The organism is Salinicola rhizosphaerae, from assembly GCF_014652715.1.
GTDB classification, from domain to species: Bacteria; Pseudomonadota; Gammaproteobacteria; order Pseudomonadales; family Halomonadaceae; genus Salinicola; species Salinicola rhizosphaerae.
On record NZ_BMZI01000009.1, the window covers coordinates 57672 to 108045 of the forward strand.

The 50374-nt window shown below is 62.2% G+C and carries 53 protein-coding genes and 4 tRNA genes (1 of these 57 running past the window's edge); 3 read left to right on the forward strand and 54 right to left on the reverse strand.

The window, feature by feature from the left end; all coding sequences use genetic code 11:
- Positions 1-865 carry the 3' portion of a beta-ketoacyl-ACP synthase I gene (fabB, locus tag IE125_RS18230; RefSeq protein ID WP_189446122.1) on the forward strand. The gene continues 353 nt to the left of window position 1, outside the view, so 865 of the gene's 1218 nt are visible here — the last part of the coding sequence; its start codon lies off the left edge, out of view; the stop codon is at positions 863-865.
- 101 nt (positions 866-966) lie between these two features.
- Here fabB and IE125_RS18235 read toward each other — a convergent pair whose 3' ends face one another.
- Both IE125_RS18235 and IE125_RS18240 read right to left on the reverse strand, forming a co-directional pair.
- Positions 967-1725 carry a lysophospholipid acyltransferase family protein gene (locus IE125_RS18235; RefSeq protein ID WP_189446123.1) on the reverse strand — a complete coding sequence of 253 codons (759 nt, stop codon included), beginning with the start codon at positions 1723-1725 and terminating at the stop codon, positions 967-969.
- Complete coding sequence (locus tag IE125_RS18240) at positions 1722-2648, reverse strand: sugar nucleotide-binding protein (RefSeq protein ID WP_189446169.1); 927 nt, start codon at positions 2646-2648, stop codon at positions 1722-1724. Before IE125_RS18240 ends, IE125_RS18235 begins: the two co-directional genes overlap by 4 nt.
- A gap of 162 nt (positions 2649-2810) precedes the next feature.
- Here IE125_RS18240 and IE125_RS18245 point away from each other — a divergent pair, with 162 nt between their 5' ends.
- Positions 2811-3692 carry an SMP-30/gluconolactonase/LRE family protein gene (locus IE125_RS18245; protein ID WP_189446124.1) on the forward strand — a complete coding sequence of 294 codons (882 nt, stop codon included), beginning with the start codon at positions 2811-2813 and terminating at the stop codon, positions 3690-3692.
- Here the strand turns inward: IE125_RS18245 and IE125_RS18250 are convergent.
- The 7 genes from IE125_RS18250 to IE125_RS18280 form a co-directional block, all read right to left on the reverse strand.
- Positions 3689-5767: an OPT family oligopeptide transporter gene (locus tag IE125_RS18250; RefSeq protein ID WP_189446125.1), complete on the reverse strand. Its 2079-nt coding sequence runs from the start codon at positions 5765-5767 to the stop codon at positions 3689-3691. The two genes, IE125_RS18245 and IE125_RS18250, sit on opposite strands and share 4 nt — an antisense overlap.
- A gap of 159 nt (positions 5768-5926) precedes the next feature.
- On the reverse strand, positions 5927-6409 hold the full coding sequence (pgaD, locus tag IE125_RS18255; protein ID WP_189446126.1) for a poly-beta-1,6-N-acetyl-D-glucosamine biosynthesis protein PgaD: 483 nt from the start codon (positions 6407-6409) through the stop codon (positions 5927-5929).
- Positions 6410-6441: 32 nt separating this feature from the next.
- On the reverse strand, positions 6442-7728 hold the full coding sequence (gene pgaC / locus IE125_RS18260; protein WP_189446127.1) for a poly-beta-1,6-N-acetyl-D-glucosamine synthase: 1287 nt from the start codon (positions 7726-7728) through the stop codon (positions 6442-6444).
- A complete protein-coding gene (gene pgaB / locus IE125_RS18265; protein WP_229809202.1) occupies positions 7725-9941 on the reverse strand; it encodes a poly-beta-1,6-N-acetyl-D-glucosamine N-deacetylase PgaB in 2217 nt (738 codons plus the stop codon). Before pgaB ends, pgaC begins: the two co-directional genes overlap by 4 nt.
- Complete coding sequence (gene pgaA / locus IE125_RS18270; protein ID WP_189446128.1) at positions 9941-12160, reverse strand: poly-beta-1,6 N-acetyl-D-glucosamine export porin PgaA; 2220 nt, start codon at positions 12158-12160, stop codon at positions 9941-9943. The genes pgaB and pgaA overlap by 1 nt, the downstream gene beginning before the upstream one ends.
- Before the next feature lie 504 nt (positions 12161-12664).
- Positions 12665-13240 (reverse strand): single-stranded DNA-binding protein, encoded by a 576-nt coding sequence (locus IE125_RS18275; protein ID WP_189446129.1) that lies wholly within the window; start codon positions 13238-13240, stop codon positions 12665-12667.
- Positions 13241-13273: 33 nt separating this feature from the next.
- Positions 13274-14653 carry an MFS transporter gene (locus IE125_RS18280; protein WP_189446130.1) on the reverse strand — a complete coding sequence of 460 codons (1380 nt, stop codon included), beginning with the start codon at positions 14651-14653 and terminating at the stop codon, positions 13274-13276.
- 203 nt (positions 14654-14856) lie between these two features.
- Here IE125_RS18280 and uvrA point away from each other — a divergent pair, with 203 nt between their 5' ends.
- Positions 14857-17715 (forward strand): excinuclease ABC subunit UvrA, encoded by a 2859-nt coding sequence (gene uvrA, locus IE125_RS18285; protein ID WP_189446131.1) that lies wholly within the window; start codon positions 14857-14859, stop codon positions 17713-17715.
- A 160-nt stretch (positions 17716-17875) separates the two neighbouring features.
- On the opposite strand, the gene rplQ is transcribed toward uvrA, so the two are convergent.
- The 45 genes from rplQ to IE125_RS18510 all read right to left on the reverse strand — a co-directional run bounded on the left by rplQ (position 17876) and on the right by IE125_RS18510 (position 50121).
- Complete coding sequence (gene rplQ, locus IE125_RS18290; RefSeq protein WP_189446132.1) at positions 17876-18262, reverse strand: 50S ribosomal protein L17; 387 nt, start codon at positions 18260-18262, stop codon at positions 17876-17878.
- Between the two features lie 91 nt (positions 18263-18353).
- The gene (locus IE125_RS18295; RefSeq protein WP_189446133.1) at positions 18354-19352 is read right to left on the reverse strand and encodes a DNA-directed RNA polymerase subunit alpha; all 999 of its coding nucleotides are present in this window, start codon (positions 19350-19352) and stop codon (positions 18354-18356) included.
- 80 nt (positions 19353-19432) lie between these two features.
- Positions 19433-20053 carry a 30S ribosomal protein S4 gene (gene rpsD, locus IE125_RS18300; RefSeq protein ID WP_189446134.1) on the reverse strand — a complete coding sequence of 207 codons (621 nt, stop codon included), beginning with the start codon at positions 20051-20053 and terminating at the stop codon, positions 19433-19435.
- 12 nt (positions 20054-20065) lie between these two features.
- Positions 20066-20452, reverse strand: a complete 387-nt coding sequence (gene rpsK / locus IE125_RS18305; RefSeq protein ID WP_009723883.1) for a 30S ribosomal protein S11 — start codon at positions 20450-20452, stop codon at positions 20066-20068.
- 39 nt (positions 20453-20491) lie between these two features.
- Positions 20492-20848, reverse strand: coding sequence for a 30S ribosomal protein S13 (gene rpsM / locus IE125_RS18310; protein ID WP_189446135.1), 357 nt, complete (start codon positions 20846-20848; stop codon positions 20492-20494).
- A 132-nt stretch (positions 20849-20980) separates the two neighbouring features.
- Positions 20981-21094, reverse strand: coding sequence for a 50S ribosomal protein L36 (gene rpmJ, locus IE125_RS18315; protein WP_031384759.1), 114 nt, complete (start codon positions 21092-21094; stop codon positions 20981-20983).
- 29 nt (positions 21095-21123) lie between these two features.
- The gene (secY, locus tag IE125_RS18320) at positions 21124-22458 is read right to left on the reverse strand and encodes a preprotein translocase subunit SecY (RefSeq protein WP_189446136.1); all 1335 of its coding nucleotides are present in this window, start codon (positions 22456-22458) and stop codon (positions 21124-21126) included.
- Positions 22459-22893, reverse strand: a complete 435-nt coding sequence (gene rplO / locus IE125_RS18325; protein WP_189446137.1) for a 50S ribosomal protein L15 — start codon at positions 22891-22893, stop codon at positions 22459-22461. It abuts the gene before it with no gap.
- Positions 22894-22896: 3 nt separating this feature from the next.
- The gene (gene rpmD / locus IE125_RS18330; protein ID WP_189446138.1) at positions 22897-23079 is read right to left on the reverse strand and encodes a 50S ribosomal protein L30; all 183 of its coding nucleotides are present in this window, start codon (positions 23077-23079) and stop codon (positions 22897-22899) included.
- A gap of 6 nt (positions 23080-23085) precedes the next feature.
- On the reverse strand, positions 23086-23586 hold the full coding sequence (rpsE, locus tag IE125_RS18335) for a 30S ribosomal protein S5 (RefSeq protein ID WP_189446139.1): 501 nt from the start codon (positions 23584-23586) through the stop codon (positions 23086-23088).
- Between the two features lie 11 nt (positions 23587-23597).
- Entirely contained in the window at positions 23598-23948 is a 351-nt protein-coding gene (gene rplR, locus IE125_RS18340; RefSeq protein ID WP_189446140.1) for a 50S ribosomal protein L18, read from the reverse strand.
- A gap of 9 nt (positions 23949-23957) precedes the next feature.
- Positions 23958-24488, reverse strand: coding sequence for a 50S ribosomal protein L6 (rplF, locus tag IE125_RS18345; protein WP_189446141.1), 531 nt, complete (start codon positions 24486-24488; stop codon positions 23958-23960).
- Positions 24489-24497: 9 nt separating this feature from the next.
- Positions 24498-24890 (reverse strand): 30S ribosomal protein S8, encoded by a 393-nt coding sequence (gene rpsH, locus IE125_RS18350; RefSeq protein WP_189446142.1) that lies wholly within the window; start codon positions 24888-24890, stop codon positions 24498-24500.
- 31 nt (positions 24891-24921) lie between these two features.
- Positions 24922-25227, reverse strand: coding sequence for a 30S ribosomal protein S14 (rpsN, locus tag IE125_RS18355; RefSeq protein ID WP_189446143.1), 306 nt, complete (start codon positions 25225-25227; stop codon positions 24922-24924).
- 10 nt (positions 25228-25237) lie between these two features.
- The gene (gene rplE, locus IE125_RS18360) at positions 25238-25777 is read right to left on the reverse strand and encodes a 50S ribosomal protein L5 (protein WP_189446144.1); all 540 of its coding nucleotides are present in this window, start codon (positions 25775-25777) and stop codon (positions 25238-25240) included.
- Between the two features lie 18 nt (positions 25778-25795).
- Positions 25796-26113, reverse strand: coding sequence for a 50S ribosomal protein L24 (gene rplX / locus IE125_RS18365; RefSeq protein ID WP_189446145.1), 318 nt, complete (start codon positions 26111-26113; stop codon positions 25796-25798).
- Positions 26114-26127: 14 nt separating this feature from the next.
- Entirely contained in the window at positions 26128-26499 is a 372-nt protein-coding gene (rplN, locus tag IE125_RS18370; protein WP_089688530.1) for a 50S ribosomal protein L14, read from the reverse strand.
- A gap of 50 nt (positions 26500-26549) precedes the next feature.
- Positions 26550-26810 carry a 30S ribosomal protein S17 gene (gene rpsQ, locus IE125_RS18375; RefSeq protein WP_189446146.1) on the reverse strand — a complete coding sequence of 87 codons (261 nt, stop codon included), beginning with the start codon at positions 26808-26810 and terminating at the stop codon, positions 26550-26552.
- A complete protein-coding gene (gene rpmC / locus IE125_RS18380) occupies positions 26810-27004 on the reverse strand; it encodes a 50S ribosomal protein L29 (RefSeq protein ID WP_071230713.1) in 195 nt (64 codons plus the stop codon). Before rpmC ends, rpsQ begins: the two co-directional genes overlap by 1 nt.
- On the reverse strand, positions 27004-27417 hold the full coding sequence (rplP, locus tag IE125_RS18385) for a 50S ribosomal protein L16 (protein WP_189446147.1): 414 nt from the start codon (positions 27415-27417) through the stop codon (positions 27004-27006). The genes rpmC and rplP overlap by 1 nt, the downstream gene beginning before the upstream one ends.
- 14 nt (positions 27418-27431) lie before the next feature.
- The gene (gene rpsC / locus IE125_RS18390) at positions 27432-28133 is read right to left on the reverse strand and encodes a 30S ribosomal protein S3 (RefSeq protein WP_189446148.1); all 702 of its coding nucleotides are present in this window, start codon (positions 28131-28133) and stop codon (positions 27432-27434) included.
- Positions 28134-28144: 11 nt separating this feature from the next.
- Positions 28145-28477 (reverse strand): 50S ribosomal protein L22, encoded by a 333-nt coding sequence (gene rplV, locus IE125_RS18395; RefSeq protein WP_035470378.1) that lies wholly within the window; start codon positions 28475-28477, stop codon positions 28145-28147.
- A 17-nt stretch (positions 28478-28494) separates the two neighbouring features.
- On the reverse strand, positions 28495-28770 hold the full coding sequence (rpsS, locus tag IE125_RS18400) for a 30S ribosomal protein S19 (RefSeq protein WP_035470375.1): 276 nt from the start codon (positions 28768-28770) through the stop codon (positions 28495-28497).
- A gap of 22 nt (positions 28771-28792) precedes the next feature.
- Complete coding sequence (gene rplB, locus IE125_RS18405; protein ID WP_189446149.1) at positions 28793-29620, reverse strand: 50S ribosomal protein L2; 828 nt, start codon at positions 29618-29620, stop codon at positions 28793-28795.
- Positions 29621-29636: 16 nt separating this feature from the next.
- A complete protein-coding gene (rplW, locus tag IE125_RS18410) occupies positions 29637-29933 on the reverse strand; it encodes a 50S ribosomal protein L23 (RefSeq protein WP_189446150.1) in 297 nt (98 codons plus the stop codon).
- Positions 29930-30535, reverse strand: a complete 606-nt coding sequence (gene rplD, locus IE125_RS18415; protein WP_189446151.1) for a 50S ribosomal protein L4 — start codon at positions 30533-30535, stop codon at positions 29930-29932. Before rplD ends, rplW begins: the two co-directional genes overlap by 4 nt.
- Before the next feature lie 14 nt (positions 30536-30549).
- Positions 30550-31188: a 50S ribosomal protein L3 gene (rplC, locus tag IE125_RS18420; RefSeq protein WP_189446152.1), complete on the reverse strand. Its 639-nt coding sequence runs from the start codon at positions 31186-31188 to the stop codon at positions 30550-30552.
- A 138-nt stretch (positions 31189-31326) separates the two neighbouring features.
- Positions 31327-31638 carry a 30S ribosomal protein S10 gene (gene rpsJ, locus IE125_RS18425; RefSeq protein WP_035470365.1) on the reverse strand — a complete coding sequence of 104 codons (312 nt, stop codon included), beginning with the start codon at positions 31636-31638 and terminating at the stop codon, positions 31327-31329.
- 183 nt (positions 31639-31821) lie between these two features.
- Positions 31822-33015, reverse strand: coding sequence for an elongation factor Tu (gene tuf, locus IE125_RS18430; RefSeq protein WP_189446153.1), 1194 nt, complete (start codon positions 33013-33015; stop codon positions 31822-31824).
- Between the two features lie 29 nt (positions 33016-33044).
- Positions 33045-35168 (reverse strand): elongation factor G, encoded by a 2124-nt coding sequence (gene fusA, locus IE125_RS18435; protein ID WP_189446154.1) that lies wholly within the window; start codon positions 35166-35168, stop codon positions 33045-33047.
- Between the two features lie 18 nt (positions 35169-35186).
- On the reverse strand, positions 35187-35657 hold the full coding sequence (gene rpsG / locus IE125_RS18440) for a 30S ribosomal protein S7 (RefSeq protein ID WP_189446155.1): 471 nt from the start codon (positions 35655-35657) through the stop codon (positions 35187-35189).
- Positions 35658-35776: 119 nt separating this feature from the next.
- Positions 35777-36151: a 30S ribosomal protein S12 gene (gene rpsL, locus IE125_RS18445; protein WP_189446156.1), complete on the reverse strand. Its 375-nt coding sequence runs from the start codon at positions 36149-36151 to the stop codon at positions 35777-35779.
- A 146-nt stretch (positions 36152-36297) separates the two neighbouring features.
- Positions 36298-40521 (reverse strand): DNA-directed RNA polymerase subunit beta', encoded by a 4224-nt coding sequence (gene rpoC / locus IE125_RS18450; RefSeq protein WP_189446157.1) that lies wholly within the window; start codon positions 40519-40521, stop codon positions 36298-36300.
- Between the two features lie 90 nt (positions 40522-40611).
- The gene (gene rpoB, locus IE125_RS18455; RefSeq protein WP_189446158.1) at positions 40612-44688 is read right to left on the reverse strand and encodes a DNA-directed RNA polymerase subunit beta; all 4077 of its coding nucleotides are present in this window, start codon (positions 44686-44688) and stop codon (positions 40612-40614) included.
- A 264-nt stretch (positions 44689-44952) separates the two neighbouring features.
- Positions 44953-45327 (reverse strand): 50S ribosomal protein L7/L12, encoded by a 375-nt coding sequence (gene rplL, locus IE125_RS18460; RefSeq protein WP_189446159.1) that lies wholly within the window; start codon positions 45325-45327, stop codon positions 44953-44955.
- Between the two features lie 93 nt (positions 45328-45420).
- Positions 45421-45927, reverse strand: coding sequence for a 50S ribosomal protein L10 (rplJ, locus tag IE125_RS18465; RefSeq protein WP_189446160.1), 507 nt, complete (start codon positions 45925-45927; stop codon positions 45421-45423).
- A gap of 260 nt (positions 45928-46187) precedes the next feature.
- The gene (gene rplA, locus IE125_RS18470) at positions 46188-46880 is read right to left on the reverse strand and encodes a 50S ribosomal protein L1 (RefSeq protein WP_189446161.1); all 693 of its coding nucleotides are present in this window, start codon (positions 46878-46880) and stop codon (positions 46188-46190) included.
- A 2-nt stretch (positions 46881-46882) separates the two neighbouring features.
- Positions 46883-47314, reverse strand: a complete 432-nt coding sequence (gene rplK / locus IE125_RS18475) for a 50S ribosomal protein L11 (RefSeq protein WP_189446162.1) — start codon at positions 47312-47314, stop codon at positions 46883-46885.
- 131 nt (positions 47315-47445) lie between these two features.
- Positions 47446-47979, reverse strand: coding sequence for a transcription termination/antitermination protein NusG (nusG, locus tag IE125_RS18480; protein WP_189446163.1), 534 nt, complete (start codon positions 47977-47979; stop codon positions 47446-47448).
- A gap of 8 nt (positions 47980-47987) precedes the next feature.
- Entirely contained in the window at positions 47988-48356 is a 369-nt protein-coding gene (secE, locus tag IE125_RS18485) for a preprotein translocase subunit SecE (protein WP_189446164.1), read from the reverse strand.
- Between the two features lie 71 nt (positions 48357-48427).
- A tRNA-Trp gene (locus IE125_RS18490) sits at positions 48428-48503 on the reverse strand.
- Positions 48504-48649: 146 nt separating this feature from the next.
- Positions 48650-48724 (reverse strand) — tRNA-Thr (locus IE125_RS18495).
- Between the two features lie 18 nt (positions 48725-48742).
- Positions 48743-48816: transfer RNA gene (locus IE125_RS18500), tRNA-Gly, on the reverse strand.
- Between the two features lie 57 nt (positions 48817-48873).
- A tRNA-Tyr gene (locus IE125_RS18505) sits at positions 48874-48957 on the reverse strand.
- 183 nt (positions 48958-49140) lie between these two features.
- Positions 49141-50121 carry a biotin--[acetyl-CoA-carboxylase] ligase gene (locus IE125_RS18510; RefSeq protein WP_189446165.1) on the reverse strand — a complete coding sequence of 327 codons (981 nt, stop codon included), beginning with the start codon at positions 50119-50121 and terminating at the stop codon, positions 49141-49143.
- Between the last annotated feature and the right edge of the window lie 253 nt (positions 50122-50374).

A 50374-nucleotide genomic window follows, 5' to 3' on the forward strand; every position in this document is an offset into this window, starting at 1 on the left:
CATGCGCGAGAAGGGCCTACGCCGCGTCGGTCCCTATCGCGTCACCCGTACCATGGGCAGCACCGTCTCGGCCTGTCTGGCCACGCCTTTCAAGATCAAGGGCGTCAACTACTCCATCTCCTCGGCCTGCGCGACCTCGGCTCACTGCATCGGCTCCGCCGTCGAGCAGATCCAGCTGGGCAAGCAGGATATGGTCTTCGCCGGTGGCGGCGAGGAGGAGCACTGGACGCTGTCTTGCCTGTTCGATGCCATGGGCGCGCTGACCACGCGGTATAACGAGACGCCGGACAAGGCTTCCCGTCCGTACGATGTCGACCGCGACGGTTTCATCATCGCCGGCGGCGGCGGCATGCTGGTGATCGAGGAGCTCGAGCACGCCAAGGCTCGTGGCGCCAAGATCTATGCCGAGATTACCGGTTACGGCGCCACTTCCGACGGCTATGACATGGTCGCCCCTTCCGGCGAAGGTGCGGCACGCTGCATGCGCCAGGCCCTGTCTGGGCTCGAGGGCAAGGTCGACTACGTCAACACCCACGGCACCTCGACGCCGGTCGGCGACGTTGCCGAGCTCAAGGCGATTCGCCAGGTCTTCGGCGATCACACGCCGGCGATGAGCTCGACCAAATCGCTGACGGGGCACTCGCTCGGCGCCACGGGCGTGCAGGAGGCGATCTACTCGCTGCTGATGATGCAGAATCGCTTCGTCTGCGCCTCGGCCAACATCGACAATCTCGATGAACAGGCCAGCGGTTTCGATATCGTTCGCGAGCGTCGCGACGATGTCGACATCAAGCGCGTGCTCTCCAACAGCTTCGGTTTCGGCGGCACCAATGCCTGCCTGGTGCTGGATCGCTACGACGATTGAGTCAGGCCAGCGTTCAGCGTTGACGACACCGACGCTGACAACGAAGAAGGCGCCCCGCGGGGCGCCTTCTTCGTATCTGCAGTGCGTACGTCCGGCAGGTGTCAGGACGGGAGCTCCGCCGGTGCCTCGCGCGTCGGCAGCGGCGGACGCGGTACGCTGGAGATCTCATCGAGCGCCTGCTCGATCCACGCCTCGACGTCGGCCAGCACGTCCTCCGGCCTGCGCCCGTCGGTGGCGATCGGGTCGCCGACCTTCACACGAATCTCACCCGGCTGCTTGACCCAGTGGCGCCCCCAGTGTTCACCGGCATTGTGCGCCACCGGCAGCACCGGCACGCCGGCTCGGCAGGCGATCACCGCACCACTCTTGTTGAAGCGCCGCCGCTGCCCCGGCGCTACCCGCGTACCTTCCGGGAAGATGAGCACGGAGAGGCCCTCGTCCAGGCGCTGCTTGCCGTGCGACAGCACCTGACGCATGGCGGTCGCAGGCTTGGCGCGATCCAGCGGAATCGGCTTCAGCAGCCGCACGCCCCAGCCGAACAGCGGAATCTCGAGCAGCTCCTTCTTGAGCACGGTACAGATCGGCGTCTTGAGCAGCTGCAGGTAGACCGTCTCCCACTCGCTCTGATGGTTGGCCAGCACGACACAGGGCCCGGGCGGCACGCGCTCGCGGCCCTCGATGCGATAGCGTATGCCGCAGGTCAACGAGAGCCACTTCATGATGAAACGGTTGTGGCAATTGAAGAGTCGAAAGCGCTGGCGCAGCGGCAGCGCCAGTCCGACCGGCAACATCAACAGGCCCGACACGAGGATGGCCAGAAAATAACCTGCGTAGAAGATCATGCTGCGAAAGGCTTTCATGTATCGGCCGCTTCCTCGTTGCTGCCTGGATTGTCATCGTCGCCGGCGTCGGGCGAGTCGTCAGTGCCACCGGTGTCATAGCGCTCGCACCAGGCATCCAGCATCAGGCCCAGTTCGAGCCGCCAGGACTTCTGGTGAATGCCGAACACGTCGAGTATGCGACGGCAATCGAGCACCCGACGCAAGGGCACGTCATGATGCTGGTTGAGCGCCTGCAGCGCGCCGAGCGCCACCTGCTGGCCGACACCCTCGAGATGGGTCGCGAGCTGCGTCCGGACGACCGACACGAAGGTATAGGCACTGACCGGCTCGGTGCCCGAGAGATGATAGGTGCCCCAGACGCCCGCACCGCTGTCGAGCTGCATCAGCATGCCGATCAGGCCACGCGCCACCGCCTTGACGGAAGTCGGGCAGAGCACCAGGTCCTGCGGCGCACGCAGCGTCTCGCCGCGCATGAGCGAATCGATCAGGTCGGCGAGCCAGGCATCCTCGCCCTCGAGACCGAACAGCGGTCCCAGGCGCAGCACGATGTGCTGTGGATGGCGGCGCAGCTGCTCGCCCACGCCGACCAGTCGGCGCATGGTTTCGTCACGCGGGCGCGGCATCACGCGCTCGTCGATGGCGCCCTCGGCGCCCTCTTCGAACAGCGTATCGGAGACGCACCAGACGAGCGGAATGCCCAGCGCACGGCTCGCCTCGAGCAGTGCCTCGACGTGATCGGCGTGGGCGTAGACCGCTGCCGGCTCGCAGCGCGCCGGATCCGACAGCGGCGGCACCAGAATCGCATCCGGCGCCACGACAGCGATCGCCGCCGCGTCGAGCGTCGACGCCGCCGGAAGGAACTCGATGTCGCCCCGCGTCGCCGTGGCGTCCAGCAGCGCCAGACTCAGACAATGCGCCGGCTGCGACAAAAGACATTTCACCACCGCACCTCGCTCCCCTTCATCACTGAATCGTTCGTCTCTACCACTTTTGGCCTAGGGCGCATCGTGACGCCCCTGCGGCACAATGCACTCACACTGCGGCGAGCGTCAGGAGATGGCCATCCGGCCAACGTCAGCTCGAGCTTGTCAGGGAGAGAGTGCATGCCAGGAAACGTCACCGTCGTCTGGGAGGTTCGCGCCGAGCTTGGCGAGGGGCCGCTGTGGTCGGATGCCCACCGCGCGCTGCTGTTCGTCGACATCCACGCCGCCCGACTGCATGCGTTCTTCCCCGATGACGGCTCGCGGCGCAGCTGGGATCTGGACGAGTCCTGCTGCTGGCTGCTGCCGACCACAACGGGCAACTTCGTTGCCGGATTGCGCTCGGGGATCGCGGAACTCCAGCTCGGCGAGCACGGCCCGCGTGTCGGCAAGCGTCTCACGCCGATCGACTGGCTGCCGGAGGGTGACCGACTCAATGACGCCAAGACCGATCCCGCAGGGCGGGTCTGGTTCGGCTCGATGGACGACCGCGAGATCCACGCCAGAGGCTATCTCTACCGCCTCGACAGCCGCGGCGTCACCGAGATGGACCGCAACTACCATGTCACCAACGGGCCGGCCATATCGCCGGACGGGTCGACACTCTACCACAACGACAGCGCTCGCCAGACCGTCTTCGCCTTCGATCTCGATAGCGACGGAAAGCTGCACGGTCGGCGCACGCACATTCAGCTCGAGCCAGGATCAGGCCATCCGGATGGCATGACCTGCGATCGCGAAGGCGGTCTCTGGATCGCGCTCTGGGACGGCGCTCGTGTTGCACGCTATCACCCTGACGGCACGCTCGACCGGGAAGTCGCGCTACCGGTCTCCCGTCCCACCTCCTGCGCATTTGGCGGCGACGACTGGCAGCGCCTGTTCGTCACCAGCGCGGCCGTGGGCTGCGCGGACGAGCCGCTCGCCGGGGCGCTGTTCGAGATCGCGGTGGACATCGGCGGCAACCCGGTCGTGCCGGCGGCCCTGCCCAGTTCTCACGCGCTCTAGGCCGTGCGCATGACGCGGCGATAAAAGCCTATGCAGACCGCCACGAAGAGCACCAGGCCGAGCCACTGAGCGATACCGGCAAAGCCGTCTCCGACCAGCGCCAGCGGCGCCGGGGAGCCGCTGAGACCGATGATTCCCGCCAGCACGACGCCGATCAGACTCTCGCCGACGATCAGCCCGGAGGCCAGCAGCACGCCGCAGCGACGCGGTCGTTCGGACGCCGATTCGACAGCCTCGCCTCGCGCCCTTGCACGCGCCGCCAGACGCCGATCGATCAACCAGCCGAGCACGGCGCCGATCACCAGCGGCATGTTGATGCTCGGCGGCAGATAGATGCCGATGCCGACGGCGAGCACCGGTAGACGGGCCTCGCCGCCGCGCCGGCGAAGCCACTCGTCAACGCCGATCAGCGCCGCCCCGATGGCCAGTCCGATGCCGATCATCACCCACTCGAGGTCGTGGGAGAACACCCCCTGCACGATCGCGGTCATCAGCGAAGCCTGCGGCGCGCCGAGCGCCTGGCTCGGGTCCATGCCCGCTCGCGGCATCGCGCCGGCAAAACCGTAGGCGTGATACAAAAGCGACAGCACCGGCGGAATGACCAGGGCCCCGACCAGACAGCCGATGATCAGTGCGACCTGCTGACGCCAGGGAGTCGCACCGACCAGATAGCCGGTTTTCAGATCCTGCAGGTTGTCGTTGGAGATCGCCGCCACCGCCAGAATCACCGACGTGATGAACAGCGCCAGTGCCGTCGGCAACATTCTCGCCACCTCGGGATCGAGCAAGTCGAAGGCATCGCTGACCGCGGTAAAACCGAGCAGCAGCAGCGACACCAGAATCACGCCGACAATGCCGATACCGGAAATCGGGCTGCTCGACGAGCCGACGAGGCCCGCCATGTAGCCGCAGGCGGCCGCGATCAGGAAACCGAAGACCGCGGCGAAGATCACGCTACCCAGCGTCAGGGTCCAGAAGGCGCCGCCCGCGAGCTGCGGCGCAGCCCCGTGCAGGAAGATCGCGAAAACGACCGTCAGCAGCACCAGTAGTACGCCCGTCAGCGCCAGGATGACGCCGGCCGGCAGATCCCTCTCGGTTCGCTTCTGATCACGGAAGGCGCCCTGGCCGCCGCGCATGGCGCCGAGCGACGTGCGAATACCGACCAGCATCGGCTTGAACAGCGTCGCCAGCGTCCACACCGCGGCGATACCGATCGTGCCCGCGCCGATGAAACGGACCTTGTCCGACCACAGCGCCATGCCCGCCTGTGCCAGCGACTGCCCGGCTTGTGGTGGTGTGATGCTGGTTAGCCAAGGGACCGCGATGCCCCAGGCAATCAGCGTTCCGATCAGTATCGCCATCCCGCCGACGATACCGACCAGATAGCCTGCGCCAACCAGCGCCAGCGAGAATCCGGTCGACAGCTGGAAAGCGGCACGCCCCGCCGAGAACCAGATGCTGACGCTGTCCGCCAGCACGCGAAAGCCGCCGCTGGCGAGCGAGAACAGCGCGGCAACCCCCGCGCCCAGTGCAATGTCTCTTGCCCCGGGCTCACGTCCCGGATGCGGTGATGCCGCTGACGCCTCGGGCGCGCTCGCCTGATCGCTCGCCGCCGGCGAGGACTGGCTCCCCAGGTCGAGAATCTCCGCCGCGGCAATGCCCTCGGGATAGGGGAGATCGCTTTCGACCACCATCACCTTGCGCAGCGGGATGGTATAGAGCACGCCCAGAATGCCGCCAATGGCGCAGATCGCGGTGGTCTGCCAGAACGGAAAGCCCTGCCAGTAGCCGATCATCAAGAGGCCGGGCAGCACGAAGATGATCGCCGACAGCGTGCCCGCCGCCGATGCCTGCGTCTGCACCATGTTGTTCTCGAGCTTGTTGGCACCGTGCACCTTGCGCAGTACCGCCATCGAGATGACCGCAGCGGGAATGGCCGAAGCGAAGGTCAGCCCAACCTTGAGGCCGAGATAGACGTTGGAGGCGGTGAACAGCAGCGTGATCAGCGCCCCGAGCGCGACACCGCGCAGCGTCAGTTCCGGCAGCTGCGTTTCGTCGGGAATGGCTCGTGACATGGAAGGAACTCTGCGGATGAACGGGCGATCGTCGGCGCGGATACCATGAACCCGCGCAGAAGATCGTTAGAGGGCTATCGGAGGCGCAATTCTAGAGACTCGTGCCAGCGCCGTCGAGGCATCGCCGCATCCACCGTAAGCGCTCACTCGCGCCGTCCCTCAGGTACCAGGCACCCCCTTCGGCGTTACGGCAACGATATTGCCGTGATCGTCATGCTCGAAGGTCACCACGCGCGACTGCTGCAGGCGCGCGACCTCGTCCGCGTTCATGCCGTAGGTGATGGCCAGACGCTCGGCGGTCATCTGCGCTGCCGGGCGGCGACGGTCGGCATGACGAAAGCGGCGGTAATTGTAGAAAGCCCAGATCAGCAGCGCCGCGCCGGCCGCGGCAATGGTGATCACGTAGATCGTCAACGAAGCCCAGGTGTGGGACTGACTGTCGATCACGTAGTCGCGAAAGCGCACGACGCCGAAGTGCCACCCGAACAAGGTCACCAGCGGCAGAAACAGATAGAGCCAGATCAGCCAGCCGATTCCCGCCAACAGGGCGAACAGGCTGCGCTGGCGGCGCGACTGCAGATCGGGACGATGAATGATCCGGGGCAATCTGGCCGCACCGCGCTGGTGATGAGGATCGCGCATGGTCGACGCTCCTTTCCTGTCTGCATATCGCGTCATTGCTGGATACCGCGGTCGGGACTGGCCCAGCGCGCGCGTTCGCGACGCGAGGCAAGCAGTGTCTTCGGTACTGCCACCACCGCCGTCAGCGTCGATAGCGCCCAGTAGAGCAGCGGATACCAGATGACCCAGAAGTAGTGGCGCAGGAATCCCGCACGCTCGTAGCGCTGGTCGATGCTCAGGCTGACCAGGAACTGGATCAGACAGGTCATACCGAGCAGCAGTCCGTTCCACTGCGGCAACAGCGTGGCGACCTGCCAGCGCGGCGGCAGCGGCATGAAGAACCCGAGACAGAACAGCACCGCGATGGTGAGCATGACGTAGGCCCAGATCAGGCTGGTGAAGTACTCGATGGCCACGCCCCAGAAACGCCGCTGCCGCCAGGAAAGCAGACGCTTGCCGTAACGTAGCATCACCTCGACCCCGCCCTGCGCCCAACGCAGGCGCTGGTTCCAGAGCCCCTTCAAGGTCTCCGGCATATAGATGTAGCAGAGCGCTTCCGGCTCGAAACGAATATCCCAGTGATGCATCTGCAGCCGCCAGGAGACATCGATATCCTCCGTCACCATGTCGGCACGCCAGTAGCCGATGCTATCCAGCGCCGCGCGATTGAACCCGGTGATCACGCCGGAAACGGTGAAGATTCGCCCGTAGGTGCGCTGTGCGCGCTTGATCAGGCCGATGATCGATGAGAACTCGCCCACCTGGATCTTGCCGAGGAGCGTCGAGCGGTTGAGGATGCGCGGGTTGCCGGTCACCGCGCCGACCCTTGGCCCGCCGGTGAGATGCTGCATCATCCAGTAGACGGCATAGGGATGGAGCAGCGCATCACCATCGATCGTCACCAGATAGTCCGAGGGCGCGGCCAGCGCTCCTGCCCGCAGCGCGATCGCCTTGCCCTGGTTGGCGCTGAAATGGATCACCCGCAGCCGCTCGTATCTCTCGGCAAGACGGTCGAGAATCGCGCCGGTGTCGTCGCTGCTGCCGTCGTTGACCGCAATCACGTCGAAGCTCGGGTAGCGCGTCGCCAGCGCGTAGCGGATCGTCTGCTCGACCTGATCCGCCTCGTCGAAGCACGGCACGATGATGCTGACATGGGGCGCATCCGGCGGCAGCGTCTCGAGTCGCGGCGTCATGTCCTTGCCGCGCTCGCGGCGCAGGTAGAACCAGAGCCCGCCGATGATCCACATCCACGCCATGAAGATCGGATAATAGAAGGCGAAACCGAACATGGTGTCGCGCCAGTCGATCGCGGTGACGGCATCGTTGAGCCACTCGATCATTGTTGCTCCTCCGACGGCGGGGTAGATGATGACGCGGGGTTCGACGAAGATTGCGACGAGCTCTCCCAGAGCGATACGGCAGCGCCGGAGCGCAGGTAGGGAAATTCGTTGAGACTGATCCCTTCGAAGGTCGGCTGGAAGGCCGGTTTCTCGGCAATGAAATCATCCGGGTAGTAGGCGAGATTGAGCGCGCCACGGCGCACCAGCTGCTGCATCCAGCCCTTGAATCGCTCGGGGTCGATCCAGCGCTCGCGCTGCCAGTCATAAGGCTGTAACTCGAACACCGTCTTGCGCAGGCCATCGGGTGTCTTCATCACTCGATCGACGAGCCTGTCGAGCCAGGCCTCGGCGACGCCAGGCTCGCGCGACATCCCGGCGTCATCCAGATACGGCATCGCCATCAGCGCCACCTCGTCGTAATGGGCGAGAAACGGTCCGAGCGCCTGCGAGAAGCGCGACTCCGCGCTCGGGTCCAGCACCACGCGGGCGTAGAGATTACGGGCGACGCGGAAGCGATTGCTGCGATTGACGTAGCGCTCGGCGCTGGCGACGGCACCCTCGCCGAAATCGATCAGCGCACGCGTCTTCTCGCGCGGGGTCAACGCGCAGTCGGTGATTGGGCGATCGCTATTGGGCCAGCGTGCGGCGGGCGAGCACGCCTGGCGATCTTCATCCGCGGCCAGATAGGCATCGTCGTGAATCAGCACGCCCTTGACCGAAGGGGTATTGCGCGCCAGATCGGCGTAGATGCCGTTGACGATCGACTGCGACGCCGGCCGGAACGGACTCAACCGCCGGTAATCCCGCTCGGCGATACTGCCTTTCTCACTGCCATCGTTGCGGCGCACGGCGAGCTGTCGTTGACGCTTGCGATCCGGCAGATCGAAAGCCAGCAGCGGTAGCCAGGCATAGACATCGACGCCGGCTCGCGTGCTCAGCTGCCAGGCGACGCGGTTGAAGAGATCGGCCCGCATCGGCAGATAGTCGTTGGGAAAGTAGAGCTGCGACGCCGTGCCGTCGCCGTCGGGATCGGCGAACGCCTGCAGGTAGACGGTACGCACGCCGAGCGCCTTGATGCGGTCGAGCAGCGCCCCCAGGTTGGCGTTCACCTGGGCAGGATCGGCATCGTAGAGGTAGTCCAGATCCACCTGTACCGCACGCTGGATGCGACGTGGCGGATCGATGGTCTGCGCGATCTGCGATTCGAGGGCGACCGGGTCGGGATCGTCCATGGTCAGGAAGCGGCCGAAGTCCGGTCCCTCGTCCGGCGCCGAAATGCGCTGATCGTTGAGGCTGAAAGTGAAGTCATAGCCCGCGCGACGGGCGATCGCTTCGGTTTCGGCGTTGGTCGCGCCGTAGGGCCAGACCAGCGCGCGCGGCCGCTTGCCGGTCCTGGCCTCGAGAATGTCGGCGCTCTGCACCAGATCGTCATGGATGCGCCGCCGGTACTCGGCGTCGCTCTCGTAGGTGCCGCTGGTCGGATCGAAGCGCCGTGCCAGCACTGCCGGTTCGACGTTGCCCTGCGGATTGGCCAGCGTGCCGTGGTGGAGATCCTCGGTATGCGAGGCAACCTCGACCAGGTTCGAGGCCTGCATCTCGCGGATCTGCGCCCAGGTGACGAAGCCCGACCGGCCGCGCTCGCGCCCGTTGTACTCCACTTCACCGTCGCGGGTGCCGTGGATGACCGAGTCATCGTCGATCTGCGCGTTCACTGACGCGCTGCCGAGCGTGTCGACCGCACCGCCCTGCTCGACGGTCTGCAGCCAGCCGGTCTGGACGGCGAACAGCGCCGGATAGTCGAACGCCTTGAGCAGCGGATAGACGCGCGAATAGAAGCTCTCGAGCCCGTCATCGAAGCTCAGCAGCACGGCATTGGCCGGTAGCGCCCGCTGGCCGCTGCGAGCAGCCTGGATATCGTCGAGCGAGACCGGGTGCCAGTCGTGGGACGCCATCCAGTCGAACCACGCCGCCAGCCGTGACGTGCTGATCGCATAAGGGTCGCGAGCCACGCCGGGAGGGATCGAGTCGCGCACGTCATGGAAGCCGAGCGTGACGAAATGACCGGCCGGGATCTGCAGCGTCGCACTTTCGTCGCTGTGCGCCGTGTCGCCGGATGCCGGCGGCTCGGCCAGACAGGCCGAGGCCAGCACCAGACTGAAAAGCCCCATGCCGAGAGCCAGGACGCGACGAACGTCAGACATCATCGATCGCATTACAACACTCCCTCGAAACCGAGCTGGCCGAACCAGCGCTTCTCGCGTTCGCCTTCATAGTCGTGACTACCCCAGCCGACGCCGTAATTGAGCGACCAGGTGCGGGTCAGCTGCCAGGTGTGGCCGTAGGTGGCATCGAGCCCCGTCGCGCTGCCATAGCCCTGCTCCCACTCGTCGGCGGCCCCGAGCGAGAAATTCTGGGTCAGGGCGTGGTTGTAGCGGCGCCAGGTGAGCCAGTCGTGCTCGAGCGCGACACCCGCGGAACGCAGATTCTCGGGGTTGTAGTACGCCGTTTCGGGCTGGCTATTGTGCTCGGCGGAGAGCGAGCCGATCAGGCGCGTCTGATGATGGGCACTGGCCTGCACCCGCTGGGTCAGATCGGCACTGAGGTCGCTGCGCAGGTTGCCGTCGCTGATGTCCAGCGCGCCGAGCGTCAGCGTCGCTTGGCGAGACTCGTTCTGGCGCCAGGTCAGCTGCGCCTGATAGAGCTGCCCGTCCAGGTCTTGGCCCTCGGCGCGCAGCGGCGTCTCCGGTGACTCGGTCTGGGTACGCAGCTGATACTGCCAGCGGTCGTTCAACCACTGCGACCAGCCGAGCTCCAGCCCCACGTCATCCTGCAGTCGATCTCCGCTGACCGCGGCCCACCAGTGCATGCGTCGCCACTGACGCTCGATACCGAAACCCTGCCGGTTCTCGCGCTCTGCGCCTTCGTCGTACGCGCTCCACTGCGTGAGCTGCTCGGCGAAGACCCGGTAGCTGCCGGCAAACCACGGCGAGTTGAGACGCAGCCGGTACTGATAGTCACGACTACCGTTGACCGCGTCGCCGCCGCGGGAACGGCCGAAGGTGCCCTGGCCTTCCAGGGAGAAGTGATCCCGGTCCTGCCACTCGAGGTGATTGCGGCGCACCGCGCTGTCGTTCGGGAACTGGGCCGCCAGCGGCTCGATCATCGCCTGCCACAGCGGAAAATCCTCCCGGTCCTGAGCGTTCTCGGCCATGTTGAGCCGCGCCGACCGATCGCGTGGGGCGTAGGCGGCCGCGAGCTCGGTGGTCAACTGCGCCCGGTCATACCAGCCACGCGCCCGCTGTGCCGTGGCCAGCGCATTGATCGCATCGGTGTTGCGTGGCGCATGCGTCTGCATCCGTTCGGCGCGAGCGAGCGCTTCCGACTCGTGGTTGCGATAGGTCGCGTCGAGAATCTGCAGCCGATCGACCTCGCTGCGCTCCCAGTTGGGCACCGGTGGCGTCTTGGGGTTGGCGCGTGAACGCCAGGCCGGCGTCGACGAGTCGATATCCGCCAGCAGCTTTGCCGCGCGGTCGTACTGCTCGCTCTCGATCAGCGCATAGTAGTAACCGGTTCGGATCTCCAGCGACGGGGTCGTCTGCGCCTCGATCACCTGCCGATAGAGCGTCGCCGCTTGTTCCGGATGGCGCCTGGCCAGGTAGGCATCGGCGACCGCGGCTTGTGCGTAGGCGGGCACCTCGACGCCATCACCCATCAACGATTCATAATCAGCGATCGCCTGTGCGTGCAGATCGAGCCGGTCGAGCACGACCAGCCGGTCGAAACGCGTGCGCCGCGCCGCGTCGCTGTCAGGGGCAAAACCGGCGAGATTGGCATTGAGCTCGGCGAGCGTAGCCTGCAGCGCGCGCTGACGAACCGCGTAGCGCTGGCGGCGCTCCTGGCGGGCCTGCTCCTGAACGCCGTGGCGAATGGCAGCCGTCGTGACATCGGCGTCGAAGCGCGCCTGGGTGGCGGCAGGCCAGTCGGGCTGGAATCGCTCTCGCAGCCGGTTGGCGCGCGCGTAGGCCCCCAGATTCGACAGACTCGAGATCTGCGTCCGCCGCGCCTGGGCGTTGTCCGGCGCGTAATCGAGCACCCGCTCGGCCAGCTGCAGCGCCAGGATCGGGTGGCCCTGCTGACGCTGGCGCTCGGCGATGCCGGCCAGATCATCGGCGTTGGGTCGTCCGTCGCTGCCGGGGCGGATATCGCTGCCGTAGGCCGAAGCCGGCGCGTCGACCGGCGGCAGGCGCCCGTCGGGAAACCGCTCGGCCGCCTGTGCGACAGAGGCACCGGCAAGCAGCGTGACGATCAACCCCCGCCTCAGCGAGCGCGCAATGGGAAACGAGGAGTGCGGGCATGGCCGTTCGGCGTCTGGTCGACGATAGCTATCGTCGGAGACAGCGAAGTCACCCACGCCAATGCGGCGAATACGCATGCGGAAAGTGGCTACCGTAAAGTCCGTTGAATGATGTGCGGTTGCGCACACGCCCAGTCCGTTGGGCGATAGCAAAGCGAAGCCAACTTAGTGTAATCGGAGGTATCTTACAAATAAGCAAACAACGATATATTTGCGGTTTTTACATAGTTACCCAAATCACAATCAATTAATACTTTGATACCTTTCAGCGAGTTAACAGAGAGTGATCGCCTCGAGGCGGCGATATCCGCGCGTCGCAAAATTACATTTCGAAAAAGTGTAACGATAGGGCGAGCATCAGCGGCCACCAACTCGGTGACCCGGGCGGGATTTGCGCGACGTCCGTCGCCAGGGCCAGCGACCACATTCGCCTATCTCTTACAGACATCTGCGCTGGCGCTGACAATTGTGACCGCATCATTCTCGGACGCCGCCGTCGGAAATCACAGCAAACGCCGCCGTTCAGAAAGCAAAAAGCCCTGAAAATTCAGGGCTTTTGGCGAACGTCGACCGACGGCTTCCTCAGAACGGAATCTCGTCGTCGAAGTCGTCGAAGCTGCCGGGATTCGGCGCGCCATAGTTCGGGTTCTGCTGGTTGGGCTGCGGTGCAGGCTGCCCCTGCTGCGGATTCTGGGGCGGGCGCTGCGGCGGCTGCTGGCTGCCGTAGGCAGGCTGCTGACCATAACCGCCCTGCTGCGGCGCGCCGCCGCCATACTGGTTCTGCGGCTGCTGACCGTAGTCCGCGCCACCGCCCTGACCGCTGCGCGAATCGAGCATCTGCATGTCATTGCCGACGATTTCGGTCGAATAGCGATCCTGACCATCCTGCCCCTGCCACTTGCGCGTCTGCAGGCGGCCTTCGATATAGATCCGCGATCCCTTCTTGACGTATTGCTGAGCGATCTCCGCCAGCTTGTTGAACAGCACCACGCTGTGCCACTCGGTGCGCTCCTGGCGCTGACCGCTTTGTCGGTCGGTCCAGGTGTCGGTGGTGGCGATGCGCAGGTTGCACACCGGATTACCCGACGGCAGGAAGCGAACTTCCGGATCCTGTCCCAAATTGCCGATCAGGATGACTTTGTTTACCCCTCGGGCCATCGTTATCTCCTCGCATTCCTGCGTTGCGACGCCTCAGGCGTCGGTTCGTTGCCATTGATTGCCTGCAATACTGGCCAGCGCCTCGGCATCCAGACGCTGACGATCGACCTTGAGATAAGCGACCTGCTCCTCCGGCACGACCATGACATCCTCGACCCCGGTGACCGAGGCAAAACGCTCGAACAGTGTATCGAGCATATCCATGGATTGCTCGTCCAGCGCCACGATCTCGCTGGAGAGATGCCGCGGCGCAGGCATTTTCCACACGACCGCGAGCCAGATCGCGCCAATGATGGCGGCGCCCAGAAACACGCTCTGGATGCCGAAATCCTGCGATAGCGCTCCGCCCAGCGTCCCGCCGAGAAACGCGCCCAGGAACTGGCTGGTGGAGTAGATCCCCATGGCCGTGCCCTTGGCGCCCGCCGGCGCCAGCTTGCTGATCATCGAGGGCAGCGTCGCCTCGAGCAGGTTGAAGACGACGAAGAAGCCCCACAGCAGCAGCAACAGCGTGGTCGTATGCGGCGTCAGCTCGCTGAATCCCAGCAGAATCAGCGTCATCGCCGCCACGGCGCCGACGAAGACCGGCTTCATCTTGCGGTACTTCTCGGCCACGATCACCAGCGGCACCATGGCGATGAAGGCCAGCGCCATCACCGGCAGATAGACCCAGCCCTGGTGCGCCGGCGCGAAGCCCAGGGCCTCGAGCCGGAACGGCAGCGCCACGAAGCATGCCGTCAGAATGAGATGCAGCGCAAAGATCGAGAAATCCAGCCGCAGCAGGTCTCTGCTGCCCAGTGTCGCCTTCAGCTGGCGCCGGTCGATGCCCACGTCCTGGTGCATGCGCTTCGGCGCTCGCGGCACCAGCTTCCACAGGATCAGCAGTCCGCAGGCGGAGAGCGCTGCGGTGAACCAGAAGATCCCGGCGAGCCCGGCGATATCCGCGACCAGGGGGCCGACGACCATGGCGATGGCAAAGGCGACACCGATCGAGAGGCCGATGGTCGCCATGGCGGCGGTACGAATCTCCTCACGGGTCTGGTCGGCCAGCAGCGCCATGATGGCGCCGGCGACCGCTCCGCTTCCCTGCAGGCAGCGCCCGATGATGATGCCGGTGATCGAGGTCGCGCTGGCAGCCACGAGACTGCCGATGATGAAGAGTACCAGGCCACCGCCGATCACGACCTTGCGGCCGATGCGATCGGACAGCAGGCCAAAGGGAATCTGCAGAATGGCCTGGGTCAGCCCGTAGCCGCCCAGCGCCAGGCCGACGAGAAAGGGCGTCGCGCCATCGAGATGATCGGCGTAGAGCGCTAGCACCGGCAGGACCATGAAAAGCCCCAGCATGCGAGAAGCATAGAGACTGGCCAGTCCGACGATGGCGCGCCGTTCGGTAACAAGAAAACGAGAGCTCATGATGACATCACGGTGTTGCGGTACGAGTCAGGCCGTACCGGATGGGATGAACTCGGCCGCGGCGAGGTGCCGGTCCGAGGATGATTCGAGATGAAGAGCCCATTTTACCGCTCGCCCATGGCGAGGAAAAGCGAAGGCCTTTGCCGCTCGCTTGACCGGCAACCTATACTGGTCGTTTTCCCGCGTCGCTTCACGAGGTAGTCATGGACAGCATTCTGGTCAGGGGCGCACGCACCCACAACCTGAAGAATATCGATGTCGAACTGCCACGTGACAAATTGATCGTGGTCACCGGACTGTCGGGATCGGGCAAGTCATCGCTCGCCTTCGACACCCTCTATGCCGAGGGGCAGCGCCGCTACGTGGAGTCGCTCTCCACCTACGCGCGTCAATTCCTGTCGATGATGGAAAAACCCGACGTCGACCATATCGAGGGACTGTCGCCGGCCATCTCGATCGAGCAGAAGTCGACCTCGCACAACCCGCGTTCGACCGTCGGCACCATCACGGAAATCTACGACTATCTGCGCCTGCTCTTCGCCCGGGCCGGCACGCCCCGCTGTCCCGATCACGACGAAGAGCTGGAGGCGCAGACCGTCTCGCAGATGGTCGATCAGGTACTCGCACTGCCCGAAGGTAGCCGTCTGATGCTGCTGGCCCCCGTCATCAAGGGGCGCAAAGGCGAACACCTGCAGCTGCTCAGCGAGCTTCGCGCCCAGGGCTTCGTGCGTGCGGTGATCGACGGAGAGACCGTCGAGCTCGACGACGTGCCGACGCTCGACAAGAAGCGCAAGCACGATATCAGCGTGGTCGTCGACCGCATCAAGGTGCGTCCCGACCTGCAGCAGCGACTGGCGGAGTCGTTCGAGACCGCACTGAACCTGGCCGACGGCACCGCCATCATTCACTTCATGGACGGCGAGCAGGCCGATCTGGCGTTTTCGTCACGCTTCGCCTGCCCTATCTGCGGCTACTCGCTCCCCGAACTCGAACCGCGACTGTTCTCGTTCAACAACCCGGCCGGCGCCTGCCCGACCTGCGACGGGCTCGGTGTACGCCAGTATTTCGATCCGGACAAGCTGATCAGTCATCCGGAGCTGTCGCTGGCCGAGGGCGCGATCAAGGGCTGGGATCGACGCAGCATCTACTATTTTGGTCAGCTGCAGGCCGTGGCCGAGCACTATCGCTTCACGCTCGACACGCCATGGAACGAGCTCGCGCGTCACGAACGCGATATCGTGCTGCACGGTAGCGGCAAGGACGACATCGCGTTCAGCTACGTCAACGACCGCGGGCGCAAGGTGACCCGGGAACACCCGTTCGAAGGTGTCCTGCCCAATCTCGAGCGGCGCTACAAGGAGACCGAGTCGTCGATGGTCCGCGACGACCTGGCCAAGTATCTGGCCGTGCAGCCCTGCCCGAGTTGCGACGGCACGCGCCTCAGACGCGAGGCGCGACACGTGTTCGTCGATGGCCGCAATCTGCCGGAGATCACCCGCATGCCGGTCGGCGAAGCCTGGGATTACTTCGGGCAGCTGACGCTGCCGGGGCGCAAGGGCGAGATTGCGGTCAAGATCGTGCACGAGATTCACGCCCGCCTCGAATTTCTGGTCAACGTCGGCCTGGACTACCTGACGCTGGAGCGCAGTGCCGACACGCTCTCCGGTGGCGAGGCGCAGCGCATTCGACTCGCCAGCCAGATCGGCGCCGGTCTGGTCGGCGTCATGTATATCCTCGACGAACCTTCGATCGGACTGCACCAGCGCGACAATGACCGGCTACTGCGGACCTTGACCCGGCTTCGCGATCTAGGCAACACGGTCATCGTGGTCGAGCATGACGAAGACGCGATCCGCGCTGCCGATTACGTCCTCGACATCGGCCCGGGTGCGGGGGTTCACGGCGGCTCCATCGTCGCCCAGGGCACCCCCAAGCAGATCGAGACGGCAACGCACTCGCTGACCGGCCAGTATCTCTCCGGCAAGCGACGAATCGAAGTGCCGCCCTACCGCCTGCCGGTCAATCCGGACAAGCAGCTGAAGCTGACCGGCGCCAGTGGCAACAACTTGCAGAACGTTGACCTGACACTGCCGTTGGGACTGTTCGTCTGCGTCACCGGCGTCTCCGGGTCGGGCAAGTCGACGCTGATCAACTCGACGCTGATGCCGATCGCCGCTCGCGAACTCAACCGGGCGACGACGCTGTCACCGGCGCCCTATCGCAGCATCGAAGGCCTGGACCAGCTCGACAAGATCATCGACATCGATCAGAGCCCGATCGGACGCACGCCGCGCTCCAACCCGGCGACCTACACCGGCATCTTCACACCGATCCGAGAACTCTTTTCCGGGACCCAGGAGGCTCGCGCGCGCGGCTACAAGCCAGGGCGTTTCAGCTTCAACGTCAAGGGCGGTCGTTGCGAAGCCTGCCAGGGTGAAGGGATGATCAAGGTGGAAATGCACTTCCTGCCGGATATCTACGTCCCCTGCGACGTCTGCCAGGGCAAGCGCTACAACCGCGAGACGCTGGAGATTCAGTACAAGGGCAAGAGCATCCACGAAGTCCTTGAGATGACCATCGAGGACGCGCTCGAATTCTTCAGCCCGGTGCCGGCGATCGCGCGTCGACTGCAGACGCTGATGGATGTGGGCCTGTCCTACGTGCGCCTGGGGCAGAGCGCAACGACCCTCTCGGGTGGCGAGGCCCAGCGCGTCAAGCTCGCCCGCGAACTGGCCAAGCGCGACACCGGTCAGACGCTTTACATTCTGGACGAGCCGACGACGGGGCTGCACTTCGAGGACATTCGCCAGCTGCTCGGCGTGCTGCATCGTCTACGCGATCACGGCAACACCGTCGTCGTCATCGAGCACAATCTAGACGTGATCAAGACCGCCGACTGGCTGATCGATCTCGGCCCCGAGGGTGGCTCAGGCGGTGGCCAGATCATTGCCGAGGGGACACCGGAGCAGGTGGCTGGCATGGATGTGTCCCATACCGGGCGCTTTCTCGCCCCGCTGCTGCCGCAGACCGAGCAGAGGCGGATCAAGGCCAAGCGCGCCTGAGCCCACATCCCCCGCAACGCCAAGGCACGCGGGGGTTCGCTACACTTGACCGAATTTTGTGCTCCGGCGCCTTTCACCCACAGAAATCCGGCCAACCAAAAGAAAACCGGCTATCCGATCGCTCGGATAGCCGGCTTTTTCGCCAGAAGCGACCTGCGACTTACTCGTCGCCGGCGGCTTCCTGAACGGCAGGACGGTCGACCAGCTCGACGTAGGCCATCGGCGCATTGTCACCGGTGCGGAAACCGCACTTCAGCACGCGGACGTAGCCGCCCGGGCGGTTGACATAACGCGGGCCAAGCTCGTTGAAGAGCTTGCCAACGGCTTCCTTGGAGCGCGTGCGGCTGAACGCCAGACGACGATTCGCCACGCTATCCTGCTTGGCCAGGGTGATCAGCGGCTCGATATGACGACGCAGTTCCTTGGCCTTGGGCAGGGTGGTCTTGATCACTTCATGCTCGACCAGCGACGTGCACATGTTCTTGAACATGGCGTGCCGGTGCGAGCTGGTCCGATTCAGATGACGGCCACTCTTACGATGACGCATGATTGCTATTCCTTACCAAACTGGTGATTCGAGTCGGCACACGGACTCGAGACGCCTTGTCTCGAGTCCAGATCGACCCGGGGCTTTAGCCTCAGGCAGAAGCCTTGTCGTCTTTCAAGCTAGCCGGCGGCCAGTTTTCCAGCCGCATGCCGAGCGAAAGACCGCGCGAAGCCAATACGTCCTTGATCTCGTTCAAGGACTTCTTGCCAAGGTTCGGCGTCTTGAGCAGCTCGACTTCGGTGCGCTGAATCAAATCGCCAATATAGTAAATATTCTCGGCTTTCAAGCAGTTGGCGCTACGAACCGTGAGCTCGAGATCATCCACGGGACGCAGAAGAATCGGATCGATCTGATCTTCTTCCTCTTCAGTTTCCTGCTCGCGATCGGCTTCGAGATCGACGAAGGCAGCCAGCTGCTCCTGCAGGATGGTCGCACTGCGGCGAATCGCTTCTTCCGGATCGAGGGTGCCGTCGGTTTCGAGATCGATGACCAGCTTATCGAGATCGGTACGCTGTTCGACACGCGCCGCTTCCACCGCGTAGGAAACGCGACGAACGGGGCTGAACGTGGCATCCAGCTGCAGCCGACCGATAGCACGAGATTCGTCCTCGTCGGAAAGCCGCGCATCGGCGGGCTCGTAACCGCGACCGCGAACGACCTTGAGCTGCATTTTCAGCTCGGTGCCGCCGTTGAGGTGCGCGATCACATGATCCGGATTGACGATCTCGACGTCGTGATCGACGGCGATGTCGCCAGCGGTCATGACACCGGGGCCCTGCTTGTTCAGGGTCAGGACGGCTTCGTCGCGGCCGTGCATCTTGATGGCCACGTCCTTGAGATTCAGAAGAATCTCGATGACGTCTTCCTGAACACCTTCGATGGCGCTGTATTCGTGCAGCACACCGTCGATTTCGGCTTCGACGACGGCACAACCCGGCATCGAAGAGAGCAGGATGCGACGCAGCGCATTCCCCAGGGTATGGCCGAAACCACGCTCGAAGGGCTCCAGCACGATCTTGGCGTGATGTGCGTTGACTTCTTCGACCTTGATGTCGCGGGGACGAAGAAACTCTGTCACTGAACGCTGCATATGAACACCTTCTCAGGCTGCCAAACGAATATGGGTACTCCCGCGTCGGACCGGGCCGCCTGGGCGGCCCGATCTCACACTTACTTGGAGTACAGCTCGACGATCAGGTTTTCGTTGATGTCGGCAGACAGGTCTCCACGTTCCGGGACAGCCTTGAAAGTGCCTTCCATCTTCTTCGAATCGACGTCGATCCACGTCACGTCGCCGCGGTTGGCAGCGATGGACAGTGCCTGCTGGATACGGGCCTGGTTCTTGGCCTTCTCACGCACGGACACGACGTCACCGGGACGCACCTGATAGGACGCCACGTTGACGGTACGGCCATTGACCGAGATCGCCTTGTGGCTGACCAGCTGACGTGATTCGCTGCGCGTGGAGCCGAAGCCCATGCGATAAACCACGTTGTCCAGCCGGGATTCCAGCAACTGCAGAAGGACTTCACCGGTGGCGCCTTTGAGACGCGCGGCTTCCTTGTAGTAGTTGCGGAACTGGTTTTCGAGCACGCCGTAGATGCGACGTACTTTCTGCTTCTCGCGAAGCTGCAAGCCGTAGTCGGAAAGACGCTGACGGCGCTGGCCGTGCACACCCGGGATCTGCTCGGATTTGCACTTCTTCTCGAAGGGAGTCACGCCACTCTTCAGAAAGAGATCGGTGCCTTCACGACGAGACAGTTTACACTTGGGACCAAGATAACGAGCCATGAGTCTGTCTCCTTAAACGCGGCGTTTCTTCGGCGGACGGCATCCGTTGTGCGGAATCGGCGTCGCGTCAGTGATGCTCTGTACACGGAAGCCGGCGGCATTCAATGCACGCACGGCAGACTCACGGCCCGGGCCGGGGCCCTTGACCAGCACGTCGACGTTTTTCACACCATACTCGGCTGCAGCAGTCGCTGCACGTTCACTCGCTACTTGAGCTGCGAACGGGGTGCTCTTGCGAGAACCACGAAAACCCGAACCACCGGCAGTCGCCCAAGAAAGCGCGTTGCCCTGGCGGTCTGTGATCGTCACGATCGTATTGTTAAAAGAGGCGTGGATATGCGCGACCGCATCCACGACCTGCTTTTTAACCTTTTTACGGTTACTGCGCGGGTTAGCCATGTTGATGTAATCCTGATCTTAAACGCCGGAACGTTAAAATTACTTACGAATCGGTTTACGCGGTCCCTTGCGGGTACGCGCGTTGGTCTTGGTACGCTGACCACGCAGCGGAAGACCACGACGATGGCGCAGACCACGATAGCAACCCAGGTCCATGAGACGCTTGATATTCAGCGTCGTTTCACGGCGAAGGTCGCCCTCTACGGTGAACTTGCCCACTTCGGTACGCAGCACGTCCAGCTGTTCGCCGGACAGGTCCTGGACCTTGGTGGTTGGTTCGATGCCAGCAGCGACGCAGATTTCCTGCGCGCGTGTGTGGCCAATCCCGAAGATGTAGGTCAGCGAGATCGCCGCATGCTTGTTGTCCGGGATATTGACGCCTGCAATACGGGCCATCAGCTTACTCCGAAGGTTGAGCGGCTTGCTCGTTAGTCGTCCACAAAGGGCGCAATAGCATACCCCTTTGTCTCTTGCGAGACAAGGGGCATGCCAAGGCCCGCTTTTTCGTTCAGCGTCGAGGCGAGCGAATCAACCCTGACGCTGCTTGTGGCGGGGTTCCGTGCAGATGACACGGACCGCGCCGTTGCGCCGAATGATCTTGCAGTTACGGCACATTTTCTTTACAGAAGCTCGAACTTTCATCGTTCTCTCCAAATGCTCTCTAGCGGCGCTCAGCGCATCAGGCCGCCGCTACCGTAGCCTTTCAGGTTCGACTTCTTCATCACCGACTCGTACTGGTGAGACATGAGATGGGATTGAACCTGGGCCATGAAGTCCATGATTACCACGACCACGATCAGCAGCGAGGTACCGCCGAAATAGAACGGTACTTGCCAGGCGACCACCAGGAACTGCGGCATCAGCGACACCAGCGTGATGTACAGGGCGCCGAACAGCGTCAGCCGCGTCATTACCTTGTCGACGTAGCGTGCTGTCTGCTCTCCCGGGCGGATCCCCGGCAGGAAAGCGCCTGACTTCTTCAGGTTGTCGGCCACATCCTTGGGATTGAAGACCAACGCCGTGTAGAAGAAACAGAAGAACAGCACAGCCGCAGCGAACAGAATGATGTAGAGCGGTGCGCCGGGAGCCAGCTGCTGAGAGGCGATCTGCAGCCACTCGAAACCGTCACCCTGGCCAACCCACTGACCGATGGAGCCCGGGAAAAGCAGAATGCTCGACGCGAAGATCGGCGGAATGACACCCGCCATGTTGACCTTCAGCGGCAGATAGCTGCTTTGCCCCGCATACATCTTGTTGCCTACCTGACGCCGCGGGTAGTTCACCGTGATACGGCGCTGACCGCGCTCGATGAACACCACGAACGCGATGGTCGCGATCCCCAGCAGCGAGAGCGCCAACAGCGGCAGCACGTTCCAGGCGCCATCGTTGCGCGCCAGTTCGAACGACTGACCGATGGCACTCGGCAGCCCGGCCACGATCCCGGAGAAGATGATCAGCGAAATGCCGTTGCCGATACCTTTTTCGGTGATCTGTTCACCCAGCCACATCAGGAACACGGCGCCGGCCACGAAGGTGACGACGGCGGTGAAATAGAAACTGATGTCACCGGAATAGGCCACGCCCTGACTGACCAGACCAACTGACATGCCGCTCGCCTGAATCAATGCCAGCAACACCGTACCGTAGCGGGTGTACTGGTTGATCTTGCGGCGCCCGGCTTCGCCTTCCTTCTTCAGCGCTTCGAGCTGAGGCGATACCGCGGTCAGAAGCTGCATGATGATCGACGCGGAGATATACGGCATGATCCCCAGCGCGAAGATACTCATGCGCTGCAGCGCACCCCCCGAGAACATGTTGAACATGCCCAGGATGGTGCCCTGGTTCTCCCGAAACAGGGCAGCCAGCTGGTCAGGATCGATGCCGGGTACGGGAATGTGGGCACCGATGCGGTACACCACGATCGCGATGAAGACGAAACGCAGGCGTGCCCACAGCTCGCTGAGGCCGCTACCCATGTTCGCCGGCATGTTTCCTGACTTAGCCATTTAGTCCTCTACCTTGCCGCCGGCTGCTTCGATCGCAGCACGCGCACCTTTGGTGACCTTGAGGCCACGCACGGTAACTGCCTTGTCGAGCTCGCCGGAAAGAATGACCTTGGCGTACTCGGTGGCATCCTTGAGCACGTTGGCCTTTTTCAGGCTGCCGAGATCGGCGATGTCACCTTCGACCTTGGCCAGTTCCGCCAGGCGAACCTCTTCGGACACCATCGCCTTACGCGAGGTGAAACCGAATTTCGGCAAGCGACGCTGCAGCGGCATCTGACCGCCTTCGAAGCCCGGCTTGACCGAGCCGCCGGAGCGGGACTTGAGACCCTTGTGGCCACGACCACCGGTCTTGCCCAGACCGGAGCCGATGCCGCGCCCGACGCGCTTCTCAGCGTGCTTGGAGCCCGGTGCCGGGCTTAAGCTGTTGAGTTTCATGGATTACTCTCCCTCGACTCGAACAAGGTAACGTACCTTGTTGATCATGCCGCGAACGGCGGGGGTGTCTTCCAGCTCGACCGAGTGCCCAATGCGACGCAGGCCAAGACCTGTCATCGTCGCCTTGTGCTTCTGCAGGACACCGATGGTGCTGCGGGTCTGGGTGATTTTGATCGTCTCTGCCATGGTCACTTACCCCGCGAGCTCTTCGACAGACAGGCCACGCTTGGCGGCGATGTCTTCCGGAGACTGCATGGAGGCGAGACCTTTGATGGTCGCGCGCACCACGTTCACCGGGTTGGTGGAGCCGTAGCACTTCGCCAGGACGTCATGGACGCCGGCCAGCTCGAGCACGGAACGCATGGCACCACCGGCAATGATGCCGGTACCCGAGGAAGCCGGCTGCATGAAGACCTTGGACGCGCCGTGACGGGCGCGAACCGGGTACTGCAGCGTGCTGCCGCTCAGGCTGACTTTGACCATGTTACGGCGAGCCTGGTCCATCGCTTTCTGAATCGCGACCGGCACTTCGCGTGCCTTGCCGCGACCGAAACCGACCCGGCCGTTGCCATCGCCAACGACGGTCAGCGCGGTGAAACCGAAGATACGGCCACCCTTGACCACCTTGGCGACGCGGTTGACCTGCACCAGCTTCTCTTGCAGATCTCCGCCCTTCTGTTCGTTATTCGCCATCGTAAAACCCTTTAGAATTGCAGACCGCCTTCACGCGCGGCATCCGCCAACGCCTTGACGCGACCGTGGTATTTGAAACCAGCGCGGTCGAAGGCTACCTGAGAGATGCCGGCATCCTTGGCGCGCTCGGCAATCAGAGCGCCCACTTTGGCAGCCGCATCGGCGTTACCGGTCGCACCCTCGCGCAGGCTCTTGTCGAGCGTGGACGCGCTGGCCAGCACTTTGCCACCGTCCGGCGAGATAATCTGCGCGTAGATGTGACGCGGTGTGCGGTTGACGCACAGACGGTTCACACCCAGATCGCGGATCTTGGCGCGCGCGCGGCGGGCACGACGGAGACGAGATTCTTTCTTCGCGTTCATAACCCTGCCTTACTTCTTCTTGGCTTCTTTACGGCGGACGTGTTCGTCGCTGTACCGCACACCCTTGCCCTTGTAGGGCTCCGGCGGACGGAAGGCGCGAATTTCCGCAGCCACCTGGCCGAGCTTCTGCTTGTCCGCGCTTTTCAGCACGATCGTGGTGTTCTTCGGCGTTTCGGCCGTGACACCTTCGGGCAGCGTATAGTCGATCGGGTGGGAGAAACCGAGTGTCAGATTCAGCGTCTTGCCACTTGCCTGGGCACGATAGCCGACGCCATTGATTTCCAGCGACCGAGTGAACCCCTCGGATGCGCCGGTGACCATGTTCTGAACCAGGGCACGAGTGGTGCCGACCATGGCCCAGCTCTTGGCCTGCTCGCTCGGAGCAAAAGTCAGCTGACCATCTTCCTGAGCGATCTTCACGTCGGGATGTACGGTCAGTTGAAGCGTGCCCTGGCCGCCCTTGACGGACAGCTGGTCGCCGTCGAACTTGACTTCGACGCCGTTGGGCAATTTAACCGGATACTTGGCTACGCGAGACATTTCTCACTCCTAGAATACGGTGCAGATGACTTCACCACCGACACCCGCCTGGCGTGCCGCGCGATCGGTCATGACGCCACGAGAGGTCGTCACGATCGCCACACCCAGACCGTCCGCGACCTTGGGCAGTTCGCTCTTGCCCTTGTAGATCCGCAGCGACGGCTTGGAAGCACGCTGGAGGTGTTCGATGACCGGCTTGCCCTCGAAGTACTTGAGGGTCACGGTCAACTCGGGCTTGACGCCTTCGGTGACCGACAAGTCGGTGATATAGCCTTCCTGCTTGAGTACGCGGGCCACGTCTACCTTGAGCTTGGAGGACGGCATGGTGACCGTCTCCTTGGTGGCCATCTGCGCATTGCGGATACGGGTAAACATATCCGCCAGAGTATCTTGCATGCTCATTACATTGCGCTCCTGAATTCCTCGACGTGGCTTACCAGCTGGACTTCTTCAGCCCAGGGACATCGCCACGCATCGCAGCTTCGCGCAGCTTGTTACGAGCCAGTCCGAACTTGTTGTAGTAACCGTGCGGACGGCCGGTAACGCGGCAGCGATTGCGCTGACGAACCTGGCTGGAGTCACGCGGCAGCGACTGCAGCTTCAGTTGTGCGTCGAAGCGCTCTTCGTCAGAAGCGTTGACGTCATAGATGACGCTCTTGAGCGCGGCACGCTTGGCGGCGTATTTATCGACCAGCTTCGCGCGCTTGAGCTCACGCTCAATCATGCTTTTCTTTGCCATGAATCCACCCTTATTGCTTGAACGGGAAGTTCAGCGCGCGTAGCAGCGCACGACCTTCTTCGTCGGTGTTGGCGCTGGTCGTGATGGTGACATCCAGACCACGAATCCGGTCGATCTTATCATATTCGATCTCCGGGAAGATGATCTGCTCACGGACGCCCATGGAGTAGTTGCCGCGGCCATCGAACGACTTCGGATTCAGACCACGGAAGTCACGTACGCGAGGAATCGCGATGTTGACCAGGCGGTCGAGAAAATCCCACATGCGTTCGCGGCGCAGCGTCACCTTGACGCCGATCGGCCAGCCTTCGCGGACTTTGAAGCCTGCGATGGACTTGCGCGCCTTGGTAACCACCGGCTTCTGACCGGAGAGCTTCTCCAGGTCGCCGACGGCGTTTTCGATCAGCTTTTTGTCGCTGGTCGCTTCGCCGATGCCCATGTTCAGGGTCACCTTGGTGATCCGGGGCACCTGCATCACGTTGGCGTAGCTGAACTGCTCTTGCAGCTTAGCCATCACCTCGCTTTGATAACGTTCTTTCAAGTTCGCCATTTTGCTACCCGACTCGCGTTAGGCGTCGATCTGCTTCTGCGTCGACTTGTAGATACGTACCTTGGTACCGTCTTCCTGCACCTGGAAGCCGACGCGATCGGCCTTGCCGGTCTCCGCGTTGAAGATGGCTACGTTGGACGCATGGATCGGAGCCTCACGCTCGACGATACCCCCCGGGTTGCCAACCATAGGATTGGGCTTGGTGTGGCGCTTGATCATGTTGACGCCCGACACGACGTAACGGTCGTTGTCGAGGACGCGCTTGATCGTGCCACGCTTGCCCTTGTCCTTGCCGGCGATGACGATGACTTCGTCGTCACGTTTGATCTTGTGCATATCCGCCTCGCTCCTTACAGCACTTCGGGCGCCAAGGAAATGATCTTCATGAACTTCTCGGTACGAAGTTCACGAGTAACCGGCCCGAAGATACGGGTACCGATCGGCTGTTCGTTGGTGTTGTTCAACAGAACCGCCGCATTTCCATCGAAGCGAATCAGCGAACCGTCGTTGCGACGGACACCGCTGCGCGTACGCACGACAACGGCCTTGAGGACCTGGCCTTTCTTGACCTTGCCCCGCGGAATCGCTTCCTTGACCGTCACTTTGATGATGTCGCCAACGCGGGCGTAACGGCGGTGAGAACCACCGAGCACCTTGATGCACTGCACCCGGCGCGCGCCGCTGTTGTCGGCGACATCCAGCATTGTTTGCGTCTGAATCATTGGTTTTCTCCAAACCTAATCTGACTGCACTGGTTCAGAAGGCGCCGGGCTCAGCCCTTGGCCTGCTCGACCACCTCGACCAACGTCCAGGCTTTCTTCTTGGACAGCGGACGCGATTCCTGAATGGAAACCAGATCCCCGGCCTTGGCCTGATTCGTCTCGTCGTGGGCGTGCAGCTTGGTGGAGCGCTTCATGTACTTGCCGTAGATCGGGTGACGCTCACGGCGTTCGATCAATACGACAATCGATTTTTCCATCTTGTCGCTCACGACCCTGCCGGTGAGCGTACGAGCTTTCTTCGCTTCAGCCATTATTGGTCACCTGCCTTCTGGTTGAGCACAGTCTTGACGCGAGCGATGTCGCGACGCACCTGCTTGAGCAGATGCGTCTGGCTCAGCTGGCCGGTGGCCTTCTGCATGCGCAGGTTGAACTGCTCGCGGAGCAGTTCGAACAGCTGCTCCTGCAGCGCATCGACTGACTTTTCACGCATTTCGTTGGCTTTCATCACATCACCGTCCGTTTCACAAAGGTGGTGGCAATGGGCATCTTCTGGGCTGCCAGAGAGAAGGCTTCACGCGCCAGCTCTTCGGAAACCCCTTCGATTTCGTAAAGCACCTTGCCCGGCTGGATCTGCGCGACCCAGTATTCGACGGAGCCTTTACCTTTACCCATACGAACCTCGAGAGGCTTGTTGGTGATCGGCTTGTCCGGGAATACACGGATCCAGATCTTGCCCCCACGCTTGACGTGACGGGTGATCGCACGACGACCGGCTTCGATCTGACGCGCGGTGATACGGCCGCGATCGGTGGCCTTGAGACCGAAGTCCCCGAAGCTCACCTTGCTGCCGCGATGTGCCAGACCGCGGTTACGGCCTTTCTGCACTTTGCGGAACTTTGTACGCTTGGGTTGCAACATCGATCAGTCTCCCCTTACCTGGAACCTTTCTTCTTCGGTGCGGGTGCCTGAGCCTGCTGCTTCTGCTTGGCACGCACCTCTTCGATGCCCCCGAGGATTTCGCCCTTGAAGATCCACACCTTGACGCCGATGACGCCGTAGGTGGTGTGTGCTTCATAGGTGGCGTAATCGATATCGGCACGCAGCGTGTGCAGCGGCACGCGACCTTCGCGATACCACTCGGTACGCGCGATCTCGGCACCACCCAGACGACCGGAGAGCTGTACCTTGATGCCGCCGGCACCCAGACGCATGGCGTTCTGGACGGAGCGCTTCATGGCACGGCGGAACATCACGCGACGCTCGAGCTGACCGGCGATATTCTGCGCGACCAGAGCGGCGTCGAGTTCCGGCTTGCGGACTTCCTCGATGTTGACGTGCACCGGCACACCCATCATCTGGGTGACATCCTGGCGCAAACGATCGACGTCCTCGCCTTTCTTACCGATCACGATGCCCGGACGAGCAGTGTGGATGGTAATGCGGGCGTTGTTGGCCGGACGCTCGATGGTGATGCGGCTCACGGAAGCGTTCTTCAAACGCTCCTCGAGAAAACGACGCACTTCCAGATCGTTGTTCAGCTTGTCGGCATAGGCACCGCGCTCGGCGTACCAGACCGACGTATGGTCTTTAACGATGCCGAGACGAATCCCGACTGGATTGACTTTCTGACCCATCTGGTCGACTCCTACTTCTCGGCTACCTTGACGGTGATGTGGCAGGTGCGCTTCAAAATGCGATCCGCACGGCCTTTGGCGCGCGGCTGAATGCGCTTGAGCGTCATGCCCTCATCGACACAGATGGTCGAGACACGCAGCTCGTCGATGTCCATGCCGTTGTTTTCTTCCGCATTGGCAATCGCGGACTGCAGCACCTTCTTGACCAGCTTGGCGGCCTTCTTGGGGGAGAAGGTCAGCACGTCGAGCGCTTCGGCGACCGGCTTACCGCGCACCTGGTCAGCCACCAAACGGGCCTTCTGGGCGGACAAGCTAGCGCCACGCAACTTAGCAGCGACTTCCATCTCTTAATCCTCTTGGCTCAGCGTTTGGCTTTCTTGTCCGCCGCATGACCGCGATAGGTGCGGGTAGCAGCAAACTCGCCCAACTTGTGGCCGACCATTTCCTCGGAGACATGCACCGGGACGTGCTGGCGACCGTTATGTACCGCGATGGTGAGCCCGACCATGTTGGGCAGGATCATCGAACGACGCGACCAGGTCTTGATCGGTTTGCGATCGTTCTTTTCCGCGGCGACTTCGACCTTCTTCAACAGATGAAGGTCGATAAAGGGACCTTTCTTCAGTGAACGTGGCACAGCCGTTACCTCTTAATGTCTGTTACTTGGACTTGCGGCGACGAACGATGAGCTTGTCGGTACGCTTGTTCTTGCGGGTCTTGTGGCCCTTGGTGGGGATACCCCACGGGCTGACCGGGTGACGACCACCGCTGGTGCGGCCTTCACCACCACCGTGCGGGTGATCCACCGGGTTCATCGCGACACCGCGAACGGTCGGGCGCACCCCTCTCCAACGTTTCGCACCGGCCTTGCCCAGTTGACGCAGGCTGTGCTCAGAGTTACCGACTTCGCCCAGTGTGGCGCGGCACTCGGACAGTACGCGACGCATCTCGCCGGAGCGCAGACGCAGCGTCGCGTAGTTGCCTTCGCGAGCGACCAGCTGTGCGCTGGCACCGGCGCTGCGTGCGATCTGCGCACCCTTGCCCGGCTTCAGTTCGATGCAGTGCACCGTAGAGCCGACCGGGATGTTACGCAGCGGCAGCGCATTGCCGCGCTTGATGGAAGCATTGACGCCGGACTCCACCACGTCGCCGGTCGTCAGACCTTTGGGCGCGATGATGTAACGACGCTCGCCGTCCATGTACTTCAGCAGCGCGATGTTGGCGCTACGGTTCGGATCGTATTCGACGCGCTCGACGACGGCGTTGATGCCATCCTTGGTGCGCTTGAAATCGATCACGCGATAATGCTGACGATGGCCACCACCGACGTGACGCGTGGTGATGCGGCCATTGTTGTTACGACCACCCGACTTCGACTGCTTCTCGGTCAGTGCCGCATGGGGACGCCCTTTGTAGAGCTCGCCATTGACGACCTTGACCAGGTGACGACGGCCGGCGGACGTGGGTTTTGTCTTGACTACTGCCATGATCCGTACTCCTGCCTTACTCGGCGCCAGAGAAGTCTTCGAGCGTCTCGCCCGCAGCCAGGGTCACGTACGCCTTGCGGTAACCCTTGCGCAGACCAGTGCCGAAGCGAGTGCGTTTGGTCTTGCCCTTGACGTTGAGCACCTGCACGCCGGCAACCTTCTTGCCGAACAGCGCCTCGACGGCTTTCTTGATCTCGGGCTTGGTCGCGTCCTGGGCTACCTTGAACACGTACTGATTGTTCTCGGCGGCGAGCGCGGCCTTCTCGGTCATGTGAGGTCCGAGCAGAACCTTGTATACGCGTTCCTGGTTCATCCCAGCTTCTCCTCGAATTTACGCAGAGCGGAGACGGTCATCAGCACCTTGTCGAAGGCGATCAGGCTGACCGGATCGGCGGCCGCAGCATCGACGACATCGACGTTGGGGATGTTGCGGGCGGCCAGGTAGAGCTTCTCGTCGACTTCTTCGGTGACGATCAGGCCTTTTTCGATACCCAGCTCGTTGAGCTTGCCGACCAGCTGCTTGGTCTTCGGCGCGTCGACGGTGAACGCATCGACGAGCACCAGACGCTCCTGGCGAACCAGCTCGGACAGGATCGAACGCATGGCCGCGCGATACATCTTGCGGTTGACCTTCTGCGTGTAGTCCTGCGGACGAGCAGCGAAGGTCACGCCACCGCTACGCCACAGCGGCGAGCGAATGGTGCCGGCACGAGCGCGACCGGTGCCCTTCTGGCGCCACGGCTTCTTGCCACCGCCGCGCACGTCGGAACGGTTCTTCTGGGCGCGAGTGCCCTGACGGCCGGCCGCCAGGTAAGCGGTCACGACCTGGTGCACCAACGCTTCGTTGAATTCTTTGCCAAAGGTCTCTTCGGACACTTCGACGGTGCCTGCGGCACCAGCGAGATTCAGATTCATCGGTCTCAGTCCCCTCAGCGAGCTTTCACGGCACTGCGCACAACGACATCGCTGCCGGGTGCACCGGGCACGGCGCCCTTGATCAACAGCAGGTTGCGCTCGGCATCGATGCGCACCACTTCCAGACTCTGGACGGTGACACGCTCGTTACCCAGCTGACCGGCCATCTTCTTGCCTTTGAAGACACGACCCGGGGTCTGGCACTGACCGATGGAACCCGGCGCACGGTGGGACAGGGAGTTACCGTGGCTGTTGTCCTGGGTACGGAAGTTCCAGCGCTTGACCGCGCCTTGGAAGCCCTTACCTTTGGAGCTGCCGGTCACATCGACCTTCTGACCAGCTTCGAAGAGGGATACGGTGAAGGAACCGCCGACTTCCGGCGTTTCGTCGCTTTCAGCGAGACGAAACTCCATCAGGGAGCGGCCAGCCTCGACACCTGCCTTGGCGTATTGACCAGCAATCGCCTTGGTGAGGTGCTTGGCTTTGCGGGAGCCAGTTGTCACCTGAACGGCACGATAGCCATCAGACTCGACGGTCTTGACGGCAGCGATGCGGTTAGGCTCAACCTCGATCACGGTTACGGGCACGGATGCGCCATCTTCGGTGAAAACGCGGGTCATGCCCGCTTTTTTACCGACCAAACCGATAGTCATGTTCAGTCTCCTATAGTGTACGGGGCTATCACCCGCTATGGCTGCCCTTTCCAGAGCATTCCACTAGCACATTGTGTGGCGTCTCACGACGCGGCGGCGGCTGTTGAACTCAGCGACCGCAAGTGTCTAGTGTTGGTTTCAGTCGAGTTTGATCTGCACGTCAACGCCAGCGGCGAGATCGAGCTTCATCAGCGCGTCGACGGTCTTTTCCGTCGGCTCGACGATGTCGAGAACGCGCTTGTGCGTGCGAATTTCATACTGATCACGCGCGTCCTTGTTGACGTGCGGCGAAATCAGAATGGTGTAACGCTCGCGATTCGTCGGCAGCGGAATCGGACCACGCACCTGAGCGCCAGTGCGCTTGGCTGTGTCCACGATCTCCTGAGCCGACTGATCGATCAGCCGATGGTCAAACGCTTTCAGCCGAATGCGAATCTTCTGGTTCTGCATTTACCTTATGCTCCACTGGATGCTGACGGCGCGAGCCGTCGACCCACGCGTTCAAAGGACGCGCATTATAGGGGTGGCCCTCATCGACTGTCAAACGAGGGCCACCAAATACTCGAAAACGAGTATCCATAAAAAAAGGGGCGCCTAAGCGCCCCTTCGGTGCCGGGCAATTCGCGAGGCGAATTACTCGACGATTTTTGCGACGACGCCGGCGCCGACGGTACGACCGCCTTCACGGATGGCAAAGCGCAGGCCGTCTTCCATGGCGATCGGCGCGATCAGCGTCACGACCATCTGGACGTTGTCGCCCGGCATGACCATCTCGACGCCTTCCGGCAGTTCGCAAGTACCGGTCACGTCAGTCGTACGGAAGTAGAACTGCGGACGGTAGCCCTTGAAGAACGGCGTGTGACGACCACCTTCTTCCTTGGACAGCACGTAGACTTCGGCTTCGAACTTGGTGTGCGGCTTGATGGTGCCCGGCTTGGCCAGAACCTGACCACGCTCGACGTCATCACGCTTGGTACCACGCAGCAGCGCACCGACGTTCTCGCCCGCGCGACCTTCGTCGAGCAGTTTGCGGAACATCTCGACACCGGTAACGGTGGTCTTGGTGGTGTCGTGGATACCGACGATTTCGACTTCGTCGCCAGTCTTGACGATGCCGCGCTCGACACGACCGGTTACGACGGTACCGCGACCGGAGATCGAGAACACGTCTTCGATCGGCATCAGGAACGGCTGGTCGATCGCACGCTCCGGCTCCGGGATGTACTCGTCGAGCGACTTGATCAGGTTGGCGACGGCGGTGGTACCCATGCCGTTGTCATCCTTGCCTTCCAGCGCCATCAGCGCGGAGCCGATGACGATCGGGGTGTCGTCACCCGGGAAGTCGTACTCGCTCAGGAGTTCGCGAACTTCCATTTCGACCAGCTCGAGCAGCTCTTCGTCATCGACCATGTCAGCCTTGTTCAGGAACACGACGATGTACGGAACGCCGACCTGACGCGACAGCAGGATGTGCTCGCGCGTCTGCGGCATCGGGCCGTCGGCAGCGGAACAGACCAGGATAGCGCCGTCCATCTGGGCAGCACCGGTGATCATGTTCTTGACGTAGTCAGCGTGTCCCGGGCAGTCGACGTGCGCGTAATGGCGAACCTCGGACTGGTACTCGACGTGAGCGGTCGCGATGGTGATACCGCGCTCGCGCTCTTCCGGAGCGTTGTCGATGGTGTCGAATTCACGCCAGTCGCCGCCGAAGACTTCCGCGGAAACACGAGTCAGAGCCGCCGTCAGAGTCGTTTTACCGTGGTCGACGTGACCGATGGTGCCGACGTTGACGTGCGGTTTGGAGCGTTCAAATTTTTCCTTAGCCACTGCTATAACCTCTTTACGTTAGCTAACGGTTAACCGTTCTGATTGATGACGGCATCAACGACGCTGGAGGGCGCCTCTTCGTAATTCGCAAACTCCATGGTGTAGCTTGCGCGTCCCTGGGTCTGAGAACGCAGATCGGTTGCATAACCGAACATCTCAGCCAACGGAACCGTGGCGCGGATGATCTTGCCGGAGGAAGAGTCATCCATGCCCTGGACTAGACCGCGGCGGCGGTTGAGGTCACCCATGACGTCACCCATGAAGTCCTCAGGGGTCACGACTTCGACCTTCATCACCGGCTCGAGCAACACGGCCTTGGCCTTACGAGCGCCTTCCTTGATCGCCATGGACGAGGCGACCTTGAACGCAGTCTCGTTGGAGTCCACGTCGTGATAGGAACCGTCGAACAGCGTCACCTTGACGTCGATCATCGGGTAGCCCGCGATGACACCATTCTTGAGCTGCTCGTAGGCTCCTTTTTCGACGGCCGGCACGTACTCTTTGGGTACGGCACCGCCGACGATCTCGGACGCGAACTTGAAATGAACCTCTTCCTCGTCCTCGCCCTTGTCCGCTTCGGTCAGCGGTTCGATCCGCAGCCAGACGTGACCGTACTGACCGCGACCGCCCGACTGGCGAACGAACTTGCCTTCCTGTTCGACCGACTGACGGATGGTCTCGCGATAGGCAACCTGCGGCTTGCCGATGTTGGCCTCGACCTTGAACTCGCGACGCATGCGGTCAACGATGATGTCCAGGTGAAGCTCACCCATGCCGGAGATGATCGTCTGGCCGGTTTCCTCGTCGGTCTGCACGCGGAAAGAGGGATCTTCCTGCGCAAGCTTGCCGAGCGCGACGCCCATCTTTTCCTGATCGGCCTTCGACTTCGGCTCGACCGCAACGGAGATGACCGGCTCCGGGAACTCCATGCGCTCGAGAATGATCTTGTCATTCAGGTCGCACAGGGTGTCACCGGTGGTGACGTCCTTCAGGCCGATACAGGCGGCGATGTCGCCAGCGTAGACTTCCTTGATCTCCTCACGCGAGTTGGCGTGCATCTGGACGATACGTCCGACGCGCTCCTTCTTCGCCTTGACGGAGTTGAAGACGCTGTCGCCGGACTTCAGAACGCCGGAATAGACGCGCATGAAGGTCAGCGTGCCGACGAACGGGTCGGTCGCGATCTTGAACGCCAGCGCCGCGAAGGGCGCACTGTCGTCCGCTTCACGCGTGGCGATCGTGCCGTCCTTGTCATCGAGCTCACCTTCGATCGCCTTGACCTCGGTCGGCGACGGCAGGTATTCGATGACGCAGTCGAGAACCGCCTGGACGCCCTTGTTCTTGAACGCGGAGCCACAGGTGACCAGAACGATCTCGTTAGCCAGCGTACGCGCGCGCAGACCGGCCTTGATCTCTTCTTCCGAGAGCTCGCCCTCTTCGAGGTACTTTTCCATCAGCTCTTCGGTGGCTTCGGCAGCCGCCTCGACCATCTGCTCGCGGTACTTCTCGGCGGTCTCCTGCAAGTCGGCCGGAATGTCGACCAGCTCGTAGTTCATGCCGAAGTTGTCTTCGTCCCAGAGAATGGCCTTCATCTTGATGAGGTCGACCACGCCCTTGAACTCGTCTTCCGCGCCCCAGTTGATCTGGATCGGCACGACGTTCGCGCCCAGACGGTCCTTCAGCTGGTCCAGAACCATGTAGTAGTCGGCACCGGCACGGTCCATCTTGTTGACGAACACCATGCGCGGAACTTCGTACTTGTTGGCCTGGCGCCAGACGGTTTCCGTCTGCGGCTGCACGCCGGAGGAGCCACACAGCACGACGACCGCGCCATCGAGAACACGCAGGGAACGCTCGACTTCGATCGTGAAGTCAACGTGTCCTGGCGTATCGATGATGTTGATGCGGTGCTCGTCGAACTGCTTGCTCATGCCCTGCCAGAAGCAGGTCGTCGCCGCGGAGGTGATCGTGATGCCACGCTCCTGCTCCTGCTCCATCCAGTCCATGGTGGCGGCGCCTTCATGCACTTCGCCAACCTTGTGGGACAGACCGGTGTAGAACAGGACACGCTCGGTAGTCGTAGTCTTACCAGCGTCGACGTGGGCAACGATACCGATATTGCGATAACGCTTGAGTGGTGTCTTGCGTGCCACGATGGAAGTCCCCGTTGTTTAGAAGCGGTAGTGTGAGAAGGCCTTGTTGGCATCTGCCATGCGGTGCACGTCTTCACGCTTCTTCACGGCAGCGCCTTTGCCTTCGGCGGCGTCCAGCATTTCGCCGGCGAGACGTTGCACCATGGTCTTTTCACCGCGACTGCGAGCCGCGTCCACCAGCCAGCGCATGGCGAGCGCCTGACGGCGGGACGGGCGAACCTCGACCGGCACCTGGTAGGTCGCACCGCCGACACGGCGGGATTTGACCTCGACCATCGGCTGAATGGCTTCCAGTGACTTGTCGAAGATGTCCAGCGGCGCTTCGCTACTACGCTCGGCAACCCTGTCCAACGCACCGTAGACGATGCGCTCAGCTACGGACTTCTTGCCGCTGACCATCAGATGGTTCATGAATTTCGCGAGACGCTCGCTTCCGAACTTCGGATCGGGAAGGATTTCGCGCTTCGCGGCAACTCTTCTTCTTGGCATGATAAGCCCTCGATGCTAAGGGTCGTTCAGGTAAACCCGGCAGCGCTCATCGCCGATTGGCGATAGCGGCCGACCTTACTCTTATCGGACCGATAATGAGTGTGACAAACGCCCCGGCATCAAGCCTTGGGACGCTTGGTGCCGTATTTGGAACGGCCCTGTTTACGGTTCTGGACACCGGAAGTGTCAAGAGCACCGCGGACGGTGTGATAGCGCACACCCGGCAAATCCTTGACGCGGCCGCCACGGATCAGGACCACGGAGTGCTCCTGCAGGTTGTGGCCTTCACCGCCGATGTAGGAACTGACTTCATAGCCGTTGGTCAAGCGCACGCGGCACACCTTACGCAGAGCCGAGTTCGGCTTCTTCGGCGTAGTGGTGTAGACGCGGGTGCAGACCCCACGACGTTGCGGGCAAGCCTGCAGCGCCGGCACGTCGCTAGTCTCGACGGGGCGCTTGCGCGGCTTGCGCACGAGCTGGTTGATCGTTGCCATATGTTTAGCTGACTCCAATGGGTTGCCTTGCCTTACGCGCACAACGGTTGTACCGCCCCACACATAAAGGCTGCGCATTCTAATCAGTTGTCGCGAGAGCCGTCAAGGCCGCCCACCCGAAGGGTGAGCGGCCCCGGCATCACGACTTACAGGTCGTCGTCATCGGCATCGAGCGCGGTGAGCTGAGCGCCCAGTTCCTGCTCGACATCGAACGCCGACGGGGCAAGCGTGAGTTCGGACTCCTCGCGCTTGCGACGCCGCTCGTCGTGGTGGGCAAGGCCGGTACCGGCCGGGATCAGACGACCCACCACCACGTTTTCCTTCAGGCCACGCAGGTAATCGCGCTTGCCGGTCACTGCCGCCTCGGTCAGCACGCGAGTCGTCTCCTGGAACGATGCCGCGGAGATGAACGACTCGGTGGCCAGCGAGGCCTTGGTGATACCCAGCAGCAGGCGGTCGTACTTGGCCGGGAACTTCTCTTCCTGCTCGAGGCGAGCGTTCTCTTCCAGCACGCGCACCAGCTCGACCTGGTCACCCGGGATGAGCGTCGAATCGCCCGCGTCCAGAATTTCGACCTTGCGCAGCATCTGACGCACGATGACTTCGATGTGCTTATCGTTGATGCTCACGCCCTGCAGACGATAGACGTCCTGGATCTCGACGGTGATGTACTTGGCCAGCTCCGCGACACCCAGCAGTCGGAGAATGTCGTGCGGGTTGCTCGGACCGTCGGAGATGACTTCACCCCGTTCGACCGTTTCACCCTCGAACACCCCGATCTGGCGCCATTTCGGGATCAGCATCTCAAGCGGATCACCCTCTTCCGGCGTGATCGTCAGACGACGCTTGCCCTTGGTCTCCTTGCCGAACGAGATCGTACCGCTGATCTCGGCGAGGATGGACGGCTCCTTCGGCTTGCGCGCTTCGAACAGATCGGCGACGCGCGGCAGACCACCGGTGATGTCCTTGTTACCGGACGCTTCCAGCGGGATACGGGCGATGACTTCACCGACACCGATCTCCGTGCCGTTCTCTACCGACACGATCGCGCGGCCCGGCAGCAGGTACTGCACCGGCGTATTGGAGCCCGGCAGAGTGACGTGCTTGCCGTCGTCGCCCACCAGCATGATCATCGGTCGCTTGTCGCGGCCGGACGTCGGGCGAGCGGCAGCTTCGATCACCTCGATGTTGGACAGGCCGGTCATCTCGTCGACGGTACGCGTAACGGTCATGCCGTCGGTCATATCCGTGAACTGCGCCTTGCCCTTGACCTCGGCAACGACCGGGTGGGTGTGCGGATCCCACTTCGCCACCACCTGGCCACCGCCGACCTCGTCACCGTCCTTCACCGACAGCTCGGCACCGTAAGGCAGCTTGTAGTACTCGCGCTCGCGGCCGTGGTCGTCGGCAACGGCCAGGGCGCTGGAACGGGACACGACGATCAGCTTGCCGTCGGCACGCTCGACCGACTTGATGTTGTGCAGACGCACCGTGCCGCCGTGCTTGACCTGCACGCTGTCGACCGCCGAGGCACGCGATGCCGCCCCACCGATGTGGAACGTACGCATGGTCAGCTGAGTACCCGGCTCGCCGATCGACTGAGCCGCGATGACGCCGACCGCCTCACCGATGTTGACCTGGTGACCGCGCGCAAGATCGCGACCGTAACAGGCCGAGCAGACGCCGTGTGCGGTTTCACAGGTGATCGTCGAACGCACCACGATCTCGTCGACACCCATGGTGTCGAGCTTTTCGCACCAGGCTTCATCCAGCAGCGTACCGCGCGGAATCAGCACGTCGTCGGTCTGCGGATCGACCACGTCCTGGGCCACGACACGACCCAGTACGCGCTGCGCCAGCGAAACGATGACGTCGCCGCCCTCGATGACCGGGTGCAGCGTGAGGCCCTGTTCGGTACCACAGTCCTGCTCGGTGATGACCAGATCCTGCGCCACGTCGACCAGGCGGCGGGTCAGGTAACCGGAGTTGGCCGTCTTCAGTGCCGTATCCGCCAGCCCCTTACGCGCACCGTGCGTGGAGATGAAGTACTGCAGTACGTTCAAGCCTTCACGGAAGTTGGCGGTGATCGGCGTCTCGATGATCGAGCCATCCGGCTTGGCCATCAGGCCACGCATACCGGCGAGCTGGCGAATCTGCGCCGCGCTACCACGTGCGCCGGAGTCGGCCATGATGAACACGCTGTTGAACGAGTCCTGCTCGACCTCGTTACCATCGCGATCGGTCACGGTCTCTTTCGAGATACCCGCCATCATCGCCTTGGCCACCTTGTCGTTGGCCTTGGACCAGATATCGATGACCTTGTTGTACTTCTCGCCCGCGGTCACCAGACCGGAGGAGAACTGATCCTCGATCTCCTTGACCTCTTCCTCGGCCGCGTCGACGATTTCCGCCTTCGCATCCGGAATGACGAAGTCGTTGACGCCGATCGAAGCGCCCGACCAGGTCGCCAGACGGAAGCCGGTGTACATCAGCTGGTCGGCGAAGATGACCGCGTCCTTAAGGCCGGCACGACGGTAGACCTCGTTGATCAGCCCGGAGATCGCCTTCTTCTTCATCGGACGGTCGACCAGCTCGAACGGCATCCCTTTCGGCAGAATGCGGAACAGCAGCGCACGACCGACGGTGGTCTCCTTGATCGAGGTGCGCTCGGTCAGCTCGCCGCTGCCGTCTTCCTCGTCGGAAAGCGTCTCGGTCAGACGCACCTTGACCCGCGCGTGCAGCGACACGTTCTGGGTCGCGAAGGCGCGATCCAGCTCGTTGAGGTTGGCGTACGCCTTACCTTCGCCCTTGGCACCGATCCGCTCGCGGGTCATGTAGTAGAGACCCAATACCACGTCCTGCGACGGCACGATGATCGGCTCGCCGTTGGCCGGCGACAGCACGTTGTTGGTCGACATCATCAGCGCGCGCGCTTCGAGCTGGGACTCCAGCGTCAGCGGCACGTGGACGGCCATCTGGTCACCGTCGAAGTCGGCGTTGTAAGCCGCACAGACCAGCGGGTGCAGCTGAATCGCCTTGCCTTCGATCAACAGCGGCTCGAACGCCTGGATCCCCAGACGGTGCAGCGTCGGTGCACGGTTGAGCAGCACCGGGTGTTCGCGGATGACGTCGGCGAGGATGTCCCACACCTCCGGCAGCTCGCGCTCGACCATTTTCTTGGCCGCCTTGATCGTGGAGGCCTGGCCGCTTGCCTGCAGCTTGGAATAGATGAACGGCTTGAACAGCTCGAGCGCCATCTTCTTCGGCAGACCACACTGGTGCAGACGCAGCGTCGGGCCGACGGTGATGACCGAGCGGCCGGAATAGTCGACGCGCTTGCCCAGCAGGTTCTGACGGAAACGCCCCTGCTTGCCCTTGATCATGTCGGCGAGCGACTTGAGCGGACGCTTGTTGGAACCGGTGATGGCACGACCGCGGCGACCGTTGTCGAGCAGCGCATCGACCGACTCCTGCAGCATACGCTTCTCGTTGCGCACGATGATGTCCGGCGCATTGAGGTCAAGCAGACGCTTCAGGCGGTTGTTGCGGTTGATCACTCGGCGGTAGAGATCGTTGAGATCCGAGGTCGCGAAGCGGCCACCGTCCAGCGGCACCAGCGGACGCAGGTCCGGCGGCAGTACCGGCAGCACTTCCATGACCATCCACGCCGGTGCGTTGCCGGACTTGTAGAAGGCTTCCAGCAATTTGAGACGCTTGGAAAGCTTCTTGATCTTGGTGTCGGAGTTGGTCTGCGGAATCTCCTCGCGCAGACGCTCGATCTCCTCTTCCAGATCGATATCCTTGAGCAGCGCCTGAACGGCTTCGGCGCCCATGCGTGCATCGAAGTCGTCGCCGAACTCTTCCAGCGCCTCGAAGTACTGCTCGTCGTTGAGCAGCTGGCCGCGCTCGAGGGTGGTCATGCCCGGATCGATGACCACGAAGGACTCGAAATAGAGCACGCGCTCGATGTCACGCAGGGTCATGTCCAGGAACATGCCGATGCGCGACGGCAGCGACTTCAGAAACCAGATGTGCGCGACCGGCGAAGCCAGCTCGATGTGACCCATGCGCTCACGACGCACGGCTGCCTTGGTGACTTCGACGCCACACTTCTCGCAGATGATGCCGCGATGCTTCATGCGCTTGTACTTGCCGCACAAGCACTCGTAATCCTTGACCGGCCCGAAGATCTTGGCGCAGAACAGACCGTCACGCTCAGGCTTGAACGTACGGTAGTTGATGGTCTCCGGCTTCTTGACTTCGCCGTAGGACCAGGAGCGAATCATCTCCGGCGACGCGAGAGTAATCTTGATCGCGTCGAACTCGTCAGATTGCGCCTGTGACTTGAGGACTTTCACCAAATCTTTCATGGGATCGCTCCGTTGCGGAGTTGTCATGAGCGGGGCGTCGACCTATTTCGCCGCCCCGCAAACCGTCGCTTTCGATCGACTGTGCCGGTCTCAGCTTTCCAATTCGATGTCGATACCCAGCGAGCGGATCTCCTTCACCAGCACGTTGAAGGATTCCGGCATACCGGCCTGCATGGTGTGGTCGCCATCCACGATGCTCTTGTACATCTTGGTACGACCCTCGACGTCATCCGACTTGACGGTGAGCATCTCCTGCAGGGTGTAGGCCGCGCCGTAGGCTTCCAGCGCCCACACCTCCATCTCACCGAAGCGCTGTCCGCCGAACTGCGCCTTGCCGCCCAGCGGCTGCTGGGTGACCAGAGAGTAGGAGCCGGTGGAGCGTGCGTGCATCTTGTCGTCGACCAGGTGGTTGAGCTTGAGCATGTACATGTAGCCCACGGTCACCGGACGATCGAACGACTCGCCGGTACGGCCGTCGTAGAGCGTCATCTGGCCGGAGTCCGGCAGGTCGGCGAGCTTGAGCAGATGCTTGATCTCGTGCTCCTTGGCACCGTCGAACACCGGTGTCGCGATCGGCACACCGCCGCGCAGGTTCTTCGCCAGGGTGATGATCTCGTCATCGGTCAGGGAGTCGATGTCTTCCTGACGCGTCTCCTGGGTGTTGTAGACCTGCTTCAGGAACTCGCGAATCTCGCCGAGCTGCTGCTCGCGGGCATCCCGCAGCATGCGGTCGATCTTGACCCCGAGCCCGTGCGCGGCCATGCCGAGGTGGGTCTCGAGAATCTGACCGACGTTCATGCGCGACGGTACGCCCAGCGGGTTGAGCACGACGTCGACAGGCTGACCGTTGTCGTCGAACGGCATGTCCTCGATCGGCATGATCGCGGAGATGACACCCTTGTTACCGTGACGACCGGCCATCTTGTCGCCCGGCTGGATGCGACGCTTCACCGCCAGGTAGACCTTGACGATCTTGAGCACGCCCGGCGCCAGGTCGTCGCCCTGGGTCAGCTTGCGCTTCTTGTCCTCGAAGCGCTCGTCCATCTCCTTGCGGCGATTCTCGAGCTGCTCGTCGGCCTGGGCCAGCAGCTCGTTGAGCGCCTCGTCCTGCATGCGCAGCTTGAACCACTGCTGACGCGGCAGCTCGTCGAGGTAGTCTTCGCTCAGCTCGTCGCCCTTCTTGAGCTTCGGGCCGCCGTTGACCGGCTGGCCGTCCAGCGTGCGCTTGAGGCGTTCGAAGGTGGCGTCTTCGGCGATGCGGTAGGTCTCCTGCAGGTCACGACGCACCTCGTCGAGCTGCTGCTGCTCGATGGAGAGCGCACGCGAGTCCTTCTCCACGCCGTCGCGAGTGAAGACCTGAACGTCGATGACAGTACCGCGCATGCCGGTCGGCGCACGCAGCGAGGTGTCCTTCACGTCGGACGCCTTCTCGCCGAAGATCGCGCGCAGCAGCTTCTCTTCCGGCGTCAGCTGGGTTTCGCCCTTCGGCGTCACCTTGCCGACCAGGATGTCACCGGCGCCGACTTCGGCACCGATGTAGACCACGCCCGCCTCGTCCAGCTTGGAGAGGGCCGACTCACCGACGTTGGGGATGTCGGAGGTGATCTCTTCGGCGCCCAGCTTGGTGTCGCGCGAAACGCAAGTCAGTTCCTGAATGTGGATCGTGGTGAAACGATCGTCCTCGACCACACGCTCGGAGACGAGGATGGAGTCCTCGAAGTTGTAACCATTCCACGGCATGAACGCGAGACGCATGTTCTGGCCAAGCGCCAGATCGCCCATGTCGACGGACGGACCATCGGCCAGAATGTCGCCGCGCGCGACGATGTCGCCGGGGCTGACGATCGGCCGCTGGTTCTGGCACGTGTTCTGGTTGGAGCGCACGTACTTGGTCAGGTTGTAGATATCGACGCCGGCTTCGCCGCCGATGATCTCGTCTTCGTTGATCCGCACCACGATACGCTTGGCATCGACCGAGTCGATCACGCCACCGCGGCGAGCCACGGCGCAGACGCCGGAGTCACGCGCCACGAAACGCTCCATGCCGGTACCGACGAGCGGCTTGTCCGCACGCAGGGTCGGCACTGCCTGACGCTGCATGTTCGCCCCCATCAGGGCACGGTTGGCGTCATCGTGCTCGAGGAACGGGATCAGCGCCGCCGCGACGGACACGACCTGGCGCGGAGAGACGTCCATCAAGGTCACCTTGTCCGGTGCCATGAAGGTGGTCTCGCCCTTGTGACGAACCTGGACCAGATCGTCGACCAGCCGATTGGACTCATCCACGGTCGCCGAAGCCTGGGCGATGATGAAGTCGCCCTCCTCGATCGCCGACAGGTGGACGACTTCATCGGTCAACTGGCTGTCCACGACCTTGCGGTACGGCGTTTCGAGAAAGCCGTAGCTGTTGGTCTTGGAATAGGTGGCCAGCGAGTTGATCAGACCGATATTCGGACCTTCCGGCGTCTCGATCGGGCACAGACGACCGTAGTGCGTGGCGTGAACGTCACGCACTTCGAAACCGGCACGCTCACGGGTCAGACCGCCCGGCCCAAGCGCGGAGACGCGGCGCTTGTGGGTGACCTCGGAGAGCGGGTTGTTCTGGTCCATGAACTGCGACAGCTGCGAGGAGCCGAAGAACTCCTTGACCGCGGCCGCCACCGGCTTGGCATTGATCAGATCCTGCGGCATCAGGCCTTCGCTCTCCGCCATGGAGAGACGCTCCTTCACCGCACGCTCGACGCGTACCAGACCGACACGGAACTGGTTCTCGGCCATCTCGCCGACGCAACGGATGCGGCGGTTGCCGAGGTGGTCGATGTCGTCGACTTCGCCGAAGCCGTTACGAATATTGATCAGCTCACGCAGGACATCGAGGATATCCTGGTTGTCGAGCACGCCGGAGCCGGTGTCCGACTCACGACGCAGACGACGGTTGAACTTCATCCGGCCAACGCCCGACAGGTCGTAGCGATCTTCGGTGAAGAACAGGTTGTGGAACAGCGTCTCGGCCGCTTCTTTGGTCGGCGGCTCACCGGGACGCATCATGCGATAGATCTCGACCAGCGCTTCCAGACCGGAACGCGTCGTGTCGATCTTCAACGTGTCGGAGATGAACGAACCAGCGTCCAGGTCGTTGGTGTAGAGCGTCTCGAGCTGCTTGATGCCGCCCTGCCCCAGCTTCTCGACCAGCTCCGGCGTCAACTCGGTGTTGCACTCGCAGATCAGCTCGCCGCTGTTGGCGTCGACCTGATCCTTGGCCAGCGTCTTGCCGAACAGATAGTCCATCGGCACCTGCAGGCGCTCGAGACCGGCACTCTCCATCTGGCGGATGTGCTTCTGGGTGACACGACGGCCTTCCTCGACGATGACGTTACCGTCATTGTCCTTGATGTCGAAGGTCGCGGTCTCGCCGCGCAGACGCGACGGCACCAGCTCGACGTAGACACCATCCGGCTCGATGTGGAAGGTGCTGGTGTCGAAGAAGGTCTCGAGGATCTCCTCGGCGCCCATGCCGAGCGCGCGCAGCAGAACGGTCGCCGGCAGCTTGCGGCGACGGTCGATACGCACGAAGACATTGTCCTTCGGGTCGAACTCGAAATCCAGCCAGGAGCCGCGGTAAGGAATGATCCGCGCGGAGTAGAGCAGCTTCCCGGAGGAGTGGCTCTTGCCCTTGTCGTGATCGAAGAACACGCCCGGCGAGCGATGGAGCTGGGAGACGATGACACGCTCGGTACCGTTGACGACGAAGGTACCGTTCTCGGTCATCAGGGGGATTTCCCCCATGTAGACTTCCTGCTCCTTGATGTCCTTGATGGCCTTGTTCGACGACTCTTTGTCGTAGATGATCAGGCGCACCTTGACGCGCAGCGGTGCCGAATAGGTCACGCCGCGGAGCTGGCACTCCTTGACGTCGAACGCCGGCGTGCCGAAGCGGTAGCTAACGTACTCGAGCGCCGCATTGCCGGAAAAGCTCTCGATCGGGAACACGGACTGAAAAGCCGCATGAAGGCCGGTGTCGAGACGCTCTTCGGGCGCCCGGTCCTGCTGGAGGAAGTCGTAATAGGAATCAAGCTGGATGGCCAGCAGGTAGGGCACATCCATTACTTGAGGCAGTTTGCCGAAATCCTTGCGGATGCGTTTTTTCTCAGTGTATGAGTAAGCCATCTGTATTCCCCAGCTTGTTCACCATGGGTGACCGGTGCGTGGTCGGCGCTCCCCAACGGGAATGACCCCGTTAGGCGCTGACGGCAAGCCTCCCGAAAAGGGAGCTCGCCGTCGGAATTCGTCTAGTGGCTTCGACCCCGAGTCGGGAATATCCTCGGCCAGGAGTCTCGATGCCAGGCTAGCAAAAACAGAAAAAGGCCGGCAGCGGGTAGGCCCGCCACCAGCCGTGGCGCTTACGCAGCGCGTGAAGCCGTGAACACAGGGTTACTTGAGCTCCACGGAGGCGCCAGCTTCTTCCAGCTTCTTCTTGGCTTCTTCCGCGTCTTCCTTGGACAGACCTTCTTTCAGGGTAGCCGGTGCACCGTCGACGGCGCCTTTGGCTTCCTTCAGACCCAGACCAGTAATTTCGCGAACGACCTTGATGACGTTGACCTTCTTGTCACCGGCAGCGGTCAGAACCAGTTCGAACTCGGTCTGCTCTTCGGCAGCCGCACCGGCATCACCAGCACCCGGGCCAGCGACAACGGCAGCAGCAGCGGAAACGCCGAACTTCTCTTCCATTGCAGAAACCAGTTCCGCAACTTCCATCACGGACATTTCGGCAACGGCGTTGATGATGTCTTCTTGAGAAAGTGCCATTTTCAGATTCCTAAACTTTGCGGAGCCCCTGTCGAATTCGTCCAGGGCCTCGTTGATTCAACGGTCGACTTGAAGCGAAAGCGAAAGCGCCAATCAGGCGGCTTCTTCTTCCTGCTTCTTGTCGCGCAGTGCCGCGAGGGTACGGGCCAGCTTGCCGGCAGAAGCTTCCTTCATGACGGACATCAGCTTGGCCAGCGCTTCCTCGTAAGTCGGCAGGGTCGCCAGACGATCGATGTTGGCGGCCGGGATCATCTCGCCTTCGTAGGCCAGCGCCTTGACTTCAAAGTTCGACTGCGACTTGGCGAACTCCTTGAACAGCCGCGCGGCAGCGCCGGGGTGCTCGTAGGAGAAAGCCAGCAGCGTCGGGCCAGTGAACGTCTCGTTGAGACATTCCCAGGAAGTGCCTTGCAGGGCGCGACGTGCCAGCGTGTTGCGGACAACACGCAGTTGCACGCCATTCTCGCGAGCCTGTTTGCGCAGATCGGTCATTGCGCTGACAGTCACGCCGCGAGAGTCGGCAACTACGACGGAAAGAGCGTCCTTGGCCGCATCACTGACCTCGGCAACAATCGCTTTTTTGCCTTCGAGAGCTAGTGGCACAGTGGTTACTCCTTCGTGCCGGGGCGAACGTGTCGCTACCCGGTGGTTACCATCTCTTCCACGCTAACGGCCGTGGAAGTCTTGGATGATGGCTGCACACCGCAAGCGGCGAGCCACACCATCTGCGCAGGCGCCTCGGAGAAACCCGAGGCATTAAGCCGGCAGCTCACCGACACCTGCGGTCTTTGACGGTGCCCCGCCCCACTTCGTCTTCGAAAAGACGACGCACGGGGACCGCAAAGTTATTGCTCGGACGCCGATCACGCGTAAGCGCTGTGATCGACGGTCAGACCCGGCCCCATGGTGCTGGACAGGGTCATCTTCTTGAGATAGATACCTTTCGACGTGCTCGGCTTGAGACGCTTCAGGTCATTGACCAGCGCATCCAGGTTGCCTTTGAGCGCATCGGCGGAGAAATCGATCTGGCCGATGGAGGCGTGAATGATGCCGTTCTTGTCGGTACGGAAACGGACCTGGCCTGCCTTGGCGTTCTTGACGGCAGTCGCCACGTCAGGCGTGACGGTGCCGACCTTCGGGTTCGGCATCAGACCACGCGGACCGAGAATCTGACCCAGCTGGCCGACGACACGCATGGCATCCGGCGCGGCGATCACGACGTCGAAGTCCAGGTTGCCCTTCTTGACTTCATCGGCGAGCTCGTCCATGCCGACGACATCGGCACCGGCTTCTTTCGCCGCTTCGGCCGCGTTGCCTTGGGCAAACACAGCCACTCGGACATCCTTTCCGGAACCGTTAGGCAGCACCGTGGCGCCACGCACGACCTGGTCGGATTTACGCGGATCGACGCCGAGATTGATGGCGACTTCCACCGCTTCCTTGAACTTGACGGTCGAGACTTCGGAAAGCAGCGCAACGGCTTCTTCCAGCGAATAGACCTTGCCCGGCTCGACTTTCTCGCCAATCATCTGAGCGCGCTTCGAGAGCTTTGCCATGATCAGAGGCCCTCCACGTTGAGGCCCATGCTACGGGCACTACCAGCAATGGTACGAACGGCGGCGTCGAGATCGGCAGCCGTCAGATCCGGCTCCTTGGTCTTGGCGATCTCTTCGAGCTGCTCACGCGTCACGGTGCCGACCTTGGTCTTGTTCGGCACACCGGAACCGGACTTGATGCCCGCAGCCTTCTTCAGCAGCACAGCTGCCGGCGGCGTCTTGGTGACGAACGTGAAGCTACGGTCGCTATAGACCGTGATGACGACCGGCGTCGGCAGACCCGGCTCGATATCCTGAGTCGCTGCGTTGAACGCCTTGCAGAACTCCATGATATTGACGCCGTGCTGACCCAGCGCGGGACCGACGGGCGGACTCGGGTTGGCCTTGCCAGCTGCAACCTGCAGCTTGATGTAGGCCTGGACTTTCTTAGCCATGAGAGACTCCTGTTGGGTACGAACGCCTTGCGGCTCCCCGTTTGGGTCGGCCTAGGCCGACACTGACAACGCGACGCTCGATGAGCGTCGCGGAAAATTCGATATCGAGCAGCGACCGGTAGCCGCGGAACTCAGTCCTTGACGACCTGCACGAACTCGAGCTCCACCGGCGTCGAGCGCCCAAAGATCAGCACGCTGACCTGCAGCCGGCTCTTTTCGTAGTTGACCTCTTCGACGACACCATTGAAGTCGGCAAAAGGACCGTCGACGACGCGGACCGTCTCGCCCGGTTCGAAGAGCGTCTTCGGGCGCGGCTTGTCGGTACCGTCCTTGACACGATTCAGAATCGCTTCGGCTTCCTTCGGGGTGATCGGCGCAGGCTTCTCGGGCGTTCCGCCGATGAACCCCATGACACGCGGCGTCTCGTTGACCAAATGCCAGGTCCGCTCGCTCATCTCCATCTCGACCAGCACATAACCGGGATAGAACTTGCGCTCGCTCTTGCGACGCTTGCCGTCACGCATCTCGACGACTTCCTCGGTCGGCACCAGAATCTCTCCAAACTGGTCTTCGACCTCGTAAAGCTTGACGCGCTCCTTGAGAGAACGCATGACCTGCTTCTCGAACCCGGAATAGGCGTGAACGACGTACCAACGCTTGGACATGAAAACTCCTAGCCAATGATTCCGGACATCGCCCAACCGAGGACGGTATCGATGATCCACAGCAGCAGGCCGACGATCAGCACGGCGGCCAGAACGATCAGCGTCGTCTGCACCGTTTCCTGTCGCGTTGGCCAGACAACCCGCTGAATCTCGCGCTTGGAACCCTTGGCAAGATCCATCAGCGCCTTGCCCTTGGCGGTCGTCAGCGCAATGGCAGCGGCGATGCCGCAGACAACCACGACGCCCAGTACGCGGTACAGGAGCGCCTGATCGGCGAACCAGGCATTACCACCGACCGCGACGGCAAGCAGCAGCACCACGACAACCCATTTAGGTATATCGAAGCGAGACTCCTGCACCTCGGCGTTGTGCTTCATGAAAACTCCTCAACTCAAGGCGCGACAACCGAACATGACAAGGTATCAATATCAGCCAGCCTGGGGAAGACTGGCAGGCCAGGAGGGAATCGAACCCCCAACCTGCGGTTTTGGAGACCGCTGCTCTGCCAATTGAGCTACTGGCCTGTATTTACACATCCGAGAAGCACCCGGAAATTTGGAGGGCGCTATGATAGCGAAGAATGCCTGAAAAAAGCAATCCCGACAGCCTTTTCTCTTACCACCAAAAAAGCGAGCCTTGGCTCGCCTTTCCACACCACCTGACGAAGACATGGAGCTCATGGACGGATTTGAACCGTCGACCTCACCCTTACCAAGGGTGTGCTCTACCCCTGAGCTACATGAGCCTTACCGTCACGCCAAAGTGGAGCGGGTAGCGGGAATCGAACCCGCACCATCAGCTTGGAAGGCTGAGGTTCTACCATTGAACTATACCCGCCTACCCGCTCTGTTTCCGGCTTGTTGAAACAGACCGGCAATGCTTGCTGCATAAATCTGGTGGAGGGGGAAGGATTCGAACCTTCGAAGCTTTCGCGGCAGATTTACAGTCTGCTCCCTTTGGCCACTCGGGAACCCCTCCTCACCGGCGGCAAATTCTACATTGCCGCGCATCGATGTCAAGCATCTGTTTTTGCTGCGATAACAGCCCTGACGATCGATAGCCTTGCGCTCAAAGCGGGGCGCATTGTGTCAAACGCACATTGGAATTGCAAGCGCGCCTTCCGCCTTTTTGCGCATCCCACGGCAAAAGATCTTCCTGCGCTCATGAAGGGCGAATACTGATCTCTCCGCCGGTCAACGCGCGCGTCTCGCCGTCGAGCGCGACTAGCAGGTTGCCACTGGAGTCGACGCCCTGGGCCTCGGCTTCATATTCCTGACGACCCTGATGGACGCGAACATGACGCCCAGCGTAAGCGTGGCGAGCGTTCCAGGCTTGCTGCCAGGCGGGAAATCCGGTTCGCTCGAAAGCCGGTAGCAGCGTCAGCAGTGACTCTATCAACCCTGCGGCCAGCGCATTTCGCGACGGAGGCGGTGTCAGCACATCGGTGAGCGCAGCAGCTGGCTGCCCCGCCGCCAGACGTCCATTTTCACTCAATCCGACGTTGAGCCCGATGCCAATGACCACTTCACAAGGCCCTTCGACATCTCCGGTCACCTCGAGCAAGATCCCGGCCAGCTTGCGCCATTCACCATCGACGCGGAGCAGGACATCGTTTGGCCACTTTAGTGCGACCTCCGCCCCCTCCCGTTCGAGGAGTTCGGCCAGCGCCACACCCACGGCCAGACTCAAACCTTCCAGAGCGACCACGCCACCCTCGAAGCGCCAGCCGAGGGAGAATATCAGACTCCGCCCCCAGCTCGTGCTCCAGGATTTGCCACGGCGCCCCCGACCGGCCGTCTGACTCTCGGCCAGACATACCTCGGCATGCCCCGCCCCCTGGCGAAAGCGGTCGCGCAAGAATGTATTGGTAGAGTCCAGCACGTCTTCAATGAAGAGGCGATGAAGGCGCCTTCTCGGATCGGCTGCAAGCTGAGACACGATCCGGCTGCCCTCGAGCGAGTCCAGCGACTCGATCAGGCGGTAGCCTCGCCCCTTGACTGCCTCCAGGGGCAGATCCATCGCTTCGAGCTTCTTGAGCTGCTTCCAGACGGCAGTTCGGGAGACGCCCAGTGTATCGCCCAGCTCCTGGCCGGAGTGAGTGTTACCGTCCCCTAAAAGCCGAATCAGGTCACCGATACCCATCGAGTTAGCCTACCGATAAAATCCGTCATTCTAGCGAAATTCCGTCAGCATCGATAACGCTCGAGTTCGCCCGCAAAAATCCCCGACTCGGTTCGACGAAACCGGGAAGGCGGAAGTCACCGGTAGGATTGGGGCACGCTGGGGCACTCAAAACGACATCGCCCGGCGTGGCCGGGCGATGAGAGGAGCGATGTGAGGGACGAGATCGTGACTGAAGCCGCCTGCCGCTGGCCGGCAGGCGCCGTGATCGATC

Excerpts from the sequence above, each read along its gene's own strand:
- IE125_RS18235 (WP_189446123.1), bottom strand. The coding sequence starts at position 1,725 with ATGAAAGCCTTTCGCAGCATGATCTTCTACGCAGGTTATTTTCTGGCC.
- IE125_RS18245 (WP_189446124.1), top strand. The coding sequence starts at position 2,811 with ATGCCAGGAAACGTCACCGTCGTCTGGGAGGTTCGCGCCGAGCTTGGC.
- IE125_RS18250 (WP_189446125.1), bottom strand. The coding sequence starts at position 5,767 with ATGTCACGAGCCATTCCCGACGAAACGCAGCTGCCGGAACTGACGCTG.
- pgaD (WP_189446126.1), bottom strand. The coding sequence starts at position 6,409 with ATGCGCGATCCTCATCACCAGCGCGGTGCGGCCAGATTGCCCCGGATC.
- pgaC (WP_189446127.1), bottom strand. The coding sequence starts at position 7,728 with ATGATCGAGTGGCTCAACGATGCCGTCACCGCGATCGACTGGCGCGAC.
- pgaB (WP_229809202.1), bottom strand. The coding sequence starts at position 9,941 with ATGCGATCGATGATGTCTGACGTTCGTCGCGTCCTGGCTCTCGGCATG.
- pgaA (WP_189446128.1), bottom strand. The coding sequence starts at position 12,160 with ATGCGTATTCGCCGCATTGGCGTGGGTGACTTCGCTGTCTCCGACGAT.
- IE125_RS18275 (WP_189446129.1), bottom strand. The coding sequence starts at position 13,240 with ATGGCCCGAGGGGTAAACAAAGTCATCCTGATCGGCAATTTGGGACAG.
- IE125_RS18280 (WP_189446130.1), bottom strand. The coding sequence starts at position 14,653 with ATGAGCTCTCGTTTTCTTGTTACCGAACGGCGCGCCATCGTCGGACTG.
- uvrA (WP_189446131.1), top strand. The coding sequence starts at position 14,857 with ATGGACAGCATTCTGGTCAGGGGCGCACGCACCCACAACCTGAAGAAT.
- rplQ (WP_189446132.1), bottom strand. The coding sequence starts at position 18,262 with ATGCGTCATCGTAAGAGTGGCCGTCATCTGAATCGGACCAGCTCGCAC.
- IE125_RS18295 (WP_189446133.1), bottom strand. The coding sequence starts at position 19,352 with ATGCAGCGTTCAGTGACAGAGTTTCTTCGTCCCCGCGACATCAAGGTC.
- rpsD (WP_189446134.1), bottom strand. The coding sequence starts at position 20,053 with ATGGCTCGTTATCTTGGTCCCAAGTGTAAACTGTCTCGTCGTGAAGGC.
- rpsK (WP_009723883.1), bottom strand. The coding sequence starts at position 20,452 with ATGGCTAACCCGCGCAGTAACCGTAAAAAGGTTAAAAAGCAGGTCGTG.
- rpsM (WP_189446135.1), bottom strand. The coding sequence starts at position 20,848 with ATGGCCCGTATTGCAGGCGTCAATATCCCGGACAACAAGCATGCGGCG.
- rpmJ (WP_031384759.1), bottom strand. The coding sequence starts at position 21,094 with ATGAAAGTTCGAGCTTCTGTAAAGAAAATGTGCCGTAACTGCAAGATC.
- secY (WP_189446136.1), bottom strand. The coding sequence starts at position 22,458 with ATGGCTAAGTCAGGAAACATGCCGGCGAACATGGGTAGCGGCCTCAGC.
- rplO (WP_189446137.1), bottom strand. The coding sequence starts at position 22,893 with ATGAAACTCAACAGCTTAAGCCCGGCACCGGGCTCCAAGCACGCTGAG.
- rpmD (WP_189446138.1), bottom strand. The coding sequence starts at position 23,079 with ATGGCAGAGACGATCAAAATCACCCAGACCCGCAGCACCATCGGTGTC.
- rpsE (WP_189446139.1), bottom strand. The coding sequence starts at position 23,586 with ATGGCGAATAACGAACAGAAGGGCGGAGATCTGCAAGAGAAGCTGGTG.
- rplR (WP_189446140.1), bottom strand. The coding sequence starts at position 23,948 with ATGAACGCGAAGAAAGAATCTCGTCTCCGTCGTGCCCGCCGCGCGCGC.
- rplF (WP_189446141.1), bottom strand. The coding sequence starts at position 24,488 with ATGTCTCGCGTAGCCAAGTATCCGGTTAAATTGCCCAACGGCGTCGAA.
- rpsH (WP_189446142.1), bottom strand. The coding sequence starts at position 24,890 with ATGAGCATGCAAGATACTCTGGCGGATATGTTTACCCGTATCCGCAAT.
- rpsN (WP_189446143.1), bottom strand. The coding sequence starts at position 25,227 with ATGGCAAAGAAAAGCATGATTGAGCGTGAGCTCAAGCGCGCGAAGCTG.
- rplE (WP_189446144.1), bottom strand. The coding sequence starts at position 25,777 with ATGGCGAACTTGAAAGAACGTTATCAAAGCGAGGTGATGGCTAAGCTG.
- rplX (WP_189446145.1), bottom strand. The coding sequence starts at position 26,113 with ATGCACAAGATCAAACGTGACGACGAAGTCATCGTCATCGCCGGCAAG.
- rplN (WP_089688530.1), bottom strand. The coding sequence starts at position 26,499 with ATGATTCAGACGCAAACAATGCTGGATGTCGCCGACAACAGCGGCGCG.
- rpsQ (WP_189446146.1), bottom strand. The coding sequence starts at position 26,810 with ATGGCTGAAGCGAAGAAAGCTCGTACGCTCACCGGCAGGGTCGTGAGC.
- rpmC (WP_071230713.1), bottom strand. The coding sequence starts at position 27,004 with ATGAAAGCCAACGAAATGCGTGAAAAGTCAGTCGATGCGCTGCAGGAG.
- rplP (WP_189446147.1), bottom strand. The coding sequence starts at position 27,417 with ATGTTGCAACCCAAGCGTACAAAGTTCCGCAAAGTGCAGAAAGGCCGT.
- rpsC (WP_189446148.1), bottom strand. The coding sequence starts at position 28,133 with ATGGGTCAGAAAGTCAATCCAGTCGGGATTCGTCTCGGCATCGTTAAA.
- rplV (WP_035470378.1), bottom strand. The coding sequence starts at position 28,477 with ATGGAAGTCGCTGCTAAGTTGCGTGGCGCTAGCTTGTCCGCCCAGAAG.
- rplB (WP_189446149.1), bottom strand. The coding sequence starts at position 29,620 with ATGGCAGTAGTCAAGACAAAACCCACGTCCGCCGGCCGTCGTCACCTG.
- rplW (WP_189446150.1), bottom strand. The coding sequence starts at position 29,933 with ATGAACCAGGAACGCGTATACAAGGTTCTGCTCGGACCTCACATGACC.
- rplD (WP_189446151.1), bottom strand. The coding sequence starts at position 30,535 with ATGAATCTGAATCTCGCTGGTGCCGCAGGCACCGTCGAAGTGTCCGAA.
- rplC (WP_189446152.1), bottom strand. The coding sequence starts at position 31,188 with ATGACTATCGGTTTGGTCGGTAAAAAAGCGGGCATGACCCGCGTTTTC.
- rpsJ (WP_035470365.1), bottom strand. The coding sequence starts at position 31,638 with ATGCAGAACCAGAAGATTCGCATTCGGCTGAAAGCGTTTGACCATCGG.
- rpsG (WP_189446155.1), bottom strand. The coding sequence starts at position 35,657 with ATGCCAAGAAGAAGAGTTGCCGCGAAGCGCGAAATCCTTCCCGATCCG.
- rpsL (WP_189446156.1), bottom strand. The coding sequence starts at position 36,151 with ATGGCAACGATCAACCAGCTCGTGCGCAAGCCGCGCAAGCGCCCCGTC.
- rpoC (WP_189446157.1), bottom strand. The coding sequence starts at position 40,521 with ATGAAAGATTTGGTGAAAGTCCTCAAGTCACAGGCGCAATCTGACGAG.
- rpoB (WP_189446158.1), bottom strand. The coding sequence starts at position 44,688 with ATGGCTTACTCATACACTGAGAAAAAACGCATCCGCAAGGATTTCGGC.
- rplL (WP_189446159.1), bottom strand. The coding sequence starts at position 45,327 with ATGGCACTTTCTCAAGAAGACATCATCAACGCCGTTGCCGAAATGTCC.
- rplA (WP_189446161.1), bottom strand. The coding sequence starts at position 46,880 with ATGGCAAAGCTCTCGAAGCGCGCTCAGATGATTGGCGAGAAAGTCGAG.
- rplK (WP_189446162.1), bottom strand. The coding sequence starts at position 47,314 with ATGGCTAAGAAAGTCCAGGCCTACATCAAGCTGCAGGTTGCAGCTGGC.
- nusG (WP_189446163.1), bottom strand. The coding sequence starts at position 47,979 with ATGTCCAAGCGTTGGTACGTCGTTCACGCCTATTCCGGGTTCGAGAAG.
- secE (WP_189446164.1), bottom strand. The coding sequence starts at position 48,356 with ATGAAGCACAACGCCGAGGTGCAGGAGTCTCGCTTCGATATACCTAAA.
- IE125_RS18510 (WP_189446165.1), bottom strand. The coding sequence starts at position 50,121 with ATGGGTATCGGTGACCTGATTCGGCTTTTAGGGGACGGTAACACTCAC.